Origin of the sequence: Clostridium sp. CAG:221, assembly GCA_000435835.1 — a bacterium.
Classification (GTDB): domain Bacteria; phylum Bacillota; class Clostridia; order Clostridiales; family Clostridiaceae; genus Clostridium.
Genome location: FR883413.1, coordinates 1 through 57671 on the forward strand (window position 1 = coordinate 1; position 57671 = coordinate 57671).

57 protein-coding genes, 1 other RNA gene and 1 riboswitch (1 of these 59 running past the window's edge) are annotated in these 57671 nt (G+C 29.9%); of the genes, 7 read left to right on the forward strand and 51 right to left on the reverse strand.

Features of this window, described 5'->3' with window-relative positions; all coding sequences use genetic code 11:
* Positions 1–41: 41 nt before the first annotated feature.
* From ssrS to Q5O44_RS10385, 8 genes are all read right to left on the reverse strand, one after another.
* A non-coding RNA gene (gene ssrS / locus Q5O44_RS10350) (6S RNA) lies at positions 42–219 on the reverse strand.
* 61 nt (positions 220–280) lie between these two features.
* A complete protein-coding gene (locus Q5O44_RS10355; protein ID WP_022168347.1) occupies positions 281–679 on the reverse strand; it encodes a hypothetical protein in 399 nt (132 codons plus the stop codon).
* Between the two features lie 14 nt (positions 680–693).
* On the reverse strand, positions 694–960 hold the full coding sequence (locus Q5O44_RS10360) for a DUF1292 domain-containing protein (RefSeq protein WP_022168348.1): 267 nt from the start codon (positions 958–960) through the stop codon (positions 694–696).
* A gap of 78 nt (positions 961–1038) precedes the next feature.
* A complete protein-coding gene (locus Q5O44_RS10365; protein ID WP_022168349.1) occupies positions 1039–1542 on the reverse strand; it encodes a SprT-like domain-containing protein in 504 nt (167 codons plus the stop codon).
* Positions 1543–1606: 64 nt separating this feature from the next.
* Complete coding sequence (locus tag Q5O44_RS10370; RefSeq protein ID WP_022168350.1) at positions 1607–3253, reverse strand: YrzE family protein; 1647 nt, start codon at positions 3251–3253, stop codon at positions 1607–1609.
* 239 nt (positions 3254–3492) lie between these two features.
* Entirely contained in the window at positions 3493–5778 is a 2286-nt protein-coding gene (gene helD, locus Q5O44_RS10375; protein ID WP_022168351.1) for an RNA polymerase recycling motor HelD, read from the reverse strand.
* Positions 5779–5972: 194 nt separating this feature from the next.
* Positions 5973–7328: a PFL family protein gene (locus Q5O44_RS10380; RefSeq protein WP_022168352.1), complete on the reverse strand. Its 1356-nt coding sequence runs from the start codon at positions 7326–7328 to the stop codon at positions 5973–5975.
* A 13-nt stretch (positions 7329–7341) separates the two neighbouring features.
* The gene (locus tag Q5O44_RS10385; RefSeq protein ID WP_022168353.1) at positions 7342–7611 is read right to left on the reverse strand and encodes an ACT domain-containing protein; all 270 of its coding nucleotides are present in this window, start codon (positions 7609–7611) and stop codon (positions 7342–7344) included.
* Positions 7612–7756: 145 nt separating this feature from the next.
* On the opposite strand from Q5O44_RS10385, the gene Q5O44_RS10390 reads away from it, so the two are divergent.
* A complete protein-coding gene (locus Q5O44_RS10390; protein ID WP_022168354.1) occupies positions 7757–7903 on the forward strand; it encodes a hypothetical protein in 147 nt (48 codons plus the stop codon).
* Between the two features lie 65 nt (positions 7904–7968).
* Here the strand turns inward: Q5O44_RS10390 and Q5O44_RS10395 are convergent, their stop codons facing one another.
* The 17 genes from Q5O44_RS10395 to Q5O44_RS10475 form a co-directional block, all read right to left on the reverse strand.
* Entirely contained in the window at positions 7969–10344 is a 2376-nt protein-coding gene (locus Q5O44_RS10395) for a homocysteine S-methyltransferase family protein (protein ID WP_302637823.1), read from the reverse strand.
* Positions 10334–11023: a vitamin B12 dependent-methionine synthase activation domain-containing protein gene (locus Q5O44_RS10400; protein WP_302637825.1), complete on the reverse strand. Its 690-nt coding sequence runs from the start codon at positions 11021–11023 to the stop codon at positions 10334–10336. Before Q5O44_RS10400 ends, Q5O44_RS10395 begins: the two co-directional genes overlap by 11 nt.
* A 185-nt stretch (positions 11024–11208) precedes the next feature.
* Complete coding sequence (locus Q5O44_RS10405; protein ID WP_022168357.1) at positions 11209–11670, reverse strand: S-ribosylhomocysteine lyase; 462 nt, start codon at positions 11668–11670, stop codon at positions 11209–11211.
* Between the two features lie 9 nt (positions 11671–11679).
* Complete coding sequence (gene metF / locus Q5O44_RS10410; protein ID WP_022168358.1) at positions 11680–12558, reverse strand: methylenetetrahydrofolate reductase [NAD(P)H]; 879 nt, start codon at positions 12556–12558, stop codon at positions 11680–11682.
* An 81-nt stretch (positions 12559–12639) separates the two neighbouring features.
* Positions 12640–12835: riboswitch (SAM riboswitch) on the reverse strand.
* Between the two features lie 48 nt (positions 12836–12883).
* A complete protein-coding gene (locus tag Q5O44_RS10415) occupies positions 12884–13831 on the reverse strand; it encodes an MraY family glycosyltransferase (RefSeq protein ID WP_022168359.1) in 948 nt (315 codons plus the stop codon).
* Between the two features lie 162 nt (positions 13832–13993).
* On the reverse strand, positions 13994–14635 hold the full coding sequence (locus Q5O44_RS10420) for a V-type ATP synthase subunit D (RefSeq protein WP_022168360.1): 642 nt from the start codon (positions 14633–14635) through the stop codon (positions 13994–13996).
* Between the two features lie 3 nt (positions 14636–14638).
* The gene (locus Q5O44_RS10425) at positions 14639–16021 is read right to left on the reverse strand and encodes a V-type ATP synthase subunit B (protein ID WP_022168361.1); all 1383 of its coding nucleotides are present in this window, start codon (positions 16019–16021) and stop codon (positions 14639–14641) included.
* The gene (locus Q5O44_RS10430) at positions 16014–17789 is read right to left on the reverse strand and encodes a V-type ATP synthase subunit A (RefSeq protein WP_022168362.1); all 1776 of its coding nucleotides are present in this window, start codon (positions 17787–17789) and stop codon (positions 16014–16016) included. The genes Q5O44_RS10425 and Q5O44_RS10430 overlap by 8 nt, the downstream gene beginning before the upstream one ends.
* Positions 17790–17806: 17 nt before the next feature.
* A complete protein-coding gene (locus Q5O44_RS10435) occupies positions 17807–18118 on the reverse strand; it encodes a V-type ATP synthase subunit F (RefSeq protein ID WP_291660784.1) in 312 nt (103 codons plus the stop codon).
* On the reverse strand, positions 18111–19112 hold the full coding sequence (locus Q5O44_RS10440; protein ID WP_022168364.1) for a V-type ATP synthase subunit C: 1002 nt from the start codon (positions 19110–19112) through the stop codon (positions 18111–18113). The genes Q5O44_RS10435 and Q5O44_RS10440 overlap by 8 nt, the downstream gene beginning before the upstream one ends.
* An 11-nt stretch (positions 19113–19123) precedes the next feature.
* Positions 19124–19720: a V-type ATP synthase subunit E gene (locus Q5O44_RS10445; RefSeq protein ID WP_022168365.1), complete on the reverse strand. Its 597-nt coding sequence runs from the start codon at positions 19718–19720 to the stop codon at positions 19124–19126.
* A 17-nt stretch (positions 19721–19737) separates the two neighbouring features.
* Positions 19738–20226, reverse strand: coding sequence for a V-type ATP synthase subunit K (locus tag Q5O44_RS10450; RefSeq protein WP_022168366.1), 489 nt, complete (start codon positions 20224–20226; stop codon positions 19738–19740).
* Between the two features lie 12 nt (positions 20227–20238).
* Positions 20239–22191: a V-type ATP synthase subunit I gene (locus Q5O44_RS10455; RefSeq protein ID WP_022168367.1), complete on the reverse strand. Its 1953-nt coding sequence runs from the start codon at positions 22189–22191 to the stop codon at positions 20239–20241.
* The gene (locus Q5O44_RS10460) at positions 22178–22504 is read right to left on the reverse strand and encodes a v-type sodium ATP synthase subunit G (protein WP_022168368.1); all 327 of its coding nucleotides are present in this window, start codon (positions 22502–22504) and stop codon (positions 22178–22180) included. The genes Q5O44_RS10455 and Q5O44_RS10460 overlap by 14 nt, the downstream gene beginning before the upstream one ends.
* Before the next feature lie 228 nt (positions 22505–22732).
* Complete coding sequence (locus tag Q5O44_RS10465) at positions 22733–24394, reverse strand: B12-binding domain-containing radical SAM protein (RefSeq protein WP_022168369.1); 1662 nt, start codon at positions 24392–24394, stop codon at positions 22733–22735.
* 21 nt (positions 24395–24415) lie between these two features.
* A complete protein-coding gene (locus Q5O44_RS10470) occupies positions 24416–24910 on the reverse strand; it encodes a hypothetical protein (RefSeq protein WP_022168370.1) in 495 nt (164 codons plus the stop codon).
* Between the two features lie 109 nt (positions 24911–25019).
* Positions 25020–26303 carry a hypothetical protein gene (locus tag Q5O44_RS10475; RefSeq protein WP_022168371.1) on the reverse strand — a complete coding sequence of 428 codons (1284 nt, stop codon included), beginning with the start codon at positions 26301–26303 and terminating at the stop codon, positions 25020–25022.
* A 173-nt stretch (positions 26304–26476) separates the two neighbouring features.
* Here Q5O44_RS10475 and Q5O44_RS10480 point away from each other — a divergent pair, with 173 nt between their 5' ends.
* The 3 genes from Q5O44_RS10480 to Q5O44_RS10490 all read left to right on the forward strand — a co-directional run bounded on the left by Q5O44_RS10480 (position 26477) and on the right by Q5O44_RS10490 (position 29284).
* Positions 26477–27298: an undecaprenyl-diphosphate phosphatase gene (locus tag Q5O44_RS10480; RefSeq protein WP_022168372.1), complete on the forward strand. Its 822-nt coding sequence runs from the start codon at positions 26477–26479 to the stop codon at positions 27296–27298.
* A gap of 176 nt (positions 27299–27474) precedes the next feature.
* Complete coding sequence (gene spoVB / locus Q5O44_RS10485; RefSeq protein ID WP_022168373.1) at positions 27475–28974, forward strand: stage V sporulation protein B; 1500 nt, start codon at positions 27475–27477, stop codon at positions 28972–28974.
* A gap of 127 nt (positions 28975–29101) precedes the next feature.
* The gene (locus Q5O44_RS10490; RefSeq protein WP_022168374.1) at positions 29102–29284 is read left to right on the forward strand and encodes an alpha/beta-type small acid-soluble spore protein; all 183 of its coding nucleotides are present in this window, start codon (positions 29102–29104) and stop codon (positions 29282–29284) included.
* A 53-nt stretch (positions 29285–29337) separates the two neighbouring features.
* Here the strand turns inward: Q5O44_RS10490 and Q5O44_RS10495 are convergent, their stop codons facing one another.
* The 12 genes from Q5O44_RS10495 to Q5O44_RS10550 all read right to left on the reverse strand — a co-directional run bounded on the left by Q5O44_RS10495 (position 29338) and on the right by Q5O44_RS10550 (position 41892).
* Complete coding sequence (locus Q5O44_RS10495; protein WP_022168375.1) at positions 29338–30666, reverse strand: extracellular solute-binding protein; 1329 nt, start codon at positions 30664–30666, stop codon at positions 29338–29340.
* 70 nt (positions 30667–30736) lie between these two features.
* Positions 30737–31561, reverse strand: a complete 825-nt coding sequence (locus tag Q5O44_RS10500) for a carbohydrate ABC transporter permease (protein WP_022168376.1) — start codon at positions 31559–31561, stop codon at positions 30737–30739.
* A 14-nt stretch (positions 31562–31575) separates the two neighbouring features.
* A complete protein-coding gene (locus Q5O44_RS10505) occupies positions 31576–32442 on the reverse strand; it encodes a carbohydrate ABC transporter permease (protein WP_022168377.1) in 867 nt (288 codons plus the stop codon).
* Positions 32436–33479: an ABC transporter ATP-binding protein gene (locus tag Q5O44_RS10510; protein ID WP_022168378.1), complete on the reverse strand. Its 1044-nt coding sequence runs from the start codon at positions 33477–33479 to the stop codon at positions 32436–32438. Before Q5O44_RS10510 ends, Q5O44_RS10505 begins: the two co-directional genes overlap by 7 nt.
* A 113-nt stretch (positions 33480–33592) precedes the next feature.
* Positions 33593–35197, reverse strand: coding sequence for a polysaccharide biosynthesis protein (locus tag Q5O44_RS10515; protein ID WP_022168379.1), 1605 nt, complete (start codon positions 35195–35197; stop codon positions 33593–33595).
* Between the two features lie 12 nt (positions 35198–35209).
* Positions 35210–36187 carry an RluA family pseudouridine synthase gene (locus Q5O44_RS10520; RefSeq protein WP_022168380.1) on the reverse strand — a complete coding sequence of 326 codons (978 nt, stop codon included), beginning with the start codon at positions 36185–36187 and terminating at the stop codon, positions 35210–35212.
* A 63-nt stretch (positions 36188–36250) separates the two neighbouring features.
* Positions 36251–37435: a M20 family metallopeptidase gene (locus Q5O44_RS10525; protein WP_022168381.1), complete on the reverse strand. Its 1185-nt coding sequence runs from the start codon at positions 37433–37435 to the stop codon at positions 36251–36253.
* Positions 37436–37740: 305 nt separating this feature from the next.
* Positions 37741–38130, reverse strand: coding sequence for a hypothetical protein (locus Q5O44_RS10530; protein WP_022168383.1), 390 nt, complete (start codon positions 38128–38130; stop codon positions 37741–37743).
* A gap of 54 nt (positions 38131–38184) precedes the next feature.
* Positions 38185–40176, reverse strand: a complete 1992-nt coding sequence (locus Q5O44_RS10535; protein ID WP_022168384.1) for an ATP-dependent helicase — start codon at positions 40174–40176, stop codon at positions 38185–38187.
* 248 nt (positions 40177–40424) lie between these two features.
* Positions 40425–40649: a hypothetical protein gene (locus tag Q5O44_RS10540; protein WP_022168385.1), complete on the reverse strand. Its 225-nt coding sequence runs from the start codon at positions 40647–40649 to the stop codon at positions 40425–40427.
* 119 nt (positions 40650–40768) lie between these two features.
* A complete protein-coding gene (locus Q5O44_RS10545) occupies positions 40769–41482 on the reverse strand; it encodes an EAL domain-containing protein (RefSeq protein WP_022168386.1) in 714 nt (237 codons plus the stop codon).
* Positions 41483–41574: 92 nt separating this feature from the next.
* Positions 41575–41892, reverse strand: coding sequence for a hypothetical protein (locus Q5O44_RS10550; RefSeq protein ID WP_022168387.1), 318 nt, complete (start codon positions 41890–41892; stop codon positions 41575–41577).
* 181 nt (positions 41893–42073) lie between these two features.
* Here Q5O44_RS10550 and Q5O44_RS10555 point away from each other — a divergent pair, with 181 nt between their 5' ends.
* Together Q5O44_RS10555 and Q5O44_RS10560 are read left to right on the forward strand one after the other, a co-directional pair.
* Positions 42074–42481 carry a Fur family transcriptional regulator gene (locus tag Q5O44_RS10555; RefSeq protein WP_022168388.1) on the forward strand — a complete coding sequence of 136 codons (408 nt, stop codon included), beginning with the start codon at positions 42074–42076 and terminating at the stop codon, positions 42479–42481.
* An 84-nt stretch (positions 42482–42565) separates the two neighbouring features.
* Complete coding sequence (locus tag Q5O44_RS10560) at positions 42566–43474, forward strand: hypothetical protein (RefSeq protein ID WP_022168389.1); 909 nt, start codon at positions 42566–42568, stop codon at positions 43472–43474.
* Between the two features lie 147 nt (positions 43475–43621).
* Here the strand turns inward: Q5O44_RS10560 and Q5O44_RS10565 are convergent, their stop codons facing one another.
* From Q5O44_RS10565 to Q5O44_RS10625, 13 genes are all read right to left on the reverse strand, one after another.
* A complete protein-coding gene (locus tag Q5O44_RS10565) occupies positions 43622–44131 on the reverse strand; it encodes a hypothetical protein (protein ID WP_022168390.1) in 510 nt (169 codons plus the stop codon).
* A 107-nt stretch (positions 44132–44238) separates the two neighbouring features.
* Complete coding sequence (locus Q5O44_RS10570) at positions 44239–44550, reverse strand: hypothetical protein (protein WP_022168391.1); 312 nt, start codon at positions 44548–44550, stop codon at positions 44239–44241.
* A gap of 26 nt (positions 44551–44576) precedes the next feature.
* Positions 44577–45023 carry a hypothetical protein gene (locus Q5O44_RS10575; RefSeq protein WP_022168392.1) on the reverse strand — a complete coding sequence of 149 codons (447 nt, stop codon included), beginning with the start codon at positions 45021–45023 and terminating at the stop codon, positions 44577–44579.
* A gap of 144 nt (positions 45024–45167) precedes the next feature.
* A complete protein-coding gene (yihA, locus tag Q5O44_RS10580; protein ID WP_022168393.1) occupies positions 45168–45755 on the reverse strand; it encodes a ribosome biogenesis GTP-binding protein YihA/YsxC in 588 nt (195 codons plus the stop codon).
* Complete coding sequence (gene lon / locus Q5O44_RS10585; RefSeq protein WP_022168394.1) at positions 45745–48072, reverse strand: endopeptidase La; 2328 nt, start codon at positions 48070–48072, stop codon at positions 45745–45747. The genes yihA and lon overlap by 11 nt, the downstream gene beginning before the upstream one ends.
* A 113-nt stretch (positions 48073–48185) precedes the next feature.
* Positions 48186–49844 carry an ATP-dependent protease LonB gene (lonB, locus tag Q5O44_RS10590; RefSeq protein WP_022168395.1) on the reverse strand — a complete coding sequence of 553 codons (1659 nt, stop codon included), beginning with the start codon at positions 49842–49844 and terminating at the stop codon, positions 48186–48188.
* A 139-nt stretch (positions 49845–49983) separates the two neighbouring features.
* Positions 49984–51279, reverse strand: coding sequence for an ATP-dependent protease ATP-binding subunit ClpX (gene clpX / locus Q5O44_RS10595; protein ID WP_022168396.1), 1296 nt, complete (start codon positions 51277–51279; stop codon positions 49984–49986).
* Between the two features lie 42 nt (positions 51280–51321).
* A complete protein-coding gene (gene clpP, locus Q5O44_RS10600; RefSeq protein WP_022168397.1) occupies positions 51322–51909 on the reverse strand; it encodes an ATP-dependent Clp endopeptidase proteolytic subunit ClpP in 588 nt (195 codons plus the stop codon).
* 159 nt (positions 51910–52068) lie between these two features.
* Positions 52069–53343, reverse strand: a complete 1275-nt coding sequence (gene tig / locus Q5O44_RS10605; RefSeq protein WP_022168398.1) for a trigger factor — start codon at positions 53341–53343, stop codon at positions 52069–52071.
* Positions 53344–53450: 107 nt separating this feature from the next.
* Positions 53451–54245, reverse strand: a complete 795-nt coding sequence (locus tag Q5O44_RS10610) for a hypothetical protein (RefSeq protein WP_022168399.1) — start codon at positions 54243–54245, stop codon at positions 53451–53453.
* A 20-nt stretch (positions 54246–54265) separates the two neighbouring features.
* The gene (locus Q5O44_RS10615; protein WP_022168400.1) at positions 54266–54466 is read right to left on the reverse strand and encodes a hypothetical protein; all 201 of its coding nucleotides are present in this window, start codon (positions 54464–54466) and stop codon (positions 54266–54268) included.
* Positions 54467–54513: 47 nt separating this feature from the next.
* Complete coding sequence (locus tag Q5O44_RS10620; protein ID WP_302637839.1) at positions 54514–55731, reverse strand: hypothetical protein; 1218 nt, start codon at positions 55729–55731, stop codon at positions 54514–54516.
* Positions 55732–55735: 4 nt separating this feature from the next.
* Entirely contained in the window at positions 55736–56080 is a 345-nt protein-coding gene (locus Q5O44_RS10625; RefSeq protein WP_022168402.1) for a hypothetical protein, read from the reverse strand.
* Between the two features lie 202 nt (positions 56081–56282).
* On the opposite strand from Q5O44_RS10625, the gene Q5O44_RS10630 reads away from it, so the two are divergent.
* Positions 56283–56876, forward strand: coding sequence for an ECF transporter S component (locus tag Q5O44_RS10630; RefSeq protein WP_022168403.1), 594 nt, complete (start codon positions 56283–56285; stop codon positions 56874–56876).
* A gap of 274 nt (positions 56877–57150) precedes the next feature.
* On the opposite strand, the gene Q5O44_RS10635 is transcribed toward Q5O44_RS10630, so the two are convergent.
* Positions 57151–57671: the 3' portion of an endonuclease/exonuclease/phosphatase family protein gene (locus Q5O44_RS10635; RefSeq protein WP_022168404.1), read on the reverse strand. 268 nt of this gene lie beyond the right edge of the window; the window shows 521 of its 789 coding nt (coding positions 269–789); its start codon lies off the right edge, out of view; its stop codon occupies positions 57151–57153.

Genomic DNA, 57671 nt, shown 5'->3' on the forward strand with positions numbered 1-57671 from the left:
TATTAAGAACAAAAGTCCTCAATATAAAGTGTTTTAGTCTGATTATTCCCAATATGCCGGTGGCCTATATACTCACACCTGCGTCTCGCAGGTGGGTTTTGCTCAACTTGCTTCTGTTATCTTCTACCAAAGGAAGCTCAACATCTACAAGCATATTGCAAATCCCGAAAATATAATGTAGGTTGAATAACATAAGCTAAACGCACATATCAGGATTACTATATTTTTATTATAACAAATTCTATAATAAGTTCAATAGCTATATTTTACTTTTCACAATTTATTTTTTGTTCATGTATTCCTTTACAACCTCTTCTATTGCTACGTCACAACCTTCTTCATTAAATAGTACCATGAATTGAACATAGCCAGCTGTTTTTTCATTCATTTGGAAGGCCATCATTTCACCTTCTACATCTAAATCCTCAATGATTTCTTCAACGATTTCAAGAACTTCATCATTAGCATAATCATAAAGATATGGCAGGTAAAATTCATTCATCCATTCTTCGCTGCCAGCAGTACTTTCATCATCAGCATAAGCTTTTGCTGCTGCTTCTACATCTTTATCAAAATCAAAGTAAAAATTTATTAAAGAGTATTTATCTGCAGCTACAAGCACTTCAACTTCGCTTAATCCATTATCATTTAAAATATTTATTATATCCTTAACGTTCACTTTAAAGACTCCTCTTAATATAATAATTTTTTGTATTCTTTCTTAACAGCAAGGAATTCTCTATCATCTTCTACAAGATTTAATTCTTCTTTGCCATCAACTTCATCTACTCTAAATACAAACACGTCTTCTGATTCAGTATCATCAGCTGGTGCTAATAATAAATATTCTTTTTCTTCTAAAAATATTCTAGCAACTGCTTCAAATTCTACTTTATTCCCTTCTTCATCTAAGAAAGTCATGATTTGTCTTTCTTCATTTTCCATATGTTCATTATTCATAAAGCATATCTCCTTTATTTTTTATGTCATTATACTATATATCATTTACCATTTCTATATATAGTAGCCTACATTTTCTTATTTTATTATAAGCTTAGCCTTACAGCAAGATGAAATATATTTTTTAACCTTATTATTAGCAAAGTCTATTCTTTTATTACCACATATATATTTATTACATTTGCTACAATATATCTTGTATTTATATGCTGTGTCACTTTTTCTTTTAGTGTCATACTTAAATGTAGCACTATCTGAAATGCCCATAATCCTGCACATCTTTTTAAAATAGCTGTTATGTCCATTACTTACCCCTGTAATTGTATCACAATAATAGTGGAGATATTCATGTATTATAACTTCCTTAACTACCTCTTCACTGTATGAACCATCTAGCAAACACTGAGCAAAAACAAATTTTAGTGGCTCAATTCTTCCATTATTTTTTCTATAAAAAAATGCTCCCATTCTCTTTTGAGCCCTTTTAGAAATCTCAATTTTTAAATTACACTGATAATCTAATCTTTTATTTAGCTCCTGTATTACAGCTTCTATTTTAGATATATCCCACTTATTATGCATTTCTGAGCCTCCTTACTAAACAAAAACTGCTAATATCCATATTAGCAGTTTTTATTCCTATATGCTATTGTTGCACTTTTTCTTCACTATTATTTTCTTCAGTGTTATTTCCTTTTTCTGAACCTTCTAATGTGACGTTTTTAAATGAATTACTTATAATATAATCTCCATTACCTACTCTTATAAAGCTTATTTCAACCATATCTCCAATATTACTTAAAGCTACTTGTCTTGAAGTCTCTGTTGATACTGTAAAGATGCTATCTTCACCTTTTATCTTTAAATCATAAATGCTAGCACCATCTTTTACCACAAGACCAATTCTTTCTATTTCACCTTTCACTACTTCTTCGCTATTAGATCCTTCCAGTGAAATATTGCTACTTGTTAAGTTTTCTATATATCTATTTAATGTTGTTTGTAATGTATCTCCAACAGCTACAGTATTATAGTTTTTCACATTTACCATTGCATATTGCTTTACCAATCCATTTGCATCTTTTAAAGTCATAAAATATGTTGGTTCTGACTGGATATTTATCAGATATGGGAATGTTGCTGTATATCCATACTGCTGTACTTTTCCTTGTGCAGACTTCATACTTGCATATTCTGTAGCACCTGATGTCTTATACATTGTAGTTTCTCCAGTTCTTGTATTAGTAAGTGTAAAACCAACTAATGATTCATCACTACCTACAGATGTGATACCAGTGTAGTAATAGCATGTATCATCATTAAAAATTATATTCATTCCATCGGTACTAACTAGCTTGTCCTTATCACTAAAGTTAAATACACCATGAACTAATTCTCCCCATTTATTTAAATAGTTTTTAATGTAGCTCATTGTTTGTATTCTATCAACCCATTCTGGAGTATTTTCTATATCATATATATTAGACTCTCCAGTTTGAGCATCTATAATTAATGTACCTATAGCTTTTTGCTCTAAGAATCCTATGGCATTATCATATCTTGTAATAACCCAGTAAGGCTTTCCATCATCATCTAATTCAAAAGTATAGTCTGTATGTCCAGCTTTCATATCATTTAAAAATGCATGTCTATCTAAATCATCAAGAAGATATGCTGATTCTAAGTATTTTATTTTTAACTCTTCCCCATTTAATTCTGTTACTAGCTGAACATCATTTTCATTAGTGGCACTAACCTTTACATACCCTGGTGTTCCCTTATGATTAGTTATCCATTTTATTAATGATGAATGCTCTAATGGTGCAACATAGTATAGTGATCCATCTACGCTTTGAAGACTTAAATTACCTATGGTAACTTGACTTCCTAAACTTGGTATTTCACCTAACTTTTTATCTGCTAATTTATAAGCAAGCTCTTTATCTATTGTTGGAAGCTGTGCTAAATCTATATGATGTATTTCGCTTGAAAAATCTACTTCTTCAACTTCACCTATTAAATTTCTATGAGCACTTGGCATTACTATAGGACTTAAAATAATTCCTAAAGCAACATATACTAGCGCCACAGCTCCACCTACAATTATATACTTTTTATTTAATCTTAAAATTCCGTAACCTACTGTACATGCTACGAATACTGCTACTATTATAAACGAACTTAAAGTTAAATCTAAAATTAATTTGCTGGAAAATAATAATACTATTCCTACAAAAACATAGGCAAGTAGCAACCATTTTAAATATTCTGTCAATTTGCTTTTTAAATTCAAAAAAACCACCCCTTCAATTATATATTACACTGTATTATATAATAAAACAATATATTTTAAGAGGTTTTTTATAACTTTTATAAAAGTCTAAAAAACCCCCTCCCTTAATATAATTATGAATGATGAATTACGAGTGATGAATTGTGGAATAAACTCACAGAGTTTAGAAAAATATTTTTTTAGAAACTCTGTGAGTTTCATCCTTAATTCATCATTCATCATTCATAATTCATCATCAACTAAATGGTTTTTATATTTTCTGAAAGCTTGCCTTCTGCAATTATATATTCATAATGTAATGCTCTTGTAAGGCCCACATATAAAAGTCTCTGGTTAAGTAGATTATTTTCATAAACACTTTCTAGTGGATTATATATAATTGTCCCATCAAACTCAAGGCCTTTAGTTAAATATACAGGAATTATTATCACATCTGTAGATGGTGCACTTTTTTCATTTCCCTTTATAATTGTATATTCTAAGTCAGTATATCTCTTTATATCCTTTTCTAAGGCCTTAGCCTCTTTGAATGTCTTAGTTATTATGGCAATACTACTTTTTCCTTCTTTACGTATTTCTTCAACAGCATTGTAAATTTCCATTGCACTTTCTTTTTTACTAGAAGTATATTTAATCACTGGTTCTTTACCATGTCTTAATACTGGCTTAGTTGTATTTAAACCTAGATTTTGAGCTTCCAAGGCTCCATTTGCAAAACTTATTATTTCTATAGTTGATCTATAACTTTGTGAAAGTGCCATATAAGTAGCTTTTCCTCCAAAAACTCCTTCTGTTATATCCTCCCATTTACTTATTCCCTTGTAATAATATATCCCCTGGGCTAAATCTCCAACTAATGTAAGAGAATTTCCTTTACTTAATTTGTTAATAAGTAATATCTGTAATGGGCTATAGTCTTGTACCTCATCTACTACTATATGTTTATACTTCTCTTTTTCTTCAATCCCTTCCAGTATCATATGTATATATAAAAGTGGAGCTAAATCATCTTCATCAATAATTCCATTTTCAAAATTCTTAATTGTCTCTCTCTTAATATATGCTGCTAAATCTCTCGGTATCCTATTAGCTGTAGCAATTTCAAATAATTCATCATCTTTAAAAAGATTTATATAAATATCATTAGAAGTTATACCACGCCAATTCTTAAAGTAATCATTCATTACTTTTTTAGATTCCTTTTTTATATACTCTTTAATACTGTCCCTTTCATTATAAATCTCAATAAGCTTTCTTCTTCGTTCTTCTCCATCTTCATATGTATTCTTAATGGTATTTATCTTGCTTTGCCAATCTCTATCCACCATTGCAACTAAGCTAGTAATTTTCTCTTTAAGCTTTAAACTTAAATATCTCTTTATTTCATCTTTTCTCTTATTTAGAGGATATGCCTTTAAATCTTTTAGATAAAGCCTAGTGATTTCTCTTTTAGAGAATAATACATAACCTTTTATTTCTATATCATTTATTTCTAAAGAGCTACTTTCCAATAAAGCTATATATCTATCAATGATAACCTTAAATATTAAATTACCTTTAATCTTTGATGCATTTGAAATGCACTTTCTTTCACGAATATCTGCTGTCTCAATTATTTCCTTAAGCTTATAATCTTTAGTCCTAATCTTACCTTTAAGCTTTAATTTGCTTACAACAAGTTCTTGGAAGGTAGTCTCATTTACATCTGTACTTCCTAAGTTAGGAAGTATGTCTGAAATATAATCTAAAAATAGTTTATTTGGAGCAAGTACCAAAATATCTTTTCCTTCCATAGATTCTCTATATCTATATAAAAGATAAGCTAATCTATGTAATGCTATTGTAGTCTTTCCTGAACCTGCAGCTCCTTGAACTATAAGAGGAAGATTTTTAGGCCACCTTATAATATCATTTTGCTCTTTTTGTATAGTTGCCACTACTTCTTTTAGCTTTTTCCCACGGCTTTCTTCAAGATTTATCTTTAAGAACTCATCAACAAGTTCTTCTCCTTCTAAGCCGTTTATAAGTATTTTATTTATTTCTTCATCAAATATTTGCTTTATATTCTTGTCCTCAAAAAGAAACTTTCTTTTAAGTTCAAGTTCACCTTCTATAATTCCCATAGGTGCTCTATAGTAAGCATTCCCCCCTGTACCACTGTAGTAAAGATCAGCCACAGGAGCCCTCCAGTCAACTACAATTTCATCACCATCACTGGTGGATGAAATACCTTTTTTACCTATGTATATTTCTTCATGATCTCCAAGTCTTTCAGTGAAATCAACTCTACCGAAATATGGGTTTTTAAGTGCCTCTTCATAACTTTCAATTTCTTTATTTAATATTTGATATATCTTCTCCACATTTTCTTTTTCTTGATTATATCCTCCCTTTGATTCTTGGGTAAGGATCTTAAGCATATTAATTACTTCTTCTTGTGTTTTCCTCTTCTCTTCTAGTTCTTTCATAATCTTTTTTCTCTTATCATTTAGAACTATACTCTCAATTTTAATTTTCTCCTCCATTTTTAATGCTCCCTTACTAATAAAAACTTATTTTAGAAATAACTCTATATTTCTATACAATTATTTATATTATCTCCAAAACTCCAAATAATTAAAATACTTTTATGAATTTTATTTAAAAATTAAAAGTATTGCCTATGAATTATCTTATTTTTATCAATAAAAATCTATATCAATAAGCAATACTTTATTTTCTAATTTTTAAAAGAATGTATTGGTGCCGGAATTCTTCCGCCCCTTCTTATAAATTCTTCTGATGATGCTTCATTAATTCTCATAACAGGTCCACTACCAAGCAATCCACCAAACTCAACCATATCACCTTCACTATATCCTGGTGCTGGTATTATTCTTACTGCTGTTGTTTTATTATTAATCACTCCAATAGCTGCTTCATCTGCTATTATTGCTGATATAGTAGCTGCCTTAGCATCGCCTGGAATTACAATCATATCTAGCCCCACTGAACATATGGCTGTCATAGCTTCAAGTTTCTCTAAGTTCAATGTCCCTTTATTAACTGCATCAATCATTCCTGCATCTTCTGATACTGGTATAAATGCTCCGCTTAATCCTCCTACATGGCTACATGCCATTACTCCACCTTTTTTCACTGCATCATTTAGTATTGCAAGGGCTGCGGTAGTTCCATGAGTACCTACACTTTCCAAGCCCATAGTTTCTAGAATATGTGCAACAGAATCTCCCACTGCTGGAGTAGGTGCAAGTGATAAATCTACAATACCAAATGAAACTCCAAGCCTTTTAGAAGCTTCATTGGCTACAAGTTGTCCTATTCTAGTAATTTTAAAAGCTGTCTTCTTAATTGTTTCAGCTACTACATCAAAAGGTTCTCCTTTTACTTTTTCTAGCGCTCTTTGTACCACCCCAGGTCCACTTACTCCTACATTAATTACCGTATCTGCTTCACCAACTCCATGAAAGGCTCCAGCCATAAATGGATTATCTTCTACTGCATTAGCAAAAACCACAAGCTTAGCACAAGCTATTGCATTTTCATGGGCTGTCAAATCTGCACATTTCTTAATAATCTCACCCATTTCTTTAACGGCGTCCATATTTATTCCACTTCTAGTGGAACCTATATTAACAGATGCACATACTTTACTTGTACTCTTTAAGGCTTGTGGAATAGACTTAATTAAAATTCTATCTCCTTTGCTATACCCCTTATGAACTAAGGCAGAAAAGCCTCCAATGAAATTTACTCCTAAATCATTAGCTGCTTTATCAAGTACTTCTGCAAATTTTACATAATTTTCTTCATCAGTTGCCCCTGCAATAAGAGATATTGGTGTTACAGAAATTCTTTTATTCACTATGGGAATACCAAACTCTGCTTCTATCTCATTTCCTACCTTCACTAAGTCTTTTGCACATCTCATAATCTTATTATATATTTTTTCCCTAGCTTTATCACCATCTGCATCAATGCAGTCTAATAGTGATATTCCCATTGTTATTGTTCTAATATCTAATTTTTCCTCTTCTATCATTTTGATTGTTTCTAAAATATTATTTGTATTCATTCTTGCACCTCTTTTACAATGTATGCATTGATTTAAATATTTCTTCTCTTTGAATTTTTACTTCCACTCCTAATATAGATGCTTCTTTGCTTAATATTGATTGTACATTTACAAATTCTTCTGTGCATTCCTTTAAATCAAGCATCATCATCATGGTAAAATATCCATCTAATATGGTTTGATTTACATCTAAAATATTAATTTTAAGCTTTGACAACTTATTGCTTATACCTGCAATAATCCCAACTTTATCTTTTCCTATAACAGTTAATATAGCTTTCATTTTAACTCCCCCAATTTATGCTAAAATTATATTTATTTTACATCTAATGCTATTTAATGTCAATTATTACCATATTGCATATTTAATTTTTGATTCATACTATTAATGTTGCCATTATTATTTTTTAGATGAAAGGATGATATTTATGAGTAATAAAAATTCTCCCTTAAAATTATATAAACTGGCTAATTTTACTAGAAATACCGTTGAAGAATTTGAAGAAAATATAGTAACAAAACATAATTACTTAGAAAGTGTTAACGCTAATTTAAAAAACAATAAAAATACTTAATAAAAAAACAAGTAATATCCATGTATAATGAGTATTACTTGTTTTTTATTTGCTTACTTCTAAACTTATTTAGCTAAAAAATGATTTTCTGCAATCTTTACTGATTCCATGGCATCTTTTGCATAAAAGTCGGCACCTATACTCTTAGCATATTCTTCTGTAAGAACAGCTCCTCCTACCATTACTTTTATATTCAGACCACTTTCTCTAATAAGCATTATTGTCTTTTCCATACTCTTTACTGTGGTAGTCATTAAAGCACTTAACCCAACTAAAGTTATTTCTTGCTCCCTTGCCACTCTTAATACTTCTTCTGCTGGCACATTCTTACCTAAATCTATTACTTTAAATCCATAGCTTTCTAAAATGACTTTCACTATATTTTTACCAATATCATGAATGTCACCTTCTACTGTAGCTAATATTATTTTGCCCTTAACAACTTCTTCTTTATTATTTTTCATTAATGCTTCTTTAATAATGGCAAATGATTTTTGTACAGTCTCAGCAGACGCTATAAGCTGTGGTAAAAATACTATTCCCTTTTCAAACTTAACTCCTACACTGTTTAAAGCCGGAATAATGCTCTCATTTACTATAGATAAAGGTTCCATTTCCTTAAGCAACTCTGTTGTTTTAATTTCAGCTTCACTTTTCAATCCTTTTTCTATGATTTCTTTCAGAGAATATTCCTTAGAATTTAAAGTATTTTTTCCTGCTACATTTTTGTTGTTTCCATACTTTTCTACATAAGACTTTCCTTGTTTATCTATATCATAGAGCATCTTATAAGCATCAATTGTTTCCATGATCCCTGATATATTAGGATTAACAATAGGCAAATCTAGTCCTTTACCTAAAGCTAGTGCTAAGAAGTTTCTATTTAGAAGTTCCCTATTTGGCAAACCAAAGGAAATATTTGATACTCCTAAAAGAGTTTTTAAACTAAGTTCATGTTTAACAAGTTCCAATGCTTTCAATGTTTCTTTACCACTTTTCCCATCAGAGGATACAGGAAGTACTAATGTATCAATAAATACATCTTCCTTTTTTATTCCATATTCAAGGGCCTTATTAAGTATTTTTTTAGCTATTTTCACTCTTTCTTCTGCCGTCTCTGGAATTCCTCTTTTATCTAAAGTAAGTCCTACTACAGCAGCACCATACTTTTTCACTAAAGGAAGTATACTATCTAATACTTCATCTTCACCATTAACAGAGTTTAAAATTGGCTTTCCATTATAATATCTTAAACCTGCTTCTACAGCCTCTCTATCTGTTGAATCTATTTGCAGAGGCACGTCTAATATTCCTTGTAGCTGAACAATTGCTTTTCTCATCCATTTAGCTTCATTTATTTCTGGTAGCCCCACATTAACATCTAATATTTCTGCTCCAGCTTCTACTTGTTCAATTCCTTGTTTTAAAACATAGTCTAAATCATCATTTCTTAAAGCTTCTTTAAATAATTTCTTCCCTGTAGGATTTATTCTTTCACCAATAACTCTTACATGATCTATTTCTACTATCTTACTTGGAGAACAAATTAAATTTCTCTTAACTTCTGGTCTTTTTACTATTTGCCTATATTTAATTTCTGAATGTATATTCTTAATATATTCTGGCGTAGTACCACAACATCCACCAATAACAGATACTCCTTCATCTAAAATTTTCACAATTCCCTCTAAATATTCATCTATGCCTATGTCATAACTTATTTCTCCAAAAGAAAGACTTGGCAATCCTGCATTTGGCTGTACCATTAATGGGATATTTGTATATTCTTTAATTTCTTTAATTATTTCAAGTATTTCATTTGGTCCTAAGGAACAATTCACCCCTAGAGCATCTACACCTAATCCTTCTAGCGTTATGGCCATACTTGCTGGTGTGCATCCAGTAAATGTCCTACCATCAGCTTCAAAACTCATTGTACAAAATACAGGTAAATTAGTATTTTCCTTTGCTGCTAAAATTGCTGCCTTAATTTCATATAAGTCAGTCATAGTTTCTATTAAAATTAAATCAGCACCATAAGTTTCAGCAGCTATTACTTGTCTTTTAAATATCTCATATGCTCTATCAAAGCTTAATGTGCCCATTGGTTCTAAAAGTTGACCAATAGGTCCTATATCTGCTGCTACAAATATATCTTTTCCATTAACTTCTTTAGCAATTTCCATGGCCTTTTTAAAAACATCTTCCACAGAATAACCTGTTCCATCTAACTTTAATTCATTAGCCCCAAAGGTATTTAGAGTTATTACCTTTGAACCTGCTTCAATATAATCTCTATAAATATTTTTAATAATATCTTCACTGGTGAAATTTAAAATCTCTGGATTTTGTCCAAGCTTTAAACCATTTTGCTGAAGCATAGTCCCCATTGCCCCATCAAATAATATAATTTCTTTATTTAATATATCCCTAATACCCACAGTTATTCCCCTCTCTTCTAAATGTGCAGCTGGCATATTTATTACATTTTAAACACTTTTCTTCTTTTTCTGTTTCTTTAACTAGCCCTTTACCTACACCAATTATTGCTGTAACTGATTTTCTAGGAAATAATATATTGTGTGCAGATAAATTTACACCTATTCTCTTATCACAATTAACTAAGTTAATTACATCTCTTTGTGCATCTAATGGCAAGTCACCATAACCTGGGCTATATCTTCCTGTTATATTAAGTTCTTTGCTTTTAGCTTCTATACCTATTGCCTCTTCAATTTCATCGCATATTTCCTCTACTAATGTAGTAGTACATGCATCCATAATAAGAGCCTTTGTTAAATTAGTCTTTTCTGTAAGCTTAATATGTTTTTCTATGTTTACTCCAGCTGTAACAGCTATAATAGCAATACTTCTACAGTTTTCAAGGTGCTTCTTTATATCATTCCCTTTAAAGATAATATCACTATTATCCACTTTTACACCTTCATTTATATGTTCTATATTAAAATACTCATATAAGTATTTAGTATCACTTAAATTTCTAACTTCATTTCTACAAGATTCTATAAGTTCGTCTAATGAAGCATCTATACTCTGACCCTTGTATCCAAGATACCTTAATACCTCATCTTTCCTAATCTCATATCTCAACAAAAACATCCCCCTCCTTTAATTAGTTAAGTCGCCTGCGGCTAGTTAAAATAATTAAAAATGAAAAATTAAAAATGAAGAATTGAGGATGAAACTCCTTAGGGAGTTTCTAAAAATATATATTTTTAAAGAATTTCATAGAAATTCTCTCCTTAATTTTTAATTCTTCATTTTACATTCTACATTTTTAATTTTTATTTTTCTTCTCCGTAGATATTTAGAGAAAAACCTTTTTCAAGAGCTTCTTTAGCATATTCTTTTGCCCCAAAAAGAGAAAGATCTTTATAGTTACCACATTGTATTGGATTTGCTGCTGGAATTTCCTCAGCCATTAATATTTCTTTTAAAGCTAATTCCAATGCATCTCTTATTTCTTCTGCTTCTCTATCTCCCCATATGCTCAAATAAAATCCTGTTCTGCATCCCATAGGTGATATATCTATTATGCCTTGAAGCTTATCTCTTAAAATATGTGCTAGTAAATGTTCCAAGCCATGCATTGCCGCTGTGCCAAAGGCCTCTTTGTTAGGTTGTAAAAATCTCAAATCAAACTTTGTTACCTTATCTCCCTTTGGTCCTTCTAAAAGGCAGCATTTTCTTACATAAGGTGCTTTTACCTTTCTATGATCTAATTCAAAACTTTCTACTTTATTCATTTTAACCTCCTATTTATTTACTGATTTAATTATTGATTCAATACTATTGTTTATACTCTTTGCAACATAAGCATTATTCATGGAATATAAATGTATACCCTTAACATCAGATGAAATAAGGTCCACTATCTGCTCTACTGCATAAGCAATTCCTGCATCTCTTAAAGCTATAGGATCATGTTCATATCTGTCCATAATCTTCATGAACTTCTTAGGAACATTTGAACCACATAAAGTGGTAATTCTCTCAATCTGCTTCTTATTGATTACTGGCATAATTCCTGCTTGAATAGGAACTGTAATTCCTTTCTCAATAGTCTTATCCATAAAAGAATAAAAATACTCATTATCTAAAAATAGCTGACTTATAAAATGGCTAGCTCCTGCTTCTTGCTTTATTTTTAAATTTTCTATATCTTTATCTAAATTTCTACAATCTATATGTCCTTCTGGATAACATGCACCACTTATATTAAAGTCATCAGTTTTTTTAATAAACTGTATTAAATCACTGGCATACTTAAAATCATTGCTTCTTCCTGCTGTATCTGGATTACCATCACCTCTTAAAGCTAATATATTTTCAATGCCCTCATTTTTTAAATTTCTTAGTATTTCTTTTATTTCATCTTCTTTTGCATCTATACAAGTCAAATGAGCTACTGGCTCCATATTATACTTATTCTTAATAAGAGATGCTATTTCTAAAGTCCTATTACTTGTAGCTGCCCCACCTGCTCCATAAGTAACACTAATAAAATCTGGATTAACTCCTTTAAGTTCTTCTAACATTTTATAAATTGTCTCTATTGAAGAAGTTACTTTTGGCGGAAAAACCTCCAAGGAAAATACCATTTTCTTCTCATTAAATAAATTATTAATTCTCATTGCTGCCCCCTATTATAACCTTTTATAAATAAAAAAAACCTAAAGGATATCCCTTAGGTTCGTAATTAACACCATTAAATATCCTTATCTTTCAGTAAACTGTTGGAATTAGCACCACACTTAGTTAATGATGAATTATGGATGATGAATGATGAATTAAAGACAAAACTCAAAGAGTTTTTAAATCCAATTCATAATTCTTAATTCATAACTCTACATTCTCTAAGTAGGTTGCTGGGTTTCACAGGGCCAGTCCCTCCACCGCTCTTGATAAGTTTTTTATTAAATTATACAAAATTATTCATTATTTGTAAACACTTTTATTTTATACCATTAGTAAAAGTATCGAAATTATACTGCACACTAAACTTATAGCACTTAAAATTGTTACTATTTGAGTTATATTTAATCCCTTTTCTTGCAGTCTAAAATGTATCTGGCTTCTATCTGCCTGATATACAGGTTTTCCTTCTGAAAATCTTTTGAAAATTACAAATAAATTATCAAAAATAGGAACTGCAAGAGCTAAAATCGGCAACATTAAACTTAAAATTGTTGCTTGCTTAAAAGCACCATCTAAAGCAATTATACTTAAGATAAATCCTAAGAAATTTGCACCTGAATCTCCCATAAATATTTTTGCTGGATACTTATTATATACAAGAAACCCTAAAATTGTTCCTGCTAATATAAGTGAAAAATATAATGATGGTGGTTGATTTAATATCACTGCTGTTGCTGCAAAAGTTAATGTTGATATAAACGATAAAGAACCTGCTAATCCATCCATTCCATCAGACCAGTTTATTACAGTAGTTACACCAAAAATCCATGTTATTGTAAGAATAAATTGAATTATTGGCGGCAATGTAATATATATTCCTGTCAAAGGATTAGTAAAACCTTCAAATGATACACCACATTTATATACTATAACAGCTGCTAATAATTGTACTATCATTCTTGGAATTATTCCAAATTCCTTGCCAATACTTTTATTATAGTCATCTATTATTCCAATAACTAAAATCATTAGAGCTCCAATAAATATTCCGTACTTTTCATCAAAAGGATGATTTCTAAAAACAAAGAAGTATAATGTGAAAAATCCTATGAACATAGCTATTCCACCACATAAAGGAATTTCTCCTCTATGTATTTTTCTTTTCGTTGGTTTATCTGTAAAATTATATTTAATAGACAATTTCATTAGAAAAGGGATTATTCCTGCTACTAATAAAAAAGACATTAACATAGCTAATATATACTTCATCAATTTGCTCCTTATGTGTATTGTATTTAAATTTCACTTAAATATTCTATTAGCATTATACTATTTTTCGTGCTTTTTATCAAATATTAGTATTTTTATTTACATAAAAAGATATGCAAAAAAGACAGAACTATTATAAGTTCTGCCTTTTCTTATTAAAAACTAGTTTTTAGCATCAATCATTGCTTTAACCTTCATAAGTCTTGTTAAAGCACCTCTTTCATTTTCATCAAGCTTCATTCTTATAAACTTGATAGTTTCTTGTAATTGAGGAATTGTCATATACTCAAGGGCATTAACCCTTCTTCTAGTTTTTTCTATTTCATCAGCCATTAACTGAGTTGATTTTTCCACTTCTGCAAGCTCAAGCAATTTAGGGAATATTGAATATAGCTTCGTAATCGCATCGTCAAGCTCTGAAGATGTATTTGCAAAACCATATGGGAATATACCGCCTTCATCATCTTGAAGCTGTCTGTGAAATTCCATTTTTGGAACATTAACGCTCATTACGTTTTTTACTCCTACTTCAACAGAAATGCTATCTTTAGGATAAGCAACTGCTTCCTCTAAAAATTCTGTACTCATTACAGCACTTGCCATAACGAAATCTTTAAAAGAACCTTCTAACTCTGCTTCTACTTCTTTTCTAAGCTGATTGTTATATTTAACAAGACCTATAAATTGTCTCATTAATTCATCTTGCTTATCTTTTAAAAGCTTATGACTTCTTACAGATGTTGCTAGTCTCTTTTTAAGCTTAGTCAGCTCCATTCTAGTAGGATTGACATTTAATTTTGCCATATTCTACTCTTCCTCTCCCTTAGGCATATACTTTTCAAGATATTCATCTCTAATTCTCTTAAGCTCTGTTCTTGGAAGTATCTTTAATAACTTCCATCCTAAGTTTAATGTTTCTTCAATAGATCTATTTGTATTGAATCCTTGAGAAACATATTCTTTTTCAAATGCTTCTGCAAATTTAGCAAATTTCTTATCTGCATCAGATAAAGCTGATTCACCTAAGATAGCTGATAATTCTTTAGCTTGCTTACCTTGAGCATAAGCTGAGAATAATTGGTTCATTGTATCAGCATGATCTTCTCTTGTCTTACCTTTACCAATACCCTTATCTTTAAGTCTTGATAATGATGGTAAAACATCTATTGGAGGCATAATACCTTTCTTATATAATTCCTTAGAAAGAATTATTTGTCCTTCTGTAATATATCCTGTTAAGTCAGGAATTGGGTGAGTCTTATCTTCTTCTGGCATTGTAAGTATTGGAATTTGAGTGATTGATCCACCTCTTCCAGTAATCCTTCCTGCTCTTTCATATAATGTAGAAAGGTCAGTATATAAGTATCCTGGATATCCTCTTCTACCTGGAACTTCTTTTCTTGCTGCAGATACTTCTCTTAATGCTTCAGCATAGTTAGTGATATCTGTCATGATAACAAGAACGTGCATATCTTTTTCATATGCTAAATATTCAGCAGCTGTTAATGCCATTCTTGGTGTAGAAATTCTTTCGATAGCTGGGTCAGATGCTAAGTTCATGAATAATACTGCATTATCTATAGCACCAGTCTTCTTAAATTCATCAACGAAGAATTGAGATTCTTCAAATGTTATACCTATAGCAGCAAATACAACAGCAAAGTTAGTGTCTGAATTTAAAACTTTTGCTTGTCTTGCTATTTGTGCAGCTAATTCTGCATGTGGAAGACCTGATGCAGAGAATACAGGAAGTTTTTGTCCTCTAACTAAAGTGTTTAATCCATCGATAGCTGAAATTCCTGTTTGTATGAACTCTGCTGGGAAGTCTCTTGATACTGGGTTAATAGCTTCACCATTGATATCTTTATATGCTTCTGGTATTATTTTTGGACCATTGTCTATTGGATGACCCATACCATCGAATATTCTTCCTATCATATCTTCAGAAACACCAAGCTCTAATGATCTTCCTAAGAATTTAGCTTTTGTTCCTTTTAAGTTAATTCCTGATGATCCTTCATATAACTGAACTACTGCTCTAGTTCCGTTAACTTCTAGAACCTTACCTCTTCTTTTTTCACCAGTTTGTATTTCAACTTCAACTAGCTCATCGTATTTTACACCGCTAACTCCTTCAACAACCATTAAAGGACCTACAACTTCAGTTACAGTTCTATATTCCTTAAGCATTCAGAACTCCTCCTTTGCTGATTAATTCGTCTATAGCAGCTTTAACTTCCGCAGCTATTTCATCAGTTCTATTTATGTCTTTTTCTTCTATATATTTTGCTCTAGCAACTTTATCTCTAACTTCTAAGTTTAAGATATCATTTAAATATACACCTGCTTCAAGAGCTCTTTCTGCTTCTTTCTTGAAAAGAATTACTAACTTAAGCATTCTATATTGCTTTTCAAGTGAAGTATAAGTATCTACTTCATGGAAACTGTTTTGTTGTAAGTAATCTTCTCTAATAGATTTAGCAACTTCAAGTTTTAATCTATCTTGAGCTGATAAGGCATCAATACCAATTAATCTTACGATTTCTTCTAAGCTTGCTTCTTCTTGTAATAAAGCCATAGCTTCCATTCTTAATTCTGACCAGTCTGGTGCAACTTCTCTATTGAAGTAAGCATCAACTGTATCTGCATATAATGAATATGAAGATAACCAGTTTATTGCTGGGAAGTGTCTCTTATATGCAAGTTGAGCATCTAATCCCCAGAATACTTTTACTATTCTTAATGTTGATTGAGTAACTGGCTCAGATATATCTCCACCTGGAGGAGAAACGGCACCGATAGCTGTAACAGCTCCTTCTCTACCATCTTTACCTAAACAGATAACTCTACCAGCTCTTTCATAGTATTCAGCAAGTCTTGATCCTAAGTATGCTGGATATCCTTCATCACCTGGCATTTCTTCAAGTCTACCAGACATTTCTCTAAGTGCTTCTGCCCATCTTGAAGTTGAGTCAGCCATAATTGATACTGAGTAACCCATATCTCTGAAGTATTCAGCAATTGTTATACCAGTGTAAATTGATGCTTCTCTGGCAGCAACTGGCATGTTAGATGTATTTGCAATAAGAACTGTTCTCTTCATCAAACTTTGACCAGTTTTAGGGTCAATTAGTTCTGGGAATTCATTAAGAACATCTGTCATTTCGTTTCCACGTTCTCCACATCCAACGTAAACAACTATTTCAGCATCTCCCCATTTAGCAATTTGATGCTGAGTTACTGTCTTACCAGCTCCGAAAGGTCCTGGTACTGCAGCCGCTCCCCCTTTAGTTACAGGGAAGAATGTATCTATAACTCTTTGACCTGTAGTCATTGGAGCATCTGGCTTTAATTTTGTTGCATAAGGTCTACCTTTTCTTGCAGGCCATTTTTGCATTAATGATAGTTCTCTATCACCTTTAGCTGTTTCAACAACACATACAGTACTGTCAACTGTGAAGTCTCCGCCTTTTATTGATTTAACCTTACCACTTACTCCGTAAGGTACCATTATTTTATGTAATACTACAGCAGTTTCTTGAACTGTACCTATTACATCACCTGCTTCTACTTCATCGCCTTCTTTTACAGTAGGAACAAATGTCCAAACTTTTTCTCTATCTAATGCATTAACTGCTATACCTCTTACTAGGAAAGGAGACTTAGCTGCTCTTTCAAAAGCATCTAAAGGTCTTTGTATTCCATCAAACATTGATTCTATTAATCCAGGTCCAAGCTCTAAGCTTAAAGGTTCTCCTGTTGTTATAACTGGATCTCCTGTTCCGATACCTGTTGTTTCTTCGTAAACTTGGATAGATGCCTTATCTCCTCTCATTTCGATGATTTCACCGATAAGCTTCTTTTCTCCAACCTTAACTACGTCATATATATTAGCTTCTTCCATTCCTTCAGCTACAACTAAAGGTCCAGAAACTTTAATAATTCTTCCGGTCTTCACTTCTCCAACCTACCTTCCTATAAAATATTCATACCTACAGCTTTTTCCACACTATCACTAATTCTCTTAGAACCTATATTTAAAGTTCCTTGATTACTTGGAATTAATATTACAGCAGGAAGCAATTGATTGTTATAACGTTCAATAGTTTCTTCTATTGTTACAGCTACGTGTTCTGTAACAAATATAACTGCATAATCATTCATAGCCATCTTATCTACTGCTCTTCTTGCTTCATCTGCTCCAACTACTGGTGCAACATCTACGCCAAGTGCTTTGAAAGCTAAAACTGAGTCCTTATCTCCAACAACTCCAATTTTCTTATACATAACTATCACGCAGCCTTTCTCTAATTACTTCCTCAGCAACATTATTAAGCTTGCCAACCATTATAATTCTAATTAATTTAATTTCTGTTTCCTTTGCATATATATAAGAAAGAATTCTTTCTGGTCCAAAGGTAACAAATTTTGAATCCTTCATTAGCGCCATTATATAATTATCGCTTAATTTTTCTAATAGGTTTGCTGAATTTGTAGCTATATAACCTTCTAATCCTTCTCTTACTACCTCTGAGTAAACTGAAAAACTTAGCTTAGAAATAATATTTTCTGGTGATTCATTGATTATTGATACTAATGTATCTTTATCTATGTATCCACCTGGAACAATAACTTCTTGAGCAAATTCACGTCCTTTACCTTGCTTCTTAATTCTTAGTAAAGTCTTGATATTTGTTGAATCAATCATTGCATTTATTATTTTATCAGTAAAACTGTAGTTTAATGATTTTCTTATTTGAACTAATTCTTCAAACATAAACTTATCTACAATTATATCGATTCTTTGTGGATCTTTTGTTGCCTCAAAATCTTCAACTGCTGCCATAACAGCCTTACCTATATTTCCTCTTAAATCACCAAAACTATCTGAGTCAATCTTTCTTTTTATTTCATTGACATCATCTTTTCCTAAGTGAATTAGAAGATTAGAAAAATCTTTTCCTAAGAATTTACCTTTTAAAAGCACCTTTACATTATGGTAAATATATTTTGTACTAAATAAATTTACAATGTCTTTTACTGGACATAATTCATATACCAGATTATAAACTCTTTGTAATTCAGCACTTAACATTTCCTCATAATCACTTGCTCTTTTTACATTCCCCATAACATTTGCATACTCAGTTTCACTAAGTATTTTTATAACATCATCTGCATCTGGAGCTTCTATCATTCTTTCAATTTTGGCCTTATCAAGGAGTCTTGTTTCTAATACCCATATTCTTGAAAGAGCTTGGGTAAATTGCATTAAATCCATAACTTACCTCCTTAATTAAATAACACCTGCGCAACTTCAAATTCTAATTCATCTTTTAATGAATCAACAAGAGCTTCAAAAGTATTATTAACTTCTACGCCACCTTTTTCTAAAACGAAACCACCTCTAAATGATCCAACAGTTTCACTTATTTTGATTTCACCTTTAAGTCCTTTTGCTTTTAATTCTGTATTAATTTGCTCAACGACTTCTTTTGATACTATTTTTTGACCATCGTTATTTAAGATTAATGATTCATCACCATCTATATCTAATGATAAAATAGAATCTTTTATAAATTTAACAAATTCTCTATCATTTAATTTACATAATTTTTCTACACTCTTAGAGAATACTTCTTCAATTACTTCTTGCTTAGCAGCTAATTTTTCATTTCTTGCTTTAAGCTTAGCACCTGAAATTACTCTTTCTCTTTTAGATTTAGCTTCAATTTCAGCTTTTTCTAAAATTTCTGTTTCAAGTTCTTTGGCAGAAGCAACTTTTTTAGAAAGAATCTTATTTTTTTCTTCTTCAGCAGCAGCTAAAATACTTTCCTTTCTTCCTTCAGCATCCCTTAAGATTTTTGAAGTAATATTATTTACTGACATATCCTATATCTCCAATCTTATATCATGTTAACTAACATGAATGATATAACGAATCCTAATAATGCATAAGTTTCAACCATAGCTGAAAGTATAATTCCTTTTGTGTTATGTTCTGGCTTCTTAGCTAATATTTGAATACCTGCAGCAGCAACTCTACCTTGAGCAATACCTGAGAATAAACCTGCTATAGCAACTGGTAAACATGCACCGATTAATACTAATCCAGTAGCTAAATCCATTCCTGGAGCAAGCTTAGTGTAAGCAACGAAACCAATAACGAAACCATATAAACCTTGAGTACCTGGTAATAATTCTAATACTAACGCCTTACCGAACTTTTCTGGTTCTTCTGTAACTAATCCTGAAGCGGCTTCCCCAACTAAACCAACACCTTTAGCTGAACCTATACCTGCTAAACCAACTGCTAAAGCAACACCAATTGCTCCAAATATCATTCCACCATCGTTATTCATAAAAAATTCTATCCAAGTTTGTACAAATTCCATTTTAATTTCCTCCTAATTTTCCTTTAAATTCATATATTTTTCTGATACTGTAAATGGCTCAAATTGTTTTCCGCCACCTTCGTAGAATTTACCAAAGTATTCTACATATTGTAATCTTGCTGTATGAACATAAGCTCCAAGTAAACTTAATCCTAAGTTAAATATGTGTATTAAAACAAATAGTAATGGTATAACTACTATAGCGTACCATCCACTCATTTGAGTAATAAGCATATTGAAAGCTGATGCTATACATCCACCTGATAATCCAAGTGCCATAAGTCTTGAATAAGAAACTAAGTCTCCTACATATCCTGTAATGTTATATAAGTTATATAACCCTTGACCTATTTGCGCACCTTTACTCTTTTCATTTCTACCACCAGAGTAAATTATTAAAAGTGCACCAATAACCATACCAGCTATTGCAATGTATTTAACTACTGTTGGCCACCCTAAAAGTATACAACCAGCAAAAATACCTATTGAAACAAGCTCTATTATCCAAGAACCTACATCAACAATGGCATCAAATGATTTACCCATTTTGCAAAGGTATGAGAACTTAATTATAAGTCCAGCAAATATTTGAACAACACCAAATACAATTGATATTGCTAATATTGTAACAACATCTCTTGTTGGAACTAAAAGTCCTGGTATTGGTAAAATATCACCAAAATATGAACCATAAATCATACCAAATATAATTGTAGGTATACTTACAAATAAACCAAATCTTAAGAAATCTGCTGTTTCTTTTTTTAGTTTTAATGATTTAAGTGCTAATAAACATATTAATAACATTGTTAATCCATATCCTGCATCAGCAACCATCATACCAAAGAATACAAGGTAGAATGGTGTTAAAAACGGAGTTGGATCCCACTCATCATATCTAGGTGTACTATACATTGATGTAACAGATTCAAAAGCAGATACTAGTTTACTATTTCTAAGCTTTACTGGTACCTCTTCAACTTCATCTTCCTTAACATCTTCAAATGTCATATAGTAATCTTCACCTGTAACTTCTTTACAAATTGCACTTAAAGCATTATTGTCTTCACAAGCACACCATCCTTGAATAGTAACAGTGCTGTTTGTTCTTAAGAAGTTTGTTGATGCTTTTTCTCTAGATACTTTATTGAAGTAATAATCATAAACTAGTTGCATTATCTTCATATCTTCTTCATAAGAAGCCAGTTCTTCCTTCATTAAAAATATCTTTGTCTTTATGTCCTCAATCTTGGCAGATAAATCCATTATTGTTTTTTGAGGAACATCTTTGTAGTCAGTCTTAAATGCACTGAAACCATAATTTCTAATTAAACTTAAAGTTTCATCTGCTTTAGAGCCATCAACTAATATAAGTACATTAGTATCATTACTGTTTCTTGAAACAACTTCTACATAAGCATCTTTTAAAGCAGAGCTTAGCTCTTCTTCATATTGTTTTGCAATACTACCTATGAAATAAGCTGTTTTGTTTAACTCATCTAGATTTTCAAAGGAACAGTCTAGCGATTCCCAAGGTTTTAATATGTCAATTTCACCTTGAAGTTTAACTATTGAATTTTCAAAATCATGTAATTGTTCTTCTTTTTCTTTTACTTTTTCGTAAATAGCAGGCCAATTTGATTTTTCAACCAATTCTTCTAATTCCTCTACAGATAAGCTTTGCCTATCATCTTGTATTGATTGTAATAAAGACTTTTTAGGCATATAGCCATTCAGAAAATCTAGAGATGATTTAGCTTTTGATAAATTTTCTTCATACTCTGAACTATTTGAATCCACTTCATCTTTTGAAAGTTCTTTTAAAACTTCATTTTTTTCAAGTTTTTCTTCATCTTGAAGATTGATAAACTCAACCTTAGAAAATCCTTGTAACTTACGAAGAAGCTCTTTTTTGTGAGATTCAAAAGTAACCAAAGTGAATTTGTTCATCTTAACTATTGCCATGAATCTTCACTATCCTCTCAACAACTATATTAATAGCATTTTCTTTTAATGTAGGTGATAAATTTCTTATACTTTCTTTTTCTTTCTCACCGTTTTCTAAAATAGGCTTTGCTTCAACATTTCCAGCTTCTACAGCTTCTCCTATTAATTTATCAGCTTTTGCTCTAGCTTCTTTTACAATAGTATTATATTGTTCTTCTGCTTCACTATTGGCCTTTAAAATTAATTCCTTAGCTGCTTTATTAGCTTCAGTTATCATATTTTCAGCTTGTAGTTCTGCTTTTTTAATTTCATTAATTGCCTGTAATGCCAAAATCTCACCACCTTTTCTCGTATTATATAATCAATGATAATATAAAGATTAATATATTTCATGGTAAAGTTAATACTTTATATAGTATTGATTACTATTTTAATTATACACAATTTCATGTTTTTATCAACTTATTTTTGTGATTTTTCTTGAAAAAGTTCACTTGTTCATTTTTATCTATGGATTTTATGGATTTATTTATACTACTTTTTTCTTTTATTAAGTTAGCTAAATGAATATTTCCACTACATTTTCCTCATATCCAAAAAGCATATAAGTATCCTTTTCTTCTATTTCTCCACTTTGAATAAATTTATTTATATTTATGCAGAACTTCTCAACATAGTAATCTCTAAAGGAATATTCACCTCTATATTTTTCCTTGATTTTTTCTTCTTCCTCTTTGGCAATTTTGCTCACTAAGAATTCAGGCATACCTCTTCTCTTATTTGAGTTTAAATAATCATATCTTATTATATCTCGTAAGATATGATTATCTTCTTTAATAATTTTACTATTAAAATCTAAAAATACTTTATAATATTCGTTATTCCCTATATTTCTATTAAAATACCCCTTTTCATCAAAGAATCTGCTTAAAGAGTAAAACATTTCAAAAGGAGTATTAAACTTAGGTTCAAAATATTTTATTATATTATCAAACTTCTGAGAGTTATAATATTTATCTACCATATGTTCTACTTTCTTAAGTAAATTAAGTTCATCATATGAAATATCCTTTGTGCTTAATATTTCATATGGAGGATATGGTGAATACTTCATTTCATATTCATGGGCTTCCTCTCTCATAGATGATCCTCTTAATAACTTTAAAAATCCTAGTTGAATTTCTTCTGGCCTAATAGAGTAAACATCATTAAACGACTTTTTGAAAGACTTTAAATCTTCCCCTGGAAGTCCTGCAATTAAATCAAGATGTTGTTTTATATTTCTGATAGACATAAGCTCTTCAACTTTTTCTTTAATATCACTAAAATTAACAAATCTATTAATTCTAAATAAAACATCATCATTGGTAGTCTGAACACCCACTTCAAACTGGAATCTATCCTTTGGCGCTTTACGTAATAATTCTATCTCTTGAGGTTTTAAAATATCTGCTGAAATTTCAAAATGGAATTTTGTATCAGTATCGGCATTTATTAAAAACTCCCATATAGCCATAGAAAATTTATAATTGCAATTAAAAGTCCTATCAACAAATTTAACTAATCTTACTTTCTTATCTATAAAATACTGCAGTTCTCTTTTCACTCTTTCAATATTTAGAAATCTTACTCCATGTGTTGTGGATGATAGACAATATTTACAATTAAAAGGACATCCTCTTGATGCTTCATAATAAACTATCTTATTATCTAAATTTTCATCTTCATCATAAGGAAAGACTATTTCATCCATATTCATTAAAGGCCTCTTACCATTAATAAAAATTTCATTATCTTTCTTATAATAAAGCCCCCTTATCTCTTCTATAGACTTCATACCAAGCTTATATTCCACAAATTCTTTATACGTCTTTTCGCCTTCTCCTTCAATTATGTACTCTCCTGGAAGCTCCTTTAAGATGTTCATACTATCATAAGAAACTTCAGGGCCACCATAAAGAATCTCAATACTTTCATCTACAGCTTTAATTAAATAAGAAAGTCTTGTAACTACTTCTATATTCCATATGTAAGTAGAAAAAGCCACAACTTGAGGCTTTTCCTTAATTATTTCTTCTAATATCCTCTCATCTCTATCATTAATAGAAAACTCTCTAATTATACATTCATAATCTAATCTTTCTGTAAATTTTTTTAAATACCTTACTGCTAAATTGCTGTGAATGTATTTTGAGTTAATTGCCGTAAGTAAAATTTTCATTGTTTATCCCAACCTTTTTCATTATTTTTTTCTTGCTTTAATATAATAAATATCTTCCCATACCTTTTCTTCCTGAATACAAAACTGTTCTGTTAGAATCTTTCTTGTCTCTTCAATACCAGATGAAGTCATTGGATTTAAATTCTTAAACTGAAACTCTTTAATCTTTTCTGATGGAAGAATTACTCTTATCTTATTATTAAATAACTTTCCTATTTCCTTATTAATATCCCATATATAAATACTTCCTCCAGTTTTTATACTTCTACTTATCTTCTGAAGCAACCTTTCTCTTTGAGAATCTCCCCAGATATTACTTAGAGCAAAGAAAATAGTACAGTTATCATAGCTTCTTTCTTTAAGCACTTCCGAATTTTCCTCTTCAATATAATCTACTGAAACTTCGTCATCAATATCTTTTGCTATATTATATATGACTCCAAAGCTTTCACCTACATCTAGAACATCCCCCCTTATATTAATATGGCTTAAATTCAATACTATAGTTTTTCCCATATTATCCCCCTTTATTACACTTAACATTTTACTATTTTTTTACTACTTTATAAATATATTATGTTTACCTGCCGTTGAATATATTTTTTCATTATTTATCTTTGCTATTTTATTGACCCTTCTTTTCTTTAAATTTCATGACAATAATCAAAACTATAGCAATGATAAATATTATTAGAAATACCCATATTATCTTAGGAAGATTAAAAACTGATAGATTATTGCCATTTCCTAACTTATATATACACCCTATACTGCTATCCAAAATATACATACTATCTTTATGATATCTTATACTTTTAATCTCACTTCCTTCTGAAAGTCTTATTATTGATTTTGCCACACCTTCACCATTCATAGCATATAATGTCTTTTCCTTATTATCTGCAAATACAATGGTATCCTTACTCAAGCAATTACCATCTATATCTATTGCTAGTCCTTCTAGCGCGTTAATGGATTTATGTTGATAAACAGGACCATAAACCACTTCTGTAGGATGATTTTTTATTATAAATCCATTAGCTTCCTTTCCAGCTATAAATCTGGGAGAATTTACAGGATCACCTCCACTGAAATCAGGCCAACCATACCAACTCTTTTCTTTTATCATATATATATAATCCTTATCATTGGCTAAAGGCCTTGCTCCAGAATCTTCAACACCTCCTACTATAGCAATTATTTTGCCATCACTAGTAATGCTATAACCTTTAACATTTCTTATTCCTGTAGCATATGTAGTTATTTCATTATCTATAAGATTACATGATATTATACTTGCATTGCTAAGTTTTCCTTCATTTATAGTTGAATCCTCCTGAGCTGACTCTGAGTATTTACAAAATCCTGAAGTACCACCACTACCATACTTCTTTCCAGATAATATCCAATGAAATGATGGTATATCTACTTCCGCTCCTGGACTGTCTACTACTCCACTATTAGTATTACTACCTATAGATGCATATAAAATATCCCCTTTAATTAAAAGCTTAATTTCCTTATTAATACCGTTATTAGGAATATTATTAACTATATCGCTAAATGTTCCATTATCTAAGTCATACTTCACAATAGAATTTCCGCTAGATATTATCAAATAATTTTTATATACTGCAATATCATATATTTTTAAAGTGTCATTACTAAGCAATCGTTCAACTTTATTATCTTCATTGATTCTTTCCACTGAATTTTTATAAGCAACATATATATTTCCATCATTATCAAAATCAAAGGAAACAGCATTTAAACAATCCTTATTATTAATTGTCCACTGGATATCATCATATACTATATTAAGTTTGTATTTAGCATCTAGATTATATATACCAAAAGATATGGCTACAATAACTGCACTAACTATCAAAAAACTTATAATCTTTTTCATTACACCCCTCCCATTACTAAATTTATATTTTGTAATTTATAAAATATTCTCATTTAAAAATATATAAAATTTTAACTACTTTACATATATTAGGAAGTTTTTTATATTTATCATAATCTTTTTAGAGAAATATATATTTAATTTATAATATATTCATATTTTAGGAGGTTTTTATGAGTTATATAGAAATAATTAAAGCTATCATTCTTGGAATAATCCAAGGAATAACAGAATGGCTTCCAATCAGTAGTACAGGTCACATGATTTTAGTAGATGAATTTATAAAACTTGATTTTTCAGCGGAATATATTAATACATTTTTAGTAGTGGTGCAACTAGGATCCATTTTAGCTGTGGTCATATTATATTTCAACAAACTAAATCCCTTCTCCCTAAGCAAAAATACACAGGAAAAACAAGAAACTTGGAATTTATGGATTAAAGTGTTCATTGCAATCATTCCCTCCGGTATTGTAGGTGTATTATTTGAAGATAAAATAGATGAACTTTTTTTTAATCCTACAACCGTTGCTATAACTTTAATAATTTATGGAGTTATCTTTATTTTTCTTGAAGATAGAGATAAAAGACCTACTATACTTAATTTTTCTGATTTAAGCTACAAAACAGCTTTTGGTATTGGAATCTTCCAAGTACTAGCCTTGATACCTGGAACTTCACGTTCAGGAGCTACTATTATCGGAGCCACTCTTATTGGCGCCTCTCGTTTCATAGCTGCTGAATTTTCCTTTTTCCTAGCAATCCCTACCATGTTTGGAGCAAGTGCTGTGAAGCTTTTAAAAGCCGGATTTCATTTTGATGCTTTTCAATGGATAATTTTGCTTACAGGATCTTTTGTATCATTTATTGTTTCAATATTTGCCATAAAATTTCTTATGGATTATATTAAAAAACATAATTTTAAGTCATTTGGTTATTATAGGATTGTTTTAGGATTGTTAGTTCTCTTATATTTTTATGTAATAGCAATATAAGTGCTTTAAAAGTGTAGTAAAACTGCACTTTTTTACATAGAGTCTTAAAAATAATATATATTCATATTTCCTACATTTTTAGAATAAATATTATTAGTTACGTAAGCATTACTTAATTTTAAAATGCTTTTACCATTAATTCTGCTATTCTCATCTTTATTTAAAGGAGTGATAACGTGGAAAAAGATAATTTTTTTAAAAATTCTTTCTTTTTAACTGCTTCAAATATAACTACAGGGCTTCTTGGATTTATTTTTTCCATTTATCTTTCTAAGCTAATTGGAGCGGAAGGAATAGGTCTGTATGGAATAATAATGCCTATATATAATTTATTTATATGTCTTATGACCGCTGGAATAATAGCTGCTATTTCTAAACTTTCAGCCATATATACATCTAAGGGAGAAACAAATAATCTTTTTAAAACCATTAATTCTGTTGCTATTTTTAATATAATATGGTCTTTATTTATTGGTATCTTTGTATTTTTTCTAGCACCATACATAAGTAGATATGGAGTTAAAGATCTTAGAACACTTAATGCTATCAGAGTAACTTGTCCAGCTATGGTGTTTATATCTCTATCTAATATCTTAAAGGGCTATTTCTATGGAACTTCAAAAATAACTGCTCCTGCCCTTATAGATATTTTAGAAAAAGCTATGAGAATTATAACTATTTCTCTGTTAGTGTATATGTTTAAAGCAAAAACCTTATCTACCCTAGTTGCTTTAGCTTTTGTTTCTTTAGCCATTGGAGAATTACAAAGCCTTATATTACTCTATATTTATTATAGACATGTAATTAAATCTATACCTATTTCAAATGCAGCAACTGAAAGCAGAGGTCAATTATTATTTAATGTCTTTGTAATCTCCATTCCTTTATGTATCAATGGATTTTTAACAAATATTTTCTCAACAATTACAACATTAGTAGTTCCTAGAAGACTTGTTGCTGCTGGCTTTGAATATTCCATGGCCTTATCCATGATCGGTCGATTTGTTGGAATGTCTTTAACAATTGTGACTTTTCCTATAGTGGTGGTAAATTCAATAAATATGTTACTTGTGCCTGATTTATCAGAAAGCCTTAGCAGAGGAGAATATTATAACGCCTCTATTAGAATTAGAACAGTACTGAAGATAGCTTTTCTTTTAGGAATGGCTACAATGATAATTTGTCAACTTATCCCTGATGATTTAGGAATACTATTTTATGGCCGCAATGATTTAGGTCTTTATATAAAAGTTTGTTCAATTGCTTCACCAATTTTATTCCCTGCTAATACTATGTTCGGCATTCTTAATGGTTTAAATAAACAAGGCATAATTCTAAGAAATTCACTTATAATTTCTACATTTGAGTTAGTAATGCTTTTTTGTTTAACCAGTATTCCTAATATTAACATATTTTCATATGCAATTACTATATTCTTTTCATCTATCCTTAGCTTTACTATAAACATCATGGAGATACAAAAACATATAGACTTAAATTTATCTAAAATGAACATATTAATTTTTTCTCTTTTAGGAATTTTAATATTTTTAATTTTTAGAATAATAATTAACAGTTTACAAATGTACTCCTCCTTAATAAAAGTTATAGTTACAGTTATAGGAGTCTTTGCAATCTTTGCTTACTTAAGTACTTTCGGCTTAGAAGACGATTAAAATAGGCTCTATTTTTTTCCTTTGTTGGTTACTATTTTATAGGTTATTCAATATCACTTTGCACATAATAATACTGCAAAGCAAATTAAAGCTTTGACAAAACTTCACCGATAGAGGAGGATCATTTATGACACAAAAATTAGTACCTGAAGCAAAAAACGGTTTAGCTAAGTTTAGAAATCAAGTTGCTAGTGAAATGGGAGTTCCATTTTCAGACTACAATGGAGATTTAAGTTCAAAACAATGCGGTAGTGTTGGCGGAGAAATGGTTAAGAGAATGGTCCAACAATATGAAGAAGGAATAAAATAAAAACTGAATAATTTACAAAGAAATAGAGATAGGAATTAATCCTATCTCTATTTTCATTGCCTTTGAATTGAAGTTTTAACTTGTGATGTAGTGTCATTAATAAAAGTATCTATATCTGTTATACTTCCATTTACATATGATTCATATTTTTCTTGAATTATATTTCTTGCTGATTGAGCATTGTTTATTGCAGGTGTGTAATAAGCATAATCTAATTCTTCCTTCGCCACTGGATATACTTTTCCATATATGCTTTCAATATCGCTTAACACATCTTTCATTATAGTAGTTTCTTCTGCTGAATATCTTACTGGAAGATATCCAGTAGCTACAGCAAACTGTGCTGTATTTTCTGTATTTGTGGCATATTTAATAAATTCATAAGCTGCATATCTTTGCTGTGGAGTTGTATTATTAGTTATAAATAAAGATGCACCTTGCTGAATAACTGCATTAAATTTATCTTCAAACTTTGGCACCTCACTAATACCTAAAACAAACTGTCCATTGGTTTGTATGTGAGCAGCTCCTGCTGTTGAACCTTGATACATAAGCAATTTTTCATTTGAAAATGGTCCTGATAAATAAGTATCTTCTCCTGGTGTTCTAAAATATCCTTTTTCAGTATTATCCTTATAATACTGCATAAATTCTCTCACCCATTCATTATCAACATTAATAGTTCCATCTAATTCAATAAAATCTTTTCCATCCATTTTCAATGTTGAAATAAATGCATTAGAACTTGAATCAAAACCAAAACCAGGAATATCCAACTCCTCCTTACTCTTCTTACATATCTCTGTAAGTTTTTCCATAGTTAAATTCTTTAAATCATTCATTGTATAACCTAAAGTACCTAATAATGTTTCATTGACATAAACAACTTCTGTTGATTTAGTTAATGGTATTCCATAAATACTTCCATCATTCCATTGTGATACTTCATCAATAAAAGCTTTAACATAATCATTTTTAATTTCATCTTTCATACCAATTTTATCGTTATTAATATATGGAGTTAAATCAATGATTTTTCCATCTTGAATTAACCCTGTTGCTAAATCAGGATATACATTTATAATTGCGGGCAAAGAATTAGATTGAGCTGCTGCTACCACCTTTTTATTCAAATCTGTTATATTTCCTTGATTTACAGCAGTGACAGTAATACCTTTACCATTGGTGCTATTAAAATCATCAATAATGCTTTGTAGCACTTCTCCTTGTGCCCCTGTTAGGTAATGCCACATTTCAATTGAAACTGGTTCATTCAGCTCTGTAATAATTTCTTCTGTAGTACTGTCAGTTTTTTTACATCCTACAAACAATGACATTGTTGTCACAACTGTTAGCAACGATGCCAAAAATCTTTTTTTCATTTTGTTCACCTCTATTTAATATATTTTCTTTATTTATTGTGTGTAACTTTGCTTTAAAAATTCATCTTTATTATCCTTTTATGCCACCTATTGATATACCACTCATAATTTTCTTATGTAGGAATATATAAACAAGTACTATTGGAAGAGTAATTATTGTGGATGCAGCCATTAATAATTCATAGCTATTTCCTGCATCAGACTGGAATGCAGTAAGACCATTAGCTACCAATCTCATCTCAACACTATTGGTTACTAATAACGGCCATAAAAATGCATTCCAAGAATTTATTCCAACCAATATACAAATGGTTATTATTGATGGTTTTGCTATAGGTACTAATATACTCCAAAGAAACTTCCAATCACCAGCACCATCAACCTTAGCTGCATAATATAACTGCTTTGGTACTGTTAAGAAAAACTCTCTTAACATATATATGTATAAAACATTAGCCATATATGGTACAAATAAAGCCCTATATGTATCAATCCAACCTAAATTGGATATTGTCTTAAAATTAGTCACTATAAGTACTTCTCCTGGAATCATCATTGATGCAAGAAAAATAGCAAACATTAAATCTCTACCTTTAAATTCTAAATTAGCAAAAGCAAAAGCCGAAAGAATAGCTATTATAACTGTAGAAATAATACTTAATACTGTGACAATTATAGTATTAATAAAATACCTTACAAATGGAGCCATTTTAAATGCTATAGTGTAGTTTTCAAATTTAAGAGATTTAGGTAGCAAGCTTGGTGGTACCTGGATTACTTCAAAACTTGTCTTTAATGAAGAAGCAATCATCCAATAAAATGGAAATAAAGTGATTATGGCAAATAACACCAAAGCCATATATTTTAAAAAGTTTAAAAAATACTTTCTATTCATAAAATAAATCACCTCTAATAATGAATCTTATTTCTTTGGGCATATTTCTGTATTCCTGTCACCAAAAGAATAATCACAAGCAATACTACCGCTGCTGCATATGCAAGAGGAAAATCCTGATCACCATAAAATCTATCAATGATATATCTAACTACTGTTGATACTGCTCCATCTAAAGTTCTTCCTCCAAATAATACATACACTTCTGTATATACCTTAAAAGCTGCAATAAGACTTATCATATATGTATAAGCTATCATTGGAGATACAAGCTTTATGGTGATTTGAGTAAATATGGTTCTGCTTGATGCCTGATCTATTTTTGCTGCTTGATAATACTGTGGATTAATAGATGCTATTCCTGTAGTCAAAATAAGCGTATTAAAAGCTAAGCTCTTCCATACCGCAAAAATAATTAATGCTACCATGCCATACTTAGGATCATTAAGCCAATTGATACCTTTGAAGCCTATAATTCTAAGTAAATAATTAATAACACCATATTCACTATTAAAAAGCCATGACCATACTATACCTATAGCAACTAAAGATGTTACATAAGGTAAAAAATATATGCTCTGAAACATACTTTGCAATTTTTTATTTTTTAAATGTACTAATGCATTTGCTAAAAGTAACGAAATACTTACTGATAAAAATGGCACTACAGCTGCATATATCAGTGTATTTATAAGAGACTGTCTAAATCTCTTATCATTAAAAAGATACTTGTATGATCCTATCCCAAACTTAAATCCGCTGGCTTTCGTTTCATCAAAGCTAAATATCACTGTATTTATTATTGGATAAAACACAAAGACTAAAAGAACTATTAATGCTGGAAGCATATATAAATAACCTTTATATTTTTTCTTTAACATTTTTTAATAAATTCCTCCGTTTTTTCATCAAATATATAACATTTTCCTACTTTAGGTTTTATGTATATTCCCTTACCCTCTTCAATAGAGAAAGTATTTTCAACTAGAACCTTGAATTTTCTATCATTATGATTCAATGTAAGAAGTTTTTCCCTACCTAGTATTTCCACAGTCTCCACCTTTGCACCGATTCCTTCATCAGCTATTTCCACATCTTCAGCTCTGAAGCCTAAAATAACATTTTTCTTTTCTTTTTGAAGATTATTTACGGTAAAATTATCAATTCCTCCTATACCATCTTTAACTTTTAAATTTACAAAATTCATTTCTGGACTTCCTATAAAAGATGCTACAAATTTATTTACAGGATTTAAATACATATCAGTAGGGGTTGATACCTGCTCAATAGCTCCATCCTTCATAAGTACTATCTGATCTGAAATACTCATGGCCTCTTCTTGATCATGAGTAACGAATATAGCTGTAACTCCTGTTTCCTTTTGTATTCTTCTTATTTCCTGTCTTGTTTCTACTCTCAGTTTAGTATCCAAATTAGACAAAGGTTCATCTAGCAAAAGAATATCTGGTCTTTTAGCCAAAGCTCTTGCTATAGCAACTCTCTGTTGCTGCCCTCCTGAAAGCTGTGATGGTTTTCTATCTAAAAGACCATCTATCTTTACAGTCTTAGCAACTTCCACTATCCTCTTTGCTGCCTCATCCTTATTCCATTTTAAATTCTTTAAGGGAAATCCTATATTTTCCCTTATGGTCATATGGGGATATAACGCATAATTTTGAAATACCAAACCAATTCCTAACTCTTCTGGTTCTAAGCCAGTTACATCTCTATTACCAAATATTATTTTCCCTGAAAAAGGTTTATGTATTCCACATATAGTGAAAAGCGTAGTAGATTTACCAGACCCAGATGGCCCTAGTAAAGAAACTAGCTTTCCCTTTGGTATTTCTAACGTTACATCATTTATAGCTGTAAAATCCCCAAATTTCACCACCAAATTTTGTAATTTAATTCCCACTCTTCTTCACCTCATCTTTATTTTTACCATAATGTTATAATGTTTATTTTTTATGTTTTATATGCAAAAAAAAAGATAACTTAATATAAATTAAGTTATCTTTAAAGTAATAATTACATCATTTTTCTTAAAAATCTTGGCATTATTCTATATACCTTTGGAGAAATTAAATCTAAATCAGTTTTTGTTATTCCTCCAATTAAAATCATTACTAGTAGATATACCATTCCACCAATTGCTACCATAACTAAGGTTTCCACACTAATCATAAGTCTTCCACCCTCAAAAATATTGATTAATCTAGCCATAGGCATCCTTATAACTGCTATAACCACTCCCATAGACAACGAAGCAATAATTGGTGCTAATAACAGCTTAATAATTGGAACTCTTACTCTAAATATCTTTCTTAAGTTTCTATGATTTATAATAGTTGGAACAAGATAAGATACAAAACTAGCAATTACAGCTCCAAAAATATTAATCTCTGGAATAGCTACCAATATAAAATCTAGTATCAGCTTTAACACCACACCAATAAATGCTGTATATAAAACAAGGTACAATTTATTTACCCCTTGTAAAATAGTATTTTGTATAGTGGTTATGGACATAAACACCAATACTATTGAGCCATACATAAGCAATTCATATCCTTCATTTAAACCAAAGAGCATATTGAATACTTCTTTACCTAAAATCGCTAATCCTACCAGTGATGGTATGGTAATCATAAACGTTATTCTATATGAATAGCTAATATTACTTCTAAGTTCTTTACGATTTTTACATGTATAAGCTGAAATAACCTTAGGAAATATAGCTGTACTAAGCGCCGTTACCAACGCTAACGGAACATATAATAAAGTATTAAAATATGAAAGATAGGCATAAGTAACTTCTAGACTTTCTTTAGGTATTCCTGATATAGCAAGCCTTCTTTTAACTATCATTGCATCCACAAGAGGACTTGAATTTTGCAATGCTGCCACTAAGGTAATAGGCAATGCATACATTAATATCTTTCTTGCTATGGTCTTTTCACTATGTCTCTTTTCAATAGTATTGCTAGAATACGCTTCTTCTTCGTACTCCCTCTTTTCATAAATAAAAATAATATATATAATTGCTACTACTGCTCCTAATGTAGTACCTACAGTACCTCCTGCAATACCCATTTCTTCACTAATCTTTATTAAGATACCTGCAAAAACAAGACTTAAAACAACATTTATTATCTGCTCAATTATTTGTGATATTCCGATAGTCTCCATATCCTCAATTCCTTGCATATACCCTCTGTAAACAGATAATATACACGAAAATAAAATTGTAGGAGAAAGGAATATTATAGCCAATATAGACTTATCCCATGTACTAGCTAAAGCAATGGGCTTTGCTAGTACCAATAATATAATGGTCCCAAATACTCCTATAATTGTCATATATTTTCTCGATATCTTCATTGCCCTTAGTGCATCAATAGAATTTCCAACAGCTCTATATTCTGCTACAACCTTAGTGATAGCAGGCTGAGCCCCTAATGATGTCACGGCTAATATAAACGTGAATATTGTATAACTTATAGAGTAAGAAGCATATGCATCTGAACCTATTACAGCTGTCAGTAACGGTACATATGCCGCTGATAATATCTTAATGAATATTCCTGCAAAAGATAATATCATAAAGCTTCTACCTAATGATTTTTTCTCCATAATTATCCCCTTTTATAATGTGAATTTAAAGACCTCTCTCTTAACTTTCTTAAACATTGGAGGAAGTGCTTCTGCTACTGTCTTATTCTTTAAATAAGCAAGCTTTCCTTCTCCTCCTTTAAATATAAGCTTGTAAGCATAAAGGAATTGATAATTTAATCCAAATTTATTGTCAAAGAATGAGTTTAGCTTTTTATCACCATATTTAATATCACCAATAATTGGATTTCCTAAGTGACTTAAGTGAGCTCTTATTTGATGGCTTCTTCCTGTAATTAAGTCTATTTCTAAGAATGAGAACGCTCCATTACTTTGAATAGTCTTAACTTCCATAGCAACTTTCTTTGTATTTGGCATTTCTTTATCATAAACTCTTGATATATTTTCATTTTCATTTTTTGAAATATATCCTGTATATAGTCCATCCTTTATTCTTCCTTTTACTAAGGCATTATAATACTTCTTAACCTTTCCTTCTCTAATCAGTTCATTAATTTCTCTTAATGATTCAAAATTTTTACCAAAAATAACAGTACCTGAAGTATTTCTGTCTAATCTGTTACATGGTGCTGGTGTAAAAGTAAGTTCCTTTTCTGGAATATAGTCTCCTTTATCATTTAAATATGATAATACATAATCAGTTAAAGATGGTTCTGCACCTTTTTGATCTGGATGTACTAAAACACCTGGCCATTTTTCTACAACAAGTATATTTTCATCTTCATAAGTAACTTTCATAGAACCTGAATTTACTTTTATAAAATTCACTTCTTTGCTAGAATTAGATTCTTTTTTAGATTGTAAGTATCTTACTTCTATTTCATCCCCTAATTCTAAAGCATAATTCTCTTTTTTCTTTGTTCCATTAACTCTAATATCACCTTTTCTTAAAGCTTTAAATATAGCACTTAATGGTACATCTTTAAAGTATTTTCTTAAAAATTTATCTAGTCTCTGCCCTGCTTCATTTGTTCCTATTTCTATTTTCACTTAAATCATCTCCTGTTTTCCGTACTCTTTTTATTTTCCCCATTGTATTAGATTAATATTATTTTAGCAACTTGTCAAATAATCAACAATAAATTCACAGCCAATGGCTATTCCTATAGGCAATGATTCTTCATCAATATCAAATAGACTGCTATGTGCTGGATGTATAATCCCTTTTTCAACATTTCTACATCCTAAGAAGTAGAAAACTGAAGGAACTTCACTGGCAAAGTATGCAAAACTTTCAACTCCCATCTTAGGATTCTTTTGTTCTAATACATTTTCTTTACCAATTACCTTTTCAGCATTTTGTCTAAGTCTCTCAACAAGCTCATCATTATTAATCAAACATGGATAAGACTCTTCTATTTCAACTTGACACTCCGCTCTTAATGACCTAGCAATACCTTCAGCAATTTCCTTCACTCTTTTCACAGAATGCTCTCTATCTTCCTTAGTCATGGTTCTGATTATACCACCAATTTCAACTTCATCAGGTATTATATTACTAGCTGTACCTCCATGAATAGAACCTACTGTAACCACTGCTGGATTACTTGGGTTTATTTCTCTGCTAACAATAGTTTGCAATGCCATGATAATTTGGCTACTGACCACTATTGGATCCACTGCTGCTGCTGGATAAGCACCATGAGCTCCTTCTCCCTTAACTACTATTTTAAATGGATTAGATGCCGCATTAACAGTTCCCTTTTTCACCATTATTGTTCCTGTATCAATAGTTTCCTCCATATGAAGTCCATACACAACATCTACATGGGGATTTTTTAATATTCCTTCCTCAATCATTACCTTTGCTCCACCAGTTGTTTCTTCTGCTGGTTCAAACATAAGCTTTACAGTTCCGCCAAAAATATCCCTATTATTATTTATCAGTTTTGCTATACCTAATAATATAGAAGTATGTCCATCATGTCCACATCCATGCATCTTTCCTTTTATTTTAGACGCATAGCTACATTTTTTCTTATCCTCTAACGGTAAAGCATCAATATCTGCCCTAACACCAATAACCCTTCCATTATCAGCCTTGTTACCTTTTATTAAGGCACATACTCCTGTTTTTGCATATTCCTCATAGGTAATTCCTTCTTTTATTAAGAAATCCTTTATAAGTTTGGAAGTATTAAATTCTTCATATCCTATTTCTGGATTTTCATGTAAACTCCTTCTAATACCTATAATTTCATCTTTAATACTTTCTGCCTCATTTTTAAATCTACTCATACCCTTTTTAGCCCCTTTTTTTATTTTTTCCAATAAATATTAATAATATCTCCATTATTAACTATGTCTGTATATGCTGCATCTTTTCCATTGAGCTTAAGAACTATATTCCCTTTTGGCTCTGATAAATCAAAGTCTATATAACTGAATATTTGCACAAACATCATGGAAGACATGTCCTTAATTTTAACTTCCTCATCATTAACTATTACCTCATTAGCATTATAAATAGGCTTATATAATGCAATATAAGCCTATTTAAATTATATTATACATATTAACTATATTCAATGATTTACAGCCTATTAATGACTTTCCCTAAGCTCTTTTTCCAGCTCATAAAGCCTAAATCTTTCTGGTTGAGTAAATTCTGCACTGCTACTTCTTTTTTCAATAAGTTTACAATATTCATTGAACTTTTCTTCACCTAACTTATTTCTAATCATATTTAAATAACATTCTCTTAAATAATCTTTTTCTTCCTGAGTCAGTATTTCATAATTTAATAATTTTTCCCTATAACCTTCCAACACTTTTTTATCTTCATCATGGACATATGCATCACTTTCTTTTAAAAGCATCTCTATACGCTCTGCCTCTTCTGGAGATAAAATCAAAGCATTTGCTTTAAACACTAAAAAATTGATAAATAATATTATTGCCATTATACATAAAACTGTATTTCTACTTTTCATAAAGCTTCCTCCAATATCTATATGACAATATTATTATGCACTATGTTTAAAAAATTAATTTATTAATATAACTAAATTATTTTCCATAAGTACTTTTAAAGAAAAGCTTCGGCAAATATCTTTAAACTTAATGATGATTTTATCCTTATCTATCTCTATTACACTACCTTCACCATAAGTCCTGTGATAAAGCATATCACCTACTTCTATGCCATAATCAATCTTTTCAGCTTCTTCTTTAAGATGCGACTCGGCAATAAATCTAGAAACTTCTCTAAACTTTCCTCGCATTGTTTTAGGTGAAAATACATATAAATTATTTATTGCTCTTGTAATAGCAACATAAAATAACCTTCTTTCCTCTTCTATATTTTCTTCCATAGATGATTTATGGGGTATTACTTCTTCATTACAATTAATAATATAGACATTATTAAACTCCATTCCTTTTACTCCATGAATGGTACTTAAAATTACACCATCTTCCACAGCCTTACTGCTTTCAATTTGTTCTTCCACATTATTAACATGTATCAAAAACTCAGTAATGGTTTTAAATCCTTCTGCTGCTCCTTTAAATTCTTCTAATACATCCTCTAAATCATCAAGACTTTGACCATATTTATTGGCATATTCCCTTAAATAATCAATATAACCCATGGTAGATATTATGTATTGTATGGCACTGCCTAAGGACATCTTATTTAAATATAGTATTTCTTTTCTTAAATCATCAATCTTCTTGCATTGAAACGGTGGCATATCCTTTTTATTAATTAATATATCAAAAGGAGATTTATGTTCTTGATAGCTATTTATATATCCTAAATTCTCCTTACTAATATATCTAAAAGGCTTGTTTATTATCCATGCAAAAGCATTTTTATCATATTGATCAATGGATAATTTTAAATAATTAATTAAATCCTTGCAAATAAAATGATTAAAGAAGTTATATCCCTTATCCAATAATACAAAGGGAATTTTTCTTTTTGTAAGTATATCAATCATACTTCTTGATTCCATATTAGTCCTATATAAAACTGCATTATCAGCATATGTACCTTGATAATTTTCTTTTATGTATTTAGCAATTTCTTCACCTTGCATATATTCATTGTATGGAGTACTATAATGAACAATTCCATGACTGTCACAGTATGAAATTATTTCTTTTTCATTTCTATTTTCATTTTTATCAATTAATCTCTTTGATACCTCTACAATATTATTCTTACTTCTATAATTAGTAAGAAGCTTAACCTTTACTCCATCTTTGAAAGTTTCATGGAAATTAACCATATATTCTGGCTTAGATCCCCTAAATGAATAAATACATTGGTCTTCATCACCTACTGCAAATAATTCATTGTCTTTATTCATAAGAAGTAAAAAACTCACCTGTATATTATCACAATCCTGGAATTCATCTACTAGTATATATTTAAACATTCTTCGATACTTTTCTAAAATTCTCTTATTTTCTGTAAGCAATTTTAATACTTTCACCGATAAATCATCAAAATCCCACAACCCTTCTCTTTCTTTGATACTTTCATAAGCTTTTAAACACTCTAAAAATATATCCTTGCTCACAGTAGATTTAAATTCATTAATAGTGCATAAAGAAGTCTTAAACATGGAAATATTATTCATCACTTCTCTAACTTTATCATCATTAACATCATCAAAATACCTAGATAATACGTTCTTTATAATGGCATGACCTTTTCCTCCATCCATTATCTTTATATCATAACCTTCTCTCAACAATATCTTATAAAACAAGCCATGGAAGGTACCAAAAAAAGGAGCTTTTTCTTTTTTAAATATATTTTTATATCTATTTCTCATATTATCAGCAGCTGCTCTTGTAAAGGTAATTACTATTATGTTGCCCTCATTTATCTTCAAATCTTCAATAAGATGATTCACTCTATTAATTATTACTGTTGTCTTACCTGAACCAGGAGAAGCTACAACTAAAACATTTTTTTCTTTTATATATACTGCATTTCTTTGATTAATATCTAAATTTACCTTCATTTTTCCTCCTATGATTCAAAAACATCTTTTTACTTATTCTATTATGTTATCATAATTATTGCCCTTATTTTATAAAAATAGTTATATTACAAAAATTTCTATATGGTTTTACAGTAAATTCTAAGATTTTAAAGCATACACACTTATTATGAGGATTTATCTAGTAGTCTTTTACTTTTAAATATGAGCTGTTATTAACTAAACCATAAAATAATAAAAAGACATCTTAAGATTAAGATGTCTTTTTATTAATAATCCTTTAATGCCCCAACTAACTGATAGATATCTTCTTCTATATCATCATTAGAATAATTAAATTTCTTATCAATATTATCTTTTATATTAATACTTGCACTATCTAAATACTCCTTAAATGGACACACCTCATAACCTTTAGGATCAGGATACATTGGACACTCATCATAACACTTTACTATCATCTTGCCTGTTGACCAAAATGGGCACTTACTCATAAATCTCTCCCCTTGCAAATAAAGATTATATTTTACCTCATCATAAAGTTATTATATATCATTACTGCTAAAAAATAAATACTTTTACTTTATTTACCTGTTTTTTATAGATTTTTTATCTATACCATTGCTTGTAAATACAATTTATACAATATATTTTTATCTATGCCTATTTTTTTACATAAATTATTTATTTGTTCTTTATTCATTTCACTATAGTTTACTGCAATATCAAGTACATCCTTTATTAAGCAACTATGCCCCCTAAGAGCATTATCTACTTCATTGCTCATGTGAATTTCATCAAGTATTTCATCTATTTCTTTTCCAAGTAATAAATTTATATCTAATAACAAACCAGAAATAAAGGCATCATTTTTCTTATTCTTATCTATATTTTCCATGATAAGTTCACAAAATCTTCCTCTTATAACTGCCTTGTTAGTGTATTCTTCATTATCTTCACCATTTAAATCAACTATATCATCTAAAGCCAATTTAAATCCAAAATCCTTCAACCTTTTAATTTCCTTAATAACCCCTTCTGTTGGCCTTAAAGTTTCCAATAATTCAATCACTACCTTATCTCTAGGCAAAATTGTAATTATATCGTTTCTTAAAACCTTATCATCACAATTAATTAAAGCTATCTTTCCACCAGTTACTATATCTAGTCCTAAATTGATAATATTATTTATAATAGTACAACTTGCTGTTTCACTACTTACACTTTCATCATATTTATTCAATAACGAGTTCCTATACAAAAGCTCACAAGCCACAATTTTACCTTCTCTATCATATATATTTTGTGAGCCAATGAATATGTCCATTATATTCACCCTTTTCTTTCATTAAAATATTAATACTTATTATATCGTAAGTAATATAAAAGGACTTTAAATTTATTTAAAGTCCTTTTATATTATTTATTTTTAATTACAGTAATATTTATAATTTCATTTTGGAAAGCCTTTAATAAAGCTTTTTCTAATACTTTTTCTCTATCAAAATTTTCTATATCTCTACATTCAGCAAATACCTTGTTAAGATCACCATTTGCATTCCTGTAAGTGAGAGTAACATATGGTTTATCAAATGTTACATCAACTATTTTCAGCCCCCAAGAAATCTGAGCAAAATCACCATCTATTTTCAGTCTAGTAAGCTCCTTTAATTTGGCTGTTTCTTCATTTGGATCTGTTACAATAATCAATTCATCTCCAACTTTATACTTTGACATATCCCCATCCCCTTGTTTTCTTATTATCTTAATTTAACCATATTTTCAATAATTTTACAATATTATTGGAAACTTTTATACTTTTTATCTATATATATACTATATTAATTAATATTTATTATTGACAAATAATTATACAGTTTCATATAATATTTACATATGATTAAAGGCGGTGTAATATATGGAAAATATATCTTTAATATTTAAAGAAAAGAAATTAAAACTTACGCCTCAAAGATTAGCTGTATATCAATACTTAAAATCTACAACTGAACATCCTTCTGCTGAAACTATTTATAATGGGCTTCAAGCAACGTATCCTACTATGAGTCTTGCAACTGTATATAAATCTCTTAAAACTCTTGTAGAGGTAAATTTAGTTCAAGAACTAAATGTAGGTGAAGGTAATTTCAGATATGATGCTAACAATTTTGAGCATTGCCACATTCAATGTGTAAAATGTGGTAAAGTTGAAGATTTAATGGATCTTCCTCTTCCAAATCTAAATGCTCTAGTGGAGGAAAACACAGAGTATAAAGTTCATTGGAATAAAATATTCTTTTATGGACTATGCAAAGAATGTCAGTAAGTGAAAACTTACTGACATTTTTTATATAATAAATCTTCTGTATTATCTACTCTTTAAAATCATATATATTATAGAGGTGATATAATGATAAACTTTATTGTCATAAAGAAGAATACTATGGTTGCTACTATATTAGGTATATTGTCAATTTTTTTCTTATTTTTATGTATAAATAACGCTAAAAATACTTCCGTTTTTTTTAATCTTTCAAAACCTACCCATATTTATTATTACGACTTTGATGGAGATGGTCAAAAAGATGCACTAACTATATCTGAAATTAACAACTATTATGAAATCAAGATTGAAACTTCAAATAAGGATTATATTCTTCATTGTTCAAATATAAACTTTTTAACTATCTGCCCATATTATGATTTAAAAGTAAATATTTTAGATTTGTCTCGTGATAATATTCCTGAAATAATTCTTTCTAATTACTATAATAATTCATGTGAATACTGCATATTTAAATGGAATGGAAGTAACTTTGATAATATTTTTTGCTGCAATGATAATATGTTAGGGATAATGGATTCTAACAATTCTAGAACACCATTACTATTAAAAACTAATTTTTTGAATAACAATAACTTCTCATGCTATTTTCTTGATAATAATACTATTAAAGAAGTCAGTGCTAACTGTAGCAACATTTACTCTTTAGATGAAGTATCAAAATTTATTGATTTAATTGAGTATCCTTACGAACCAGCAGAACTCCCTGATATATTTATACCTAACATCTCCAGTGATGAACTTAAAATTTTTTGGAACTTAGATAAGGATAATTACGAATATAAATTCCAAAGTGCTTATTTTTATGATAATGATTGGAATTCATCAGGTTATCCTAGCTCTATTTTATGGACCTTATCATTTCAGAAAATAAATCGAAATGATGCAAACAAACCTTCTAAAGAAATGCTTATTCATCTTACTACTAATATAGATTATTTAAATCATTATAACATTTCATCAATTTCATGGTAAAATAAAAGGCCGCTATGTTGCGGCCTAAAAGGGGGATGGGGGGGTTTTTAGCTTTAATGAAGAATTTATCTTCATTTGCTATAGGAGAATACTTCTCCGGTACACTATTATTATTGCCCTTTAATTTTGTTTTATACACTTTCTCTCTTAATCTTTAAATGCACCTTTAGCATATAGTTCAATTATTTTATCTACGAATGGTACTCTTTCTACCGATACTATATTTCTAATAGACTTTAATAACTGCATGTTTTCATCATTTATATCCACTTGAAACTTTCTATTATTCTTTTGTAAATCATCATTAAAAATGTCCATTTCATCATTTATTACAGTTTCGTTATTATCATTATTTATATTATTAAAGCTATTTACATTATCAGTCCTTCCTCCATTGTTACCCATTAAATTTTGAAGCATGCCTAGATTAAAATTATTAAAATCTATTCCGTCCCTATTAATATTTTGAAGCATATTATTAATTTGATTCATATCTATGTTTCCAAACATACTTAACAACTGGGCAGGATTGATTCCAAAAGGTCCGTTATATTGTGGCTGCTGAGCCTGTTGTTGTGTCTGTCTTTGTTGCCGCATTTGCCTTCTTCTATTTTCAGTAGTATTATCCCTTCTGCTTTTATGTCTTCTCTTTGACATTTTCCCCCTCCTATTATATTTCTATTAAATTATATGTATTTAGATAAAAAAAGTAGCATATTTTTATAATATTTTTGGAGGGTTAAATAAACCCTCCATCCTCTACACTAGCAGCAGCAATTGCTTGCACAAGAATTTGTGTTATTTACACAGCAACCGCTTCCGTTGTTTCCATTTCCACCAAAGAAGCTTCCACAACCTCCACATAGCAAGAATAATAAAATAATTAGATATGATGAACCACTACATAATAGTCCTGATCCACAAGCTATTAATAAGAATATAATAGGTGCTACACAACTATTAATTCCTGAAAATGGATTTCCGCAGCATCCACCATTGTTGTAATTGTTGTTTTGTGGACAACATGGCTGACAGCAGCAGCAACATTCATCTTTATGATAATGTTTTTTTGACATTTCAACATCTCCTCCTTATTTTCTTTCTAGTAGCATCCGCCAACAAGGCCGTCTAGTCCATCACAAATTCCACTATTACCAAATCCACAATTTCCTAATCCGAAGTTTCCGAATCCGCTACCAAATCCATTATTACATCCGCTACATAAGAATAAGATAACTAATAAGAATAACCATCCACTGCAACTTCCATTTCCATATCCATTATTGGAATTTCCTTGACAGCAGGAGTCATTTGATCCTGTATTACAACAACAACAATTATTTCCTACATTATTTGTTCCTTGATTAGTATAGAATAATATCAATAATATCCAAATCCACCAACCAAATCCGCAGTTTCCAATACCAACATTGCCTAATCCATAACCATTGCCTAATCCACCTAAATTGCCACATCCGCAACAACAGCTATTGCCAATTGATGAATAATCTGATGGTTGCATTTCACCAATGATATCGTTCATTTGCATAATTGATTCCTCCTATTGATTTAAATTTATAATTAAATTTATACTATATACTATTCTCTAACAATTAATTTGACACTATTTTATTCAATGCTTTATTTTTATACTATTTTTTCTATAAAAAAAGAACTGCCATAAGGCAGCTCTCTATTCAGCTAAATCACCAAATAAGATATCATTTAATTGTTCCGCACCCTTCTTATTTAAAGAAGAGAAGAAACATAATGTATCATTTTCAGTTAAATTTAATGTTTCTTTTATTATTTTCTTGCTTTTTGCCAAAGCATTATTAGAAAGTTTGTCACTTTTAGTTGCAACTACTATTACATCATATCCATAATGTTTTATCCATTCATGCATAGTAATATCATCTGCTGTAGGCTTATGTCTTGAGTCAACTAGCAATATAACTCTCTTTAGTTCTTCACGAGCTGTTAGATAAGTTTCTATTGTTTTTCCCCAGGACTCCTGTTCTTTCTTTGATACCTTGGCATAACCATATCCTGGTAAATCAACTAAATAAAATGCATCATTTATTAAGAAGAAATTTATTAGTTTTGTCTTTCCTGGGGTTTGTGATACTTTAGCCAACTTTCTTCTGTTAGTTAAAGCATTTATTATTGAACTCTTTCCAACATTAGATCTTCCAACGAAAGCTACTTCGTTAAGTCCATCTTCTGGATATTGTTCTCTTCTAACCGCTGATGTTATAAATTCTGACTTGTTAATTATCAATATTTTCAACTCCAATTAAAGCATTTTTTAATACATCTTCCACATGAGCTGCAAAAATTAAATTTAATTTATTTTTTACAGTACTAGGAATCTCTATTATATCTTTTTCATTATCTTTAGGTAAAATTATTGTATCTATTCCTATTCTATGTGCTGCTAAACACTTTTCTTTCACACCACCAATAGGAAGCACTTTTCCAGTTAAAGTTACTTCACCTGTCATTGCTACAGTACCTTTAACTTTCTTTTTAGATAGGGCCGATACTAAAGCTGTAACAATAGTAACCCCTGCTGAAGGTCCATCTTTAGGAACTGCTCCTTCAGGTACATGTATATGAATATCCGTACTCTTATAGAAGTCTTCATCAATGCCGTATTTTTTACAGTTAGCTCTTACATAGCTATAAGCTGCTTTTGCTGATTCTTGCATAACATCTCCTAGCTTTCCAGTAAGTTCTAACTTCCCATTACCTTTCATCACTACAACTTCTACTGGAAGTGTATCTCCACCATATGCAGTCCATGCTAATCCATGAACAACGCCTATTGTATCTTGTCTATCTGTTTTCTCAAATTCAAAATATTTATTTCCTAAATATTTTTGAAGATTATTTACTGTAATAGTAACCTTCTTTTTCTTTTTCTTAACCATTTCAGTTATTGATTTTCTTATAACCTTGTTTATCTGACGTTCAAGACTTCTTACTCCTGATTCTCTAGTATAACTATTTATAATCTCTCTTATAGCGCCTTCAGAAATCTTTATTGTTTCTGCATCTGTATTATGCTCTTCTAAGGCCTTAGGAATTAAATGTTCTTTAGCTATATGATATTTTTCTTCATAAGTATAGCCTGATACTTCTATTATTTCCATTCTATCAAGAAGTGGTCTCGGAATAGTTTCTAAAGTATTTGCTGTTGTAATAAATAAAGTATTAGATAAATCAAAATCTACTTCCATAAATGTATCTCTAAAAGTTTTATTTTGCTTAGGATCTAAGACTTCTAAAAGTGCATCTGCTGGATTACCTTTATAATCTGAACTTAATTTATCAATTTCATCTAATAATATCAATGGATTGTTTACTTTAGCTTCTTTTAAGGCATAAATAATTCTTCCAGGAATAGCTCCTACGTAAGTTCTTCTATGACCTCTTATTTCTGCTTCATCTCTTAATCCACCAAGTGAAATTCTAGCAAACTTTCTATTTAAAGAGTTAGCTACAGATTTAGCAATAGAACTCTTACCAACACCTGGAGGACCTACTAAACAAAGAATTGGCCCATTTAGTGATTTAGTATATTGTTTTACAGCTAAATACTCTAAAATTCTTTCTTTCACTTCTTCTAGTCCATAATGTTCATCATCAAGAATTTTCTCTGCTTTTTCTATATCAAAAGAATCATTGCTTGATTTGTTCCAAGGCAATTCTATAAGCCAATCTAGGTAATTTCTAATATTATTTCCATCACTTGAGTATGATGTTTTTAATCTAGATAGTTCACGTTCAGCTTTTTCTCGAACTTCTTTTGGCATTTTTGCCTTATTTATTTTCTCTGCATAATTATCTATTTCATTTTTTTCATCATCTTCTCCAAGCTCTTCTTGAATTACTTTTAATTGTTCTCTTAGGAAATATTCTTTATTAGACTTATCCAATTTGTTTTTAACTTTTTTTCCTATACTATTTTCTATCTTAACAATTTCTATTTCTTCCTTAATAAACACTAGTAGTTTTTCAATTCTCTCACTAACGTTTATTGTTTCAAGTATAGTTTGTTTCTTATCTTCATCTAATTGAATATATGCAGCTATTAAATCTGTGACTTTTCCTAGTTCTTCTTCTTTAGTTATAACTTCAATGACTTTACTTTCATCACCTTCTGTCACCTTAATATATTCTTTAAAGGCTTTAGATAGTAAATTTCTTAAAGCTGAATCTTCATTTTCATCTTTTAAGTTTAGTTCATCGTCAATCTTCTCTACTACAACTTCCATAAACTTCTTATCATCTATTAAGTCAATTATAGCTGCTCTCTCAACGCCTTCTACTAATACTCTTGTAACGCCTTTTGGCAGCTTTAAAATTTGCTTTATCTTACATATAGTCCCTATGGAATAAATTTCACTTCTCTTTGGATCCTCAATTTCTGGATCTATTTGAGATACTAAAAATATCTTGCTATCTTTTAACATTGATTCTTCTAATGCTGAAATCGACTTTTCCCTACCGACATCAAAGTGTATAATCATATTGGGAAAAATAGTAATCCCTCTTAGAGGAATAGCTGGTAAATTAATTGAATCCTTATTCATTTTCCCCCTCCATTCAATCCTTTTACAAATTATTTTATCTAACCTACTTAGTATACACATAAAAGAACATTTTTTCAACTTTAGTTAAGATGTATTTGGCAATTCAAGCTATCCTACTGATATCTTTCCGCTGATAAAACATCTACTGATTCAATGGTATCAATTGCAGGCATTATTGCATTTTCTATAACCTCCTTTATATTCCTTACAGGAAGAATAGCTATCTTTTCACTCTTTAATAACCCTTCACTATAATTATCAATAGGAATTAGTACTTTTTCTGCTCCTGCTTTTGATGCTGCAATAATCTTAGCTATAACTCCTCCTACTGGTTTTACAGAACCTAAAATGCTTATTTCTCCTGTCATAGCTACCTTATTATTTATAGGCCTTTTAGTGATTGCACTATATATTGCTGTTGCTATTGTTATTCCTGCTGATGGTCCATCCACAGGCATTCCTCCAGGTATACTTATATGAATATCATATTCATCGCAATTTAAGTTATATAAATTATTTAGTACCGTAATTACATTTTCTATTGATGAATATGCCGTACTCTTACGAATCATTTTTCTATTATCACTTGAAATTTCTTCTTCTTCAATAATTCCTGATATCTTTAAGCTTCCTTTTTTCTTTTTATTTAATTTAGCCACTGCTTCTATTTCCATCAAAATGCCTATGTTACTTCCATGCACTGCTAATCCATTGGCTATACCTATTTCTGGCTTATTTCTAACACTCTTTTCAACTATTTCGTGATACTCACCATTTTCAATAACCCATAATATATCCTCTTCACTTATATAGTTACGTTTTTCATTTATGGCTACACCTGAACAAAGCTGCACTAAATTTATAACTTCTCTACCATTGCTACAATGCCTACTAATCATATCTAGGCCTCTATCTGATATACTTAAGTTTATCTTATTTATTGCATTTAATGCTATAGTTCGAATTTCATTACATTCTAAAGGTTTAAAAAATACCTCTACACACCTTGATCTAATAGCTGGTGAAATATCCTCTGGTCCCCTAGTGGTAGCCCCTATAAGTCTAAAATCCGCTGGAAGACCTCTCTCAAAGACTTCCTTTATATAAGAAGGCATATTAGGATCTTCAGAACTATAATATGAACTGTCTAAAAATACTTTTCTATCTTCCAATACCTTTAGCAACTTATTTAGTTCTATTGGATGAAGTTCACCAATCTCATCAATAAAAAGTACTCCTCCATGAGCCTTTGTTACTGCACCAGGTTTAGGTTGTGGAATACCTGCTACTCCTAAAGATCCAGCTCCTTGATAAATTGGATCATGTACTGAGCCTATAAGTGGATCAGCTATACCTCTTTCATCAAATCTTAATGTTGTGGCATCTATTTCTACAAATTTTGCTTCTTTCTTAAAAGGTGAATTTTCCATACTCTTTGCATATTCTAGCACCAATCGTGCTGCAGCAGTCTTTCCTACACCAGGAGGACCATATATAATTACATGCTGTGGATTTGGACCACAAATAGCAGCTTTCAAGGCCTTTACTCCTTCTTTCTGCCCTATAATCTCATCAAAAGACGAAGGCCTACTTTTTTCTGTTAACGGTTCTGTTAACCTTACACTTCTTAACTTAATTAACTTTTCCATTTCTTTTCTATTTTCTTTGTCAATAACATTTACTTTACTATAATTATTCCTATTACTATTAAAGAGATAAATTATGAATAAAATCATCATTACTATTTGTAAAAAAATCAAAAATTCACTCATATTTAATAATACCCTCCATTTGCATTTAATTATTAGTATTATTAACTTAAAAATATTCATCTATTCTTATATTAAAACAATAAAAATATAAAAAAGGATATTATAAAATAAATAATTATTTTATAATATCCTTAAAAAATTAAGCTGTTTCAGCACCTTTTTTCTTTTTTGCTTTTTTAACTTTTATAGCAGGTCTTGTTTCATTATCTGCTAATCTAAGTAATTCTGGTTGTTTCTTTTCTTTGATTGCTTCTTCAGTAATGATAACCTTATATACATTTTCATCTGAAGGAACTTCAAACATTACATCAACCAATATATCTTCTAAGATAGCTCTTAAACCTCTAGCACCAGTCTTTCTCTTAATTGCTTCATCAGCAACAGCTTTTAAAGCTTCTTCTGTAAATTCTAATTCAACATTATCAATTTCAAAAAGCTTAGAATACTGTTTAATTAAGGCATTCTTTGGCTTACTTAAAATATTAATTAATGCATTTTGATCTAAAGATTCAAGAGAAACTATCATTGGTACTCTTCCAACAAACTCTGGAATAAGTCCAAATTTTAATAAATCTTCTGGTAATAAATCTTTCAATAAAGCTCCAACATCTTTAGTTTCTTTAGAGTCTATATCAGCTCCAAATCCCATTGAGCTCTTTCTAGTTCTCTTTTCAATTATCTTATCTATACCATCAAAAGCTCCACCACAAATAAATAATATATTAGAAGTATTTATTTGGATAAACTCTTGATGTGGATGTTTTCTTCCACCTTGAGGAGGCACTGATGCAACTGTTCCTTCTAATATTTTAAGTAAAGCTTGTTGAACACCTTCTCCTGAAACATCTCTTGTAATTGAAGGATTTTCAGATTTTCTAGCAACTTTATCTATTTCATCAATATAAATTATACCCTTTTCTGCTTTTTCAACATCGTAATCAGCATTTTGTATAAGTTTTAAAAGAATATTTTCAACATCTTCTCCAACATACCCTGCTTCTGTTAATGTTGTAGCATCAGCTATAGCAAATGGTACATTTAAGAATTTAGCTAATGTTTGTGCTAAAAGTGTTTTACCTGAACCTGTAGGTCCTAATAGTAAAATATTACTCTTTTGTATTTCCACATCATCATCAACCACATTGCTTTTTATTCTTTTATAATGATTGTAAACTGCAACTGATAATGATTTTTTAGCTCTATTTTGACCAATAACATATTGATCTAAATAATTTCTAATTTCAGATGGCTTTGGTAATGAAGTTGTATCTAACTCTACACTTTCCTCAAACTCATCTTGAATTATATCTGAACATAAGTCTATACACTCATCACAAATATATACTCCCGGCCCTGCAATTAATCTTTTTACTTGGTCTTGACTTTTACCACAAAAAGAACATTTTAATTGCTTCTTATCTTCATATTTAGCCATAACCTCACCTCACTTCATCTTTTTCAATCTATAATAACTTTACTATTTACCATGTCTTACTATTACTTCATCAACTATACCGTACTCTTTAGCTTCATCAGCTTCCATAAAGTAATCTCTTTCAACATCTCTCTTTAGTTTTTCAATATCTTGATTAGTATTTTCACTTAATATTAAATTAAGTTTTTCTTTGATTTTTAATATTCTCTTAGCATGAATATCAATATCTGTTGCCTGACCTTTAAATCCACCTAAAGGCTGATGTATCATTATTTCAGCATTTGGAAGTGCAAATCTTTTACCTTTAGCACCACATGAAAGTAAAAATGCTCCCATCGATGCTGCCATTCCAATACAAATAGTGCTTACATCTGGCTTAACATATTGCATTGTATCATAAATAGCCATACCTGAAGTAATTGAACCACCAGGACTATTTATGTATAAATATATATCCTTATCTGGATCTTCACTTTCTAAAAATAATAATTGAGCAACGACTAAGTTAGCAGTATCATCATTGATTTCACCACTCAACATAATAATTCTATCTTTTAACAGTCTTGAGAATATATCGTATGATCTTTCTCCTCTACCTGTTTGCTCCACAACCATTGGAACTAAACTCATTTTGCTCCCTCCTTTTCTCTTTTAACCCTTCTCTTAATAATATATCCAAAATGATAAAAGTAATGATAATTAAATTATATATAATTTACATTAATTTGTTAATGATATATTTTAAGAATTGCCAGAATTTCTTCTGGCAATTCTTTTTTCTATTTAAGATTAGTTATTTTCTTTTAAGAAGTTTATAACTTTTGAAGTCATTACGTCAGCTACTAATGCTTCTCTTTGGTTTTGTAATAATAACTCAACCATTTTTTCATCGTTAGCTCCGTAAAGTTTTGCAACTTCTGATGCTTTTTCTTTTAATTCTTCATCAAGAACTTCCATTTTTTCAGCTTTTTGAAGAGCTTCTAAAACTAATTCAGTTTTAACTTTAGTTTCAGCATTTTCTTTCATGTATTCTCTCATTTTTTCTGCATCTGTTCCAGTGAATTGGAAGTATTGTTCTAAAGTTAATCCTTGATATTGTAATCTTTGAGCTAAGTTTTGAACCATTCTGTCGATTTCTTGTTCAACCATAACAGCTGGTATATCCATCTTAGCATTTTCAACTACAGCTCTTAATATAGCTTCTTCATATTCTCTTTCAGCTCTTGCAGTGTTTGCTTCTTCTAATTTCTTAGTAGTATCTTCTTTTAAAGCTTCTAAAGTTTCGAATTCTGAAACTTCTTTAGCAAATTCATCATCAAGTACTGGTAATTCTTTTGCTTTAACTTCTTTAACTTCTACTTCAAATTTAGCTGGCTTTCCGTTTAATTCTTCTTTTCCATAGTTTTCTGGGAAAGTAACATTAACTTCTACTTTATCTCCAGCTTTAGCTCCTACTAATTGTTCTTCGAAGTTATCTATAAATGAACCTGAACCTATTTCTAATGAATAGTCATGTCCTTCTCCACCTTCAAATGCAACTCCATCAATGAATCCTTTGAAGTCTATAACAGCTATATTTCCATTTTCTATAGCTCCTTCTTTAACTTCAACTCTTGCATTCTTTTCTTGCATTTCTTTTAATTTAGCAGCAACTTCTTCTTCAGTTACTTCATAAGTTTTCTTTTCAACGTTTAACCCTTTGTATGCTCCAAGTTCTACTTCTGGATAAACAGTTACTTCAGCAGTGTATATTAAATCTTTTCCTTCTTCAGCTTGAACTACTTCAACTTTTGGGAAATCTACAGGTCTTACATTGTTTTCCTTTAATACATTTGCATAGCTTCCTTCTATTGCAAAGTTAACTGCATCTTCTAAAAGAACTTCTACTCCATAGTATTTCTTTACAACGTTCATTGGCACTTTACCTTTTCTGAATCCTGGCACATTGAATTTCTTAACATTCTTCTTATATGCTCTTGTTAAAGCTTCTTTAAATTTATCAGCTTCAACCTTTACTTCAAATTTAACAACATTAACGTCGATTTTTTCCATTTTAGCTTCCATTGTATATTCCTCCTACAATTAGTATCTCTTGTTACATAATACAACTTAGTCATTATAACATATATAAGCTAATATTTTCAAATATTTGTTCAATAAAATTCCTTTATCTATTGTATCAACTCTCCATTTGAAGTAATATATCTTAAATTACCGTCAATATTTACCTCTAAACCTTTTTCATTCATCTGTTCAAAAACAATTTCTGTTGCTTTAGAAGCCCATATAGTAGAGTGTGTATTACTATCTATATCTATTATGGATATATACTTATTTAAATTATATCCAAAATACGGAATATTAGTAATATATGCAACCTTTTTTTCACTTATCTGTACTGGTGTACTATGCCATATATATCCTTGATATAAATTTCTTATATTATCTTTAATATATACTTCTCCATCTGGACCTATATATTGTGCTAATGTTACATTCTTTATTTCTCCGCTAGCATATACTATGTTAATATTTTGATTTGGATCTAATACTACTGCATCTTCACCATTATTACCTATATATATATAATAATTTTCTGGCACTTCCTTAACAGATTCAATTAGTATTTGTGAATTTTCTTCTTTTATTTTAAAGCTTATAGGAGTATCTGAAATAGTTACATCTAAATACTTTTCTGAAGGCACCTCTTCCACTACTGGCTCTTCTACCTCTGTGCTCCCTATACTTTCATCAGTGTCTACTAACTGATCTCCAACATATTTTTCCTTATCTTCATCAACCCAGGCCTGCAGTCTATCTTTTAACTTAGAAAAATCATAATTAGCAACTTCTGTTACCAATATACCTATAATACATATAGAAAGAATTCCAATAACTATTCTCTTTCTCTTTCGTTTCCTCATTATTTTTTCATAATCCTTACTAAATATGCTAGGCTTCTTCATAATACCTCTCCTCTAAATGATTACTTCTTAATTTCTAATTTTGTGCTTTTCTTACAACAACCAGTTGAACAATTGCATGTAGCACATTTCCCACTGCTTTTACAACCACCACATTTTATTATACCTAATTCTCTTAGCTCTTGAACAGATAATTTAGCTTCATTTACATCATAATCTTCATATTCTGGTGTTTCCTTTAAAATTCCTTCTCTTTTTTCCATTTCCTCCTCCTACTTTTAATATTTTCCCATTTGTTCTTACTATATACTTATTGGCCCTCTAATTTTAGTTCTATTCTTTGACTACTTTCAACTAGCCATTTTTCTTCATTATATATTAAACTAAGCAAAAATCGTTCTTCTTTTTGCTCCTTTATAAAAGGAAGTATTTTTTTTGCAACACTATAATCCATATCCACTAATATATTTGCCACATACTTTTCATTTTCATATTTGAACTCACTATTGGCAATTTTCAATTCTAAATCAGAGATAGTATAGTTATTAGCAAAAACCTTTGGTTTTTCATAAATAGAGTTAAAAACTTCTTCTCTGGAGTTTTCCTCAACGTTTTCTATTAAAGATGAATCTTTATTATTTAAGGCATCAAATAAGCTGTTATAAAATTCTCTTAATGTGTTTTCAATTGTTGCCAAAAGTTCATCATTAGCCATGTTTATATCAATTTTTAAAATATTATCCTCTTGCACTTTTATCTCTGGACTTTTAATAACTCCCCACGGAAAATCCTTTGCAATATAAATAGTTATATCTTTATTATTTGGTATAGGTCCATATTTCTTAATTTCACTAACAGTTTTTTTAGTATCTTTTTCATTAATATAAACTTTTGCGTCACTGAAATTAGAATATAAAGTTATATATTCTGCTGCTACTTCAATCTTTACATCGCCAGAAGATAATATATCCATCTCCTTAGTTTCTTCAACATCACCATAATCCGTTTTCAGTTTATATGCCACTTCATATGTTCCCGGTATTAATGAAACTAGTTCTTCTTTATTTACTTCTCTTCCATTTATGTATATGATAGCTTCTTTTATATCGGAAGTAATATTTATACTTATAGTACTTAAATTTAGATAATAATTTTCACCTAAAAGGCTTTTTTCACTTTCAATGGTAAGATTTCCACTATTATTATTCTTTTTAAGATTACTAATTACCTGCTCAACATCCTTATTATTAAGTAAATAATAATGAATTAATGGCTTTAATTCATCATTTTCTGCTTTTGCTCCATCAATCTTTATATTTCTTTCTACCCAGTTTTCTTTTCCTTTTAATAGCGCCATTTCCAACTGATTAATCAATTCTTTTTTACTCATAGGCTTAGTTATGTTAAAAACAATAGATACAAGAGCTAGGATTAAGATAATAATATATACCTTAATTCTTATGTTTTTTCCCTCTATCTTTATATTATTAGATATCTTTAAAAAAAGCTCCTTTATAGTTTCCTTCATTTTGCTATATTTCATCCTCTAAAATACCTAATACCCATTTGCCACAATTTACACACATATGAATTGTAATGATAAATGTATCTAACATTCCTTCATCAACATTTTCTAATGCCATCAATTCTTCCTTAGTAATAAATTCATCATTTGAATCTATAAATCCTTGTATCTCAACAACATAATTCTTATTTGTTTCATTACAACAGTCATTTACTCCAACACACTCTATTTCTTCATAAGTTAATCCATCTTGTAATTCCTCTATTATAGGTAATATATCTTCAAACTCACTTATATCATCTAAAAAATCTTCTTTTCTAAATACTAAATCCTTTATTTTAAATAATTCCATATCAATCTACTCCTTCAATTATTATCAAGCTATATTTTATATTATATATATTATACTATTCAAGATATATCTGTTAAATATTAGCCAATAAATATTTTTCACCGTTTATTGACATTTTTTTAAAAAAAATATTGTTATTATTTACATTTAAAAATATAATTAAATTGATTTAATCTAATATTAACAATCGTAGGAGGTCTCTATGGACAATACTTTAAAAAATTCTAGATCTAAGACTAGAAAGCTCGTTGTTATTGGAATGCTTGGTGGTATATCTATTTTCCTTGGACTTACTCCACTAGGAATTATTCATCTTCCAGTAATGAATTTAACTATAATGCATATACCTGTAATTATTGGAGCTCTATTAGAAGGACCATTAGTTGGTGGTGCCATTGGTCTTATATTTGGATTATTCTCAATGTATCAGAATATAACTGCACCTAATTTAACATCATTTATATTTATGAATCCTATAATTGCATTACTTCCAAGAATATTAATTGGAATAGTTACATATTATGTATATACTTTTATTAAAAATAAAATTAAGAACAAAAGTATTTCAATTGGTGTAGCTTCAATTGCTGGAACTTTAACAAATACCATTGGAGTTCTTGGACTTACATATATCTTATACCTTGACAGATACGCTGCTGCTAAACAAATTTCTACTGATATGGTAGCTGGAGCATTACTTACAGTTATAGGTACTAATGGAGTTGCAGAAGCTATAGCATCTGCAGTTATTACCATACCAGTTGTAACAGCAATATCTAAAATTAGAAAATTCTAATTTAATTATGAACTTAGTTAATGATGAATTATGAATGATGAGTGATGAATGAAGGAATAAACTCCCCTATGGGAGTTTAGAAAATATATATTTCTCAGAAACTCTTCGAGTTTCATCCTTAATTCATAATTCATAATTTATAATTCATAATTATTTATTGTTCCATGTCCATAAGTTTTCCACCGTATAATTTTTTTACGGAAAAAAAGAGCTGTATCATATTGAAGTTATTCTTCAATTGACACAGCTCTTTTTTTGTGTGGTGCTATATATTTTATAATATTATATTTATTTCAACTCCAAAGTGATCTGATACAATATCATTTTCTCTGTTAAATATCACCTTTGAGTCTTTAACTTTTATTTCTTTATTACTTAATATTAAATCAAGCCTCTTATCTTCACTGCATTCCTTCCAGCCATCTATTGTGCCTTTAACAGTGATACCTGAATCTTTTTCTTCTGCAATTTTATAAGTATCTATCATACCCTGTGCAATGATATAATCATATCCTTCATCTTTTAACAATGCATTATTATTAAAATCTCCCATAATGAATGAAAGCTTGTTATTATCAATATGCTTTATTAGATTATCCACTTGATTTTTAAATGGTTCATCCTGATCATTCCACCAACCTAGATGGCAGGAAAAGAAATCAATTTCTTTTCCATTTGCCTCTATAGTTGCTTTCACTATCTTTCTGCTTTTATAATTATTTTTATTTTGGTCCTCGCTAACATAAAATGAATCATATGACTTTATCTTATGTCTAGATACTATTGCAAGCCCCT

What these genes read in the sequence shown, in the direction of transcription:
- Q5O44_RS10560 (WP_022168389.1), top strand. Translation starts at nt 42,566, where the DNA reads ATGATAAACTTTATTGTCATAAAGAAGAATACTATGGTTGCTACTATA.
- Q5O44_RS10515 (WP_022168379.1), bottom strand. Translation starts at nt 35,197, where the DNA reads ATGGAGAAAAAATCATTAGGTAGAAGCTTTATGATATTATCTTTTGCA.
- Q5O44_RS10570 (WP_022168391.1), bottom strand. Translation starts at nt 44,550, where the DNA reads ATGTCAAAAAAACATTATCATAAAGATGAATGTTGCTGCTGCTGTCAG.
- Q5O44_RS10470 (WP_022168370.1), bottom strand. Translation starts at nt 24,910, where the DNA reads ATGGGAAAAACTATAGTATTGAATTTAAGCCATATTAATATAAGGGGG.
- Q5O44_RS10540 (WP_022168385.1), bottom strand. Translation starts at nt 40,649, where the DNA reads ATGAGTAAGTGCCCATTTTGGTCAACAGGCAAGATGATAGTAAAGTGT.
- Q5O44_RS10615 (WP_022168400.1), bottom strand. Translation starts at nt 54,466, where the DNA reads ATGGAAAAAAGAGAAGGAATTTTAAAGGAAACACCAGAATATGAAGAT.
- Q5O44_RS10610 (WP_022168399.1), bottom strand. Translation starts at nt 54,245, where the DNA reads ATGAAGAAGCCTAGCATATTTAGTAAGGATTATGAAAAAATAATGAGG.
- Q5O44_RS10420 (WP_022168360.1), bottom strand. Translation starts at nt 14,635, where the DNA reads ATGGCAAAATTAAATGTCAATCCTACTAGAATGGAGCTGACTAAGCTT.
- Q5O44_RS10535 (WP_022168384.1), bottom strand. Translation starts at nt 40,176, where the DNA reads ATGAAGGTAAATTTAGATATTAATCAAAGAAATGCAGTATATATAAAA.
- Q5O44_RS10550 (WP_022168387.1), bottom strand. Translation starts at nt 41,892, where the DNA reads ATGTCAAAGTATAAAGTTGGAGATGAATTGATTATTGTAACAGATCCA.
- Q5O44_RS10435 (WP_291660784.1), bottom strand. Translation starts at nt 18,118, where the DNA reads ATGTATAAGAAAATTGGAGTTGTTGGAGATAAGGACTCAGTTTTAGCT.
- Q5O44_RS10630 (WP_022168403.1), top strand. Translation starts at nt 56,283, where the DNA reads ATGGACAATACTTTAAAAAATTCTAGATCTAAGACTAGAAAGCTCGTT.
- clpX (WP_022168396.1), bottom strand. Translation starts at nt 51,279, where the DNA reads ATGGCTAAATATGAAGATAAGAAGCAATTAAAATGTTCTTTTTGTGGT.
- lon (WP_022168394.1), bottom strand. Translation starts at nt 48,072, where the DNA reads ATGAATAAGGATTCAATTAATTTACCAGCTATTCCTCTAAGAGGGATT.
- Q5O44_RS10405 (WP_022168357.1), bottom strand. Translation starts at nt 11,670, where the DNA reads ATGAATAAAGTAGAAAGTTTTGAATTAGATCATAGAAAGGTAAAAGCA.
- Q5O44_RS10545 (WP_022168386.1), bottom strand. Translation starts at nt 41,482, where the DNA reads ATGGACATATTCATTGGCTCACAAAATATATATGATAGAGAAGGTAAA.
- Q5O44_RS10490 (WP_022168374.1), top strand. Translation starts at nt 29,102, where the DNA reads ATGACACAAAAATTAGTACCTGAAGCAAAAAACGGTTTAGCTAAGTTT.
- Q5O44_RS10565 (WP_022168390.1), bottom strand. Translation starts at nt 44,131, where the DNA reads ATGTCAAAGAGAAGACATAAAAGCAGAAGGGATAATACTACTGAAAAT.
- Q5O44_RS10575 (WP_022168392.1), bottom strand. Translation starts at nt 45,023, where the DNA reads ATGCAAATGAACGATATCATTGGTGAAATGCAACCATCAGATTATTCA.
- Q5O44_RS10625 (WP_022168402.1), bottom strand. Translation starts at nt 56,080, where the DNA reads ATGGAATTATTTAAAATAAAGGATTTAGTATTTAGAAAAGAAGATTTT.
- Q5O44_RS10620 (WP_302637839.1), bottom strand. Translation starts at nt 55,731, where the DNA reads ATGAAGGAAACTATAAAGGAGCTTTTTTTAAAGATATCTAATAATATA.
- Q5O44_RS10475 (WP_022168371.1), bottom strand. Translation starts at nt 26,303, where the DNA reads ATGAAAAAGATTATAAGTTTTTTGATAGTTAGTGCAGTTATTGTAGCC.
- Q5O44_RS10450 (WP_022168366.1), bottom strand. Translation starts at nt 20,226, where the DNA reads ATGGAATTTGTACAAACTTGGATAGAATTTTTTATGAATAACGATGGT.
- lonB (WP_022168395.1), bottom strand. Translation starts at nt 49,844, where the DNA reads ATGAGTGAATTTTTGATTTTTTTACAAATAGTAATGATGATTTTATTC.
- Q5O44_RS10365 (WP_022168349.1), bottom strand. Translation starts at nt 1,542, where the DNA reads ATGCATAATAAGTGGGATATATCTAAAATAGAAGCTGTAATACAGGAG.
- Q5O44_RS10495 (WP_022168375.1), bottom strand. Translation starts at nt 30,666, where the DNA reads ATGAAAAAAAGATTTTTGGCATCGTTGCTAACAGTTGTGACAACAATG.
- Q5O44_RS10465 (WP_022168369.1), bottom strand. Translation starts at nt 24,394, where the DNA reads ATGAAAATTTTACTTACGGCAATTAACTCAAAATACATTCACAGCAAT.
- Q5O44_RS10445 (WP_022168365.1), bottom strand. Translation starts at nt 19,720, where the DNA reads ATGTCAGTAAATAATATTACTTCAAAAATCTTAAGGGATGCTGAAGGA.
- Q5O44_RS10455 (WP_022168367.1), bottom strand. Translation starts at nt 22,191, where the DNA reads ATGGCAATAGTTAAGATGAACAAATTCACTTTGGTTACTTTTGAATCT.
- metF (WP_022168358.1), bottom strand. Translation starts at nt 12,558, where the DNA reads ATGAGAATTAATAATTTATTTAATGAGAAGAAAATGGTATTTTCCTTG.
- Q5O44_RS10530 (WP_022168383.1), bottom strand. Translation starts at nt 38,130, where the DNA reads ATGAAAAGTAGAAATACAGTTTTATGTATAATGGCAATAATATTATTT.
- Q5O44_RS10500 (WP_022168376.1), bottom strand. Translation starts at nt 31,561, where the DNA reads ATGAATAGAAAGTATTTTTTAAACTTTTTAAAATATATGGCTTTGGTG.
- Q5O44_RS10385 (WP_022168353.1), bottom strand. Translation starts at nt 7,611, where the DNA reads ATGAAAGCTATATTAACTGTTATAGGAAAAGATAAAGTTGGGATTATT.
- Q5O44_RS10380 (WP_022168352.1), bottom strand. Translation starts at nt 7,328, where the DNA reads ATGAATACAAATAATATTTTAGAAACAATCAAAATGATAGAAGAGGAA.
- Q5O44_RS10525 (WP_022168381.1), bottom strand. Translation starts at nt 37,435, where the DNA reads ATGAGTAGATTTAAAAATGAGGCAGAAAGTATTAAAGATGAAATTATA.
- Q5O44_RS10440 (WP_022168364.1), bottom strand. Translation starts at nt 19,112, where the DNA reads ATGGATTTAATGCAATTTACCCAAGCTCTTTCAAGAATATGGGTATTA.
- Q5O44_RS10480 (WP_022168372.1), top strand. Translation starts at nt 26,477, where the DNA reads ATGAGTTATATAGAAATAATTAAAGCTATCATTCTTGGAATAATCCAA.
- Q5O44_RS10390 (WP_022168354.1), top strand. Translation starts at nt 7,757, where the DNA reads ATGAGTAATAAAAATTCTCCCTTAAAATTATATAAACTGGCTAATTTT.
- Q5O44_RS10425 (WP_022168361.1), bottom strand. Translation starts at nt 16,021, where the DNA reads ATGCTTAAGGAATATAGAACTGTAACTGAAGTTGTAGGTCCTTTAATG.
- Q5O44_RS10505 (WP_022168377.1), bottom strand. Translation starts at nt 32,442, where the DNA reads ATGTTAAAGAAAAAATATAAAGGTTATTTATATATGCTTCCAGCATTA.
- tig (WP_022168398.1), bottom strand. Translation starts at nt 53,343, where the DNA reads ATGGAAGCTAAAATGGAAAAAATCGACGTTAATGTTGTTAAATTTGAA.
- clpP (WP_022168397.1), bottom strand. Translation starts at nt 51,909, where the DNA reads ATGAGTTTAGTTCCAATGGTTGTGGAGCAAACAGGTAGAGGAGAAAGA.
- Q5O44_RS10360 (WP_022168348.1), bottom strand. Translation starts at nt 960, where the DNA reads ATGAATAATGAACATATGGAAAATGAAGAAAGACAAATCATGACTTTC.
- Q5O44_RS10415 (WP_022168359.1), bottom strand. Translation starts at nt 13,831, where the DNA reads ATGAAGTATATATTAGCTATGTTAATGTCTTTTTTATTAGTAGCAGGA.
- Q5O44_RS10555 (WP_022168388.1), top strand. Translation starts at nt 42,074, where the DNA reads ATGGAAAATATATCTTTAATATTTAAAGAAAAGAAATTAAAACTTACG.
- helD (WP_022168351.1), bottom strand. Translation starts at nt 5,778, where the DNA reads ATGGAGGAGAAAATTAAAATTGAGAGTATAGTTCTAAATGATAAGAGA.
- Q5O44_RS10400 (WP_302637825.1), bottom strand. Translation starts at nt 11,023, where the DNA reads ATGTTTTTGTTGAGATATGAGATTAGGAAAGATGAGGTATTAAGGTAT.